Genomic DNA, 56,057 nt, shown 5'->3' with positions numbered 1-56,057 from the left:
GAGTACGCGGCGAGAATGCCGACGTGGACACAGGTTTCGCGTCGGGTCGTCGGTGCCCCGATGAGCAGACCGAAGGCGGCCGCGAGGAGGTAGCCGCCGACGACCCAGCCCACCGACAGGTAGAAGCCGGACAATCCACGGTTGTCATGCACGCCGACCGGGATCTCGTCACGCACCACGAATTGGCGTCCCTGAGCGGCATCGACCTCGGTGAAGATCGATTCGAGGGCGGTCGCCACCGAGCTGCCGGCAGCGCTCGCGGTGATCAGTGTGTCGGTGCCGCTCGAGCCGACGACGTAGGCACCGAGGATGTCCCGATCGCGGAGCAGAGTGCGAACCTCGGCGGTGTCCACTGCCGTACGCGCGTCGAGCGGCGCACCGTCGATGGCGTCGAGGCGGTCGGCGGTCTGCTGGTCCAGGCCGGCGGGAAGCCCGGCCTCGGTCACCACGGCGATCGGAATCGCGTGGGGAGTCGGCTGATGGAACGCCGACACGTAGCTGAGGATGAAGCCGAGTTGCAGCACCAGCACTGCGGCGGCGAGTAGTGACATCTTGCGCATGAAAAGTGCTCCTGAACATGTCGAGACTCGAAGACCTTGTCGATACCCGAGGTATTCAATACTCTAGGTATCGTGAATGCCGAGCAGCAAGAAGAGTGGCGATCGACACAGCCACAGCGCAGGCCGCAGCGCACCGATGTGCGAGAACGACTGCTCGCCGCAGCGGCCGACGAGTTCACCGAGCGCGGATACGCGGCGGCCAAGCTCACCGACATTGCCGATCGGGCCGGGTTCACGAAGGGGGCCGTGTATTCCAACTTCGATTCCAAGCAAGGGCTGTTCGCCGAACTGCTGGCACAGCGATCACTCGACCTCGCCGCCCGAGTACTCGCTCACGTGTCCGACCTGGACCCGCAGGCGGCTGCGGGAGCCGGCGGCGGCGAAATCGCGTCCTGGGTGGTCGCCGAGCCGCGGTGGCCACTACTGACCGTCGAATTCGGGATTCTCGCGGGCCGTGACCCGGTGATTGCCGAGCGCTACCGCACCGACCGTCGTGCCCTCCGCTCCGAGCTCGAACGACTCATCGCCGATCGAGCGGTGCAGTGGGGTGTGGGGGAGGCGTTCGATGCTCGACGCCTCGCGATGTCCTTGGCTGCGTTGATCTCCGGATTGGCCGTGGAACATTCGGTGGATCCGGAGGAGATCGACCGGTCCGTCATCGCCGATGCCGTGTCGGAACTGTTCGCCGGAGCGATAGCCAGAGCACAGCTCGATTGAGGGCTGCGCTACCGGGTACTCCGGGTTCATGACTGCTCAGAATCCAGAACCCGATGAGACTGCCGGCCTCGAAGCGGGCGGTAGCGTGACGCCGGGCGATACTCCTCCAGCCGAGACAGCAGTCGGTGGGCCCAACCACGAACCGCCGCAGCGCAGTCGCGTGATGCCGATCGTCGTCGTCGTTCTGGTGGCATTGTTGGCGATCGTGATCGCCGGTGGCCTGATCGGTCGAGTTGTCGGCCTGTTCGGCTGATTTCGCGGTGTCAGTACGGCGGCCAGCCGCCTTCGGGACCCAACAGTCGGCCGAGGCGACGGTGATCGATCTCGACCAACTCCCTGCGCATGACCAGCCGTTCGGTCGGTTCGTCGTTGTCGAGTCGATGGCCGAGCTCCATCAGCACGTCCCTGGGTTCGAAACCGTCGGGAGCCATCATCAGGTTCGAGACGTACCGCCAGCCGAATTTCGATTCGTACGCGCGCGCTGCGGTGCCCAGGGCGCTACGTGATTCTGCGTCCATGGTCGTGCACATCTTGTTCGGCTCGGGCAGCGTCGCGGCCAAGGCGTCGATGACGTTGTCGGACAACTCGTTCAGCTCGGCGGCCGCCGCGGTGAACAACTCGTCCCGCGACCGGTACGGGCGGCCGTCGGCGAGACGTGAGGCCCAGGCAACCGAGCAACAGCACTCGTAGAGCGCGTGGACCGCCTTGCGACGCGGCAGATCGTTGAATGTCTCGAGACCCAACCCCTGATGCATCAACATGCATGAATGATGGAAGACCGGAGTCGGTCATTGCCATAGCTGAGCAGGCTCTTAGCGCAGACGTTACTCGGCGTAACACGCCCTGTAGGTACTGCTGCATCTGCCGCTAGGCTTGCAGCATGACCGAACGGAACTGGACCGCATTCTCTGTGGAGATCGCAGACCACATCGCGCACGTGACACTTCTCGGGCCGAACAAGGGCAACGCCATGGGCCCTGATTTCTGGAGCGAATGCCCAGAACTGTTCGACCGACTCGATGCCGATCCAGAGGTACGGGCCGTGGTTCTCGCGGGCTCCGGAAGGAACTTCACCTACGGTCTCGACCTGCCGGCCATGGCCGGAACGTTCGGACCGCTGATGGCCGACCAAGCACTCGCCGGACCCAGGACCACGTTCCACGACACCATCAAGACGATGCAGAAGGCCGTCAACGCCGTGGCGGACTGCCGCAAGCCCGTCGTCGCCGCAGTGCAGGGCTGGTGCATCGGTGGCGGCGTCGACCTCATCACCGCCGCCGACGTGCGATATGCCAGCGCCGACGCGAAGTTCAGCGTCCGCGAGGTGCGTGTCGCGATCGTCGCCGACATGGGATCTCTCGCTCGACTCCCCGCGATCATCGGCGACGGCCACATGCGTGAGCTCGCGTTGACCGGCAAGGACATCGACGCGGCGCGCGCCGAGAAGATCGGCCTGGTCAACGACGTGTTCGAGGACCACGATGCCGTCCTCGCGGCCGCCCGCGAGTGCGCCGCGGCCATTGCTGCGAACCCGCCCCTGGTGGTGCAGGGCATCAAGACCGTCCTCGACCATTCCCGGTCGGCGAGCGTCGACGACTCGCTGAGATTCGTCGCGGCCTGGAACGCGGCTTTCCTCGCCTCGCACGATCTCACCGAGGCCATCACCTCGGTGTTCGAGAAGCGTCCGGCCCAATTCACCGGTAGCTGACGTGGTCGAATACGCCGAAGAGCTGGGTACACAGCTGGTTCGGCTGCAGCGGATTCGGGAGCGCAACATCGCGCAGATCTCGTCCTCGGGCGGCGTCGACGGTGCCGCCTACGTATGCCTGTTCCGCCTGCTGCGCGACGGACCGATGCGGTCCAGCGAGCTCGCCGCGATGGTCAACTCGGACCCGTCCACGGTCAGCAGGCAGGTAGGCCAGCTGGTCGAGCGAGGACACGTCGCTCGGGTACCCGACGAACGTGACGGGCGGGCATTCGTTCTGGCCGCCACCCCGTCCGGTGAGGAAGCTGCAGCCGCCATCCAGCAACGCCGCACCGAGAACCTCGGACGAGTCATCGAAGGATGGGCCGAGGAGGATCGGGCGACGCTGGTCGGACTGCTGGATCGATTCTTGACCGATTACGAGACCATCAGACCGGACCTGCCCACTCAACGCCCGGGTAACGTCTGAGCCTCGGACTCCGAGAACTCGGTGACGACGGTCGAGTCGTTTCGTACGCTCGAGCCCTGCCTCGACGGCCGGGGCGCGACGCCGTCGTACCCGGATGCTCGGACTGCTCGAAACGGACGGAGGGGACGCGATGCCAACCGATCACGACCTACCCTCCCCGTCGTCCGAGATCGGACCCCGATCGGGCTCGATCCGGCTCGAGCGTCGCGTGGCCAGGGGTATCGCAGTGCTCGTCCCGTCGTTCGGAGTGATCGGCGCGATCATCATGCTGTCGGACGACGGTCCGGTGGGCACGACGGCCGTGCTGATCTGCACGATCGTGCTGCTCTCCACCCTGCCGGTGGGAGCGTGGTGGTGGTTACGGTCGGTGGACGCCTCGCACATGCCCGGATGGTTCGTGATCTATGCGGACGTGGGGGTGTCGGGGCTACTGCTGACCTTTGCGGACCGGGACCTGGCTCTGTACGGGGCTGCCCTGTTCTCGGTGATCGGCACCTACATCGCGTACTTCTCCCGCCGCAACGTACTGAAATTTCACACGGCGTTCGTCAACGCAGTCATTCTGCTGCTCGCGGTTCTGGCCGTCCTCGAACGCCCGGACGACCCGGCCTCGATCATCGCGCGCGCTCTCGTCACGGTGCTCGTGGTCAACTCGGTGCTCGCCTTTCGCGCCGTCATCCAACGCCAGCTCGACCTCGCCAACACCGACTCTCTGACGGGCCTGCTCAATCGGCGCGGTCTGGAACTGCGGCTCGAGCGGATGCTGGGCAGATTGGCCGACACTGAATCCGTGGCGTTGATGGTGGTCGATCTGGACCAGTTCAAGCGGGTCAACGACACCTTCGGCCATGCGATGGGTGACCGGGTTCTTCGCCGGACAGCGCGACGGCTGAGCGCTGTCACCGGTAGACGTCCGTGCGTGGCGCGGACCGGAGGTGAAGAGTTCACGATTGCCGTTCCGGTCGACGCCGACTCCGCCAAACACCTGGCCGACGACATTCGCGAGGCGGTGCACGATCCAGGCGACGACGTGCCGGTGACGGTCAGCATCGGGGTCGCGATACTCGATGCCGGCCAGTGGCGGTCGGCCGATTCGTCCTACGAGTCGGCCGAGTTGATGCACAACGGACTGCTCGACGCCGACGCAGCGATGTACGAGTCGAAACACGCGGGTGGAAACAAAGCAACGGTGTACACCGGCACCTGACATGCCGATGTACACCGTTGGTCGTTCCCGGGAAACGTTCTGGGGAGAACGATTCGAACCGTCAGCGCAGAGCGCTCTTCGGGTCGTTCCACAGCTGGTCGGTGAAATCCTCCAACGCGACGAGCACGATAGTGTCCTCGGTGCGCCTGAGAATCGACTTGCTGGCCCGCACCTGAAAGATGTCGCCGGTCTTGTCGGTCATCCGCCACAGGGAGTCCGCACGGGTGGCGACGGTGGTCAGGAACATCTCCGCGACGTTCACGCCCTCCGGAGCTCGATCCGGGAAGATGTCGTGCAGGTGGAAGTCCTCTCGTTCTGTCCGGTCGAGTCCGAACAGATCGTCGAAGGCCTCGTTCGCGAACACGATGGCACCGGTGGGATCGACAGCCAGAATCGGTACCGGGATCCGGTCGAGAACGACGGTCACCGGCAGATCGGGGAACTGGGTCGGGTCCGATATCGGCCGCGACTCCAGATTGCGCCGATCACCGGCGGTGCCGTTGGAAGTGCTGTCGGTCATACGTCTCCCCAAACTGTGGTTCGTCGGCACACGGCCGAAACGAGGTGTTGTGATGCCGAAAGGATCAGTGACCCGGATTGTCCGTCAAACGCTTGAAGGACGCAGCGATTTCGGCCTCGGCTTCTGCGCGACCCACCCAGTCTGCACCGGTGACGTGCTTGTTGGGTTCGAGATCCTTGTAATGGACGAAGAAATGCTTGATCGCGTCGAGCTCGAAGGTCGAGACGTCGCTCAGATCCTGGATGTGATCCCAGCGGGTGTCGCCGGCCGGCACACACAGCACCTTGTCGTCGCCGCCTGCTTCGTCGACCATCTTGAACATGGCCACCGGGCGGGCCTCGACGATGACACCGGGGTACACCGACTCGGGCAGCAGCACCAGCGCGTCGAGCGGATCGCCGTCCTCGCCCAGGGTGTTCTCGATGAAGCCGTAGTCGGCCGGATACGCCATCGCGGTGTAGAGGTAGCGGTCGAGACGAACACGTCCGGTGACGTGGTCGACCTCGTACTTGTTGCGCTGCCCCTTGGGGATCTCGATGGTGACGTCGAACGACACGTGCAGTCCTCACTGTCTTGGTTCGAGCCCGAGCGGGCTCGAGTGGTTTGCGAATGTCTCTATGGTGGCGGCGCAAGGCTACCGGACCCGAGGATACTGTTGACTCGACGATCATGGGTACGACCACGGCAATGACGGAGGAACGGTGGCGGGGCTGACACGGCGATTCCTCGGTCCCATGGCGGGGCGCAGACGCAGGAAGAAGCGGTTGATCCTCACGCTGTGCGCGGTGTTCGTCGTGGTCCTTGCCGTCACGACCGCCGCTCTGGTGCTGCCCAGGGTCTCCGAAAGTGTCGACGCCGCGATCGCACCCCCGCCCGAGACTGTGCTGCCGAACCCGTCGATCACCGCGTTCCCCGACTCCGCCCCGGTGCCGAGCGCAGCCGGTCTCGCAGGCGCGCTCGCACCCGTCGTGGACGACGCCGCGCTCGGCACCTTCACCGGCACCGTGGCCGACGCGCAGACCGGCCAGATCCTGTGGTCGCAGAATCCCGACACGCCCATGACTCCCGCATCGACGACCAAGGTGCTCACGGCAGCGGCCGCGATGCTCGCGCTTCCGTCCGACCACCGCGTCGCGACCCGGGTGGTCCAGGGCAGCGGTGAGGGCAACATCGTGCTGATCGCCGGCGGCGACCCCACGCTCACCGCCCTGCCGGTGGGTACGACCGGGTTCTATCCGGGAGCGGCGCGTATCGACGACCTGGTGGAGCAGATCCGCCGCAGCGGAACCGCAGTGCGCAGCATCAGCGTCGACACGTCCATCTACTCCGGCGACACGATGGCCCAGGGCTGGTTCCCGGCCGACATCGCCGCCGGATCGATCACCCCGATCGAACCGATCATGCTCGACGGCGGCCGCTCGAACCCCCTCGTCGACGAATCGCCGCGCAGCACCACGCCTGCCCTCGATGCCGGCCGCGCCCTCGCCGCGGGACTCGGCGTCGACCCCGCTGCGGTGACGACGGGCAAGGCGGCGGAGGGTGCCGATCAGATCGCATCGGTGCAGTCGGCCCCGTTGCGGGATCGGCTGCAGCAGATGATCTATCGGTCCGACAACGTGCTGGCCGAAGCGGTGGGCCGAGAACTCTCGCTCGAGATGAATACGGCGGCAAGCTTTTCCGGGGCGGTGGCGTCCATCGGCCAGACCCTGTTCTCGGCCGGCTTCGACATGGCGGGTCTGGCGTTGCAGGACGCGAGCGGACTGTCGGTCGACGGCAGGATTCCCGCGCGCCTGCTCGATCAGGTGCTGACGTCGGCAGCCGGGAGCGGCCAACCGGCACTGCGGCCCATGCTCGACTACCTACCGGTCGCCGGTGCCACCGGAACGCTGTCCGATCGGTACGCCTCGGGTGATCGTACCGGTGCCGGCTGGGTTCGCGCGAAGACCGGAACCCTCTCCGCTGCAAGCGCTCTGGCGGGATACGTCGTCGACGTCGACGGTCGGATCCTGACGTTCGCCCTGATGTCCAACGACCGGCCACCCGATGTCAGTCGACCCGCCCTCGATGCCGTCGCATCGACCCTGAGAATGTGTGGTTGCCGATGAGCACCGAAACAGCAACCGCCGACGACAACGGCGCCACGTCCGGGTTCGCCGGCGCAGTCGACTGGGCGGTGGCCGCGAAGGCCGGAGCGAGATTGGCCCGCCCGGGACCGGCCACCTCGCGATACACCGCCGCCGCAGCCGTGGAAGAGCTTGCCGCAGCATCGATTCGGGCCGAGGGGCCGGTGCGGGAGACGACCGGTCTGGCCGACGGTCTGCCGGTGCCCGACGCCCAGGTGGTCGATCGAGCAGGATGGATCGCTGCAGCGGCTGCGTCGATGAAGCACCTCACCGGGGACGAGAACGAGGCACCCCCGACCGGTCTGCTCGGTGGCAAGCCCGCCGGGTTGCAGGCCGGTGCCATGCTCGCGTTCCTGTCCAGTGCCATTCTGGGACAGTACGATCCGTTCACCGGTGAGAGCGGCACCCTGCTGCTGGTCGCACCCAACGTGATCGCCGTCGAACGTGCACTTCGCGTCTCGCCCAGTGATTTTCGACTCTGGGTATGCCTGCACGAGGTGACCCACCGAGTGCAGTTCTCCTCCGCGCCGTGGCTCGGGCAGTACATGCGGGACAACGTCGGATTGCTCTCCGACGGCACCGACGAGCCGATGTCCGATGTCCTCACTCGGCTGAGCGGCGCTCTGAAGGCCAGGAAGAATCCCGGCGGATCCGCCGAGGACGCCGGCATCATCGGTCTGCTCCGCGCGACCCAGCCCGAGCCGCAGCGGCAGGCGATCGACCGGCTTCTCGTTCTCGGAACACTGCTCGAAGGTCACGCCGACCACGTCATGGACGCCGTCGGACCGGCCGTCGTGCCGTCGGTGGTGCAGATCCGCCGCGCATTCGATCGGCGACGCCAACGCAAGGTCAACCCCGTGCAACGCGTCGTCCGCACACTGCTCGGGATGGACGCAAAGATGGCGCAATACGTACGCGGCAAGGCATTCGTCGATCACGTCGTCGGCTCGGTGGGAATGGAACGCTTCAACACGGTGTGGACCGGACCGGACACCCTGCCGTTGCTGTCTGAGATCGAGGACCCGGATGCGTGGGTCGCGCGAGTCCTTGGCTGAGCCTGCGGAACGACCCAAGCTGCCCGAGTCTCCGGCGTTGCTGGAAGTTCGGCGTGCGGTGCGGGGTTGGTTGGCGGCGCATCCCGGCCCGGTAGCGGTGGCGTTGTCCGGTGGTGCGGATTCACTGGCGCTCACTGCGGCGACGGCAGCCGAGGCTTCGAACGTGGCGGCGCTGATCGTCGATCATGGACTTCAGGCGGGATCGGCCGAGGTGGCTGCCGTCGCCGCCGAGCGTGCCCGGTTGCTGGGCGTCGCCGATGCGCGGGTGCTGACGGTGACCGTGGCGGGTACGGGTGGGGTGGAAGCCGCCGCTCGCCGAGCCCGATACGACGCATTGGACGCCGCGCGCGGTGATGCCTCGGTGCTGGTGGCGCACACTCTCGACGATCAGGCCGAGACGGTGCTGTTAGGCCTCGGTCGGGGCTCGGGGCCTCGGTCTATCGCCGGAATGGCAGCGTTCGACGACCCGTGGGGTCGCCCGCTCCTCGGGGTGCGCCGCGCCGTGACGCGAGCCGCGTGCGCGGAGCTGGGACTCGAACCGTTCGAAGATCCGCACAATTCCGATCCCGACTTCACCCGGGTGCGACTACGCCACGAGGTGTTGCCGTTGCTCGAGGACGTGCTCGGTGGGGGCGTCGCTCCGGCTCTGGCCCGCACGGCCGAGCAGCTGCAGGACGACGGCCGGGCGCTCGACGCCATCGCCGCGGCCGTCGTCGATACGAACACGCGCGAGTTGGACGTCTCGGCGATCGAATCGTCCGACCCTGCGATCCGCCGCCGAGTGGTGCGTCGCTGGCTCCTCGGCCGGGGAGTGACGTCGTTGTCGGACCGTCAGATCCGCGCTGTCGATGCGCTCGTCGTGTGCTGGACCGGGCAGGGCGGAGTTGCGCTGCCTGGGGGAACGCCGGAGGCGAGGTTGGTGTGCTCGCGTCGGCATGGCAGGCTGAGCGTCGGCCTGGAGAACGAATGAAGGGAAACCCCGTGTACGAGGGCGACATCGAATCGGTTCTCATTTCCGAGGAACAGATCAAAACACGGACCGCGGAACTCGCAGAGGAAATTGCCAAGCGGTATCCCGAGGGTGCTCCCGAAGGCGACTTGCTGCTGGTCGGCGTTCTCAAGGGCGCGATCATGTTCATGACCGACTTCGCGCGGGCCCTGCCCATCCCGGCGCAGCTCGAGTTCATGGCGGTGAGCTCCTACGGCTCGTCGACGTCGTCCTCCGGCGTCGTCCGGATTCTCAAGGACCTCGACCGCGACATCACCGGACGCCACGTGCTGATCGTCGAAGACATCATCGACTCCGGTCTGACGCTGAGCTGGCTCAAGCGCAACCTGGCGACCCGGTCGCCCGCCTCGCTGTCGGTGGTGACGTTGCTGCGTAAGCCCGACGCGATCAAGGTCGACGTCGAGGTCGCGAACGTGGGCTTCGACATCCCCAACGAGTTCGTCGTCGGCTACGGCCTCGATTACAACGAGCGATACCGCGATCTGCCGTACATCGGTCTGCTGGACCCGAAGGTGTACAGCTGATCCGAGTTCTTTCGGTTCCGCCCGTGTCGCTGCGCTGGACCGTCCGTGAATGGACCATTGCCGCGCCGAGACGTATGCAATGGTCCATCGATCCGGATAGTGTGCGGCGATACACGGGGAACTGCCGGGGGAGTGCAGTCGTTGGAGGGGAAGAAGCGTCGACGCCGACAGGCGCGTGGACGCAGAGCGCCAGGTAAGAGCGAGTCCGATGTCCGAGTCTCGCGGTAGCCTGGAGTATCCGGCGGGCAGGGAGCAGCCAGCGCGCGGGAGCGGACTGAAAGGACACGGCCGAGTCGGCTGAAGCTGTATGAATCGGAAGACAGTAATACGAAATCTCGCCATCGTTTTCGGCATTCTGTTGGTGATCTATGCCTTCAGCTACTTCGGTAACGACACGCGGAACTGGACGTCGGTCGACACCTCGGTGGCGATCGCCCAGCTCGACGACCGCAATGTCGAGTCCGCGCAGATCGACGACCGTGAGCAGCAGATTCGGCTGACCCTCAAAGAGGCCTCCGACGCCACGGACAACGAGAAGCAGATCATCGCGAAGTATCCGGACTCGGCGTCCGAGCAGATTTTCGACAAGGTCGACTCGCAGGGCTTGAACAGCTACAACACCACCGTCACCCAGGAGAGCTGGTTCAGCTCGTTCCTGCTGCTCATCCTCCCGATGGTGTTGATCCTCGGCGTGATCATCTTCGTGATGAGCCGTATGCAGGGCGGCGGCCGCGGCGGTGTCATGGGCTTCGGCAAATCCAAGGCCAAGCAGCTGACGAAAGATATGCCGAAGACCACGTTCGCCGATGTCGCGGGCGCGGACGAGGCTGTCGAAGAGCTCTACGAAATCAAGGACTTCCTGCAGAACCCGGCGCGTTACCAGGCCCTCGGTGCCAAGATTCCGCGCGGCGTTCTGCTGTACGGCCCTCCCGGAACCGGCAAGACGCTGCTGGCGCGCGCCGTCGCAGGCGAGGCGGGCGTCCCGTTCTTCACCATCTCCGGCTCGGACTTCGTCGAGATGTTCGTCGGCGTCGGTGCATCCCGCGTGCGCGACCTGTTCGAACAGGCGAAGCAGAACAGCCCCTGCATCATTTTCGTCGACGAGATCGACGCCGTCGGCCGCCAGCGCGGCGCAGGCATGGGCGGCGGACACGACGAGCGCGAGCAGACGCTCAACCAGCTGCTCGTCGAAATGGACGGCTTCGGTGAGCGCACCGGCGTCATCCTCATCGCCGCCACCAACCGTCCCGACATCCTCGACCCGGCCCTGCTGCGTCCGGGCCGCTTCGACCGACAGATCCCGGTCGGTGCCCCCGACCTGGCCGGCCGTCGAGCGATCCTGAAGGTGCACTCGGCCGGCAAGCCCGTCGCGCAGGATGCCGACCTCGAAGGTCTGGCCAAGCGAACCGTCGGAATGTCGGGTGCAGACCTGGCCAACGTCATCAACGAAGCGGCACTGCTCACCGCTCGTGAGAACGGCACCGTCATCACCGAGGCGTCGCTCGAAGAATCCGTCGACCGCGTCGTCGGTGGTCCGCGCCGCAAGAGCCGCATCATCAGCGAGCACGAGCGCAAGATCACCGCGTACCACGAGGGTGGCCACACTCTCGCGGCATGGGCGATGCCCGACATCGAGCCCGTGTACAAGGTGACCATCCTCGCGCGCGGTCGCACCGGCGGCCACGCGATGACGGTCCCCGAGGACGACAAGGGCCTGATGACGCGGTCGGAGATGATCGCACGCCTGGTGATGGCCATGGGTGGACGCGCCGCGGAAGAGCTTGTGTTCCACGAGCCGACCACCGGAGCGTCCTCGGACATCGACCAGGCCACCAAGATCGCCCGCGCTATGGTCACCGAGTACGGCATGAGCAGCAAGCTCGGTGCCGTTCGCTACGGACAGGAACAGGGCGACCCGTTCCTCGGTCGTTCGATGGGACAGCAGTCCGACTTCTCGCACGAGGTCGCACGCGAAATCGACGAGGAGGTGCGCAAGCTCATCGAAGCCGCGCACACCGAGGCGTGGGCCATCCTCAACGAGTACCGCGACCTGCTCGACACCCTTGCCTCCGAGCTGCTCGAACGTGAGACGCTGACCCGCAAGGACCTCGAGAAGATCTTCCACAGCGTCACCAAGCGCCCGCGCATCACGCTGTTCAACGACTTCGGTGACCGTAAGCCGTCGGACAAGCCGCCGGTCAAGACTCCTCGCGAGCTCGCAGCCGAGCGCGGCGAGCCGTGGCCTCCGGTGCCACCGGCACCGAAACAGCTTCCACCGCAACAGTTTCCGCAGCCCAGCTACGCCGGGTCGCCGCAGCTGACCAAGGGTGGGCAGCAGAACGGCAGCAACGGTTACAACGGCGCACCCACCAACGGCGCCCCCAGCAACGGCGCACCGGGCACCGGCGAGCTCGGACCGAACACGGGTTCCGGTCGACGTAGCGCGCCAGCCCCCGGCGACTACAACGGCGGCGGTTACAACGGCGCCGCCAATGGCGGTCCTGCCAACGGAAGCTACGGGCCGAACACGGGCGGCGGATACTCCGAGGGCTATCGCCGGCCCGAGCCCCGATCGGGTCCCAATGGTTCGGGCCCCGATTACGGCGCTCCCGCCGGCTGGTCGGCACCCGGCTGGCCGCCGCGCGATCAGCCACAGGTGCCGCGCTACCAAGGCCCGTCCACGCCGCCGGCTCAGTACCAGCCTCCGCGTGAGCAGGACTCGGATCAGGGCTACCGTCAGCATCCGACGTATCAGCAGCCGCAGTCCTACCAGCCGCCCCAGCCGCAGCAGTCGTACGACCCGCAGCAGCCGCAGCAGTCGTATCAGCCGCCGCAGTACCAGCCGGATCCGTTCCGGCCGGACGCCGGGGAGCACGGTCGCACGTCCCGGCACGAGCCTCCCTACGGCGAGAATTCCGAGGGCGCGCCGGAGTCGACTCCCACGTGGGAGGTTCCGGAAAGCTCGCACAACTACCCGCTGCCCGGAGACGATCGACCCGCTCATGGTTCGTCGGAGGAGTCGCAACAGGGTGAGCACGGCGACGGTCACGGAAACGACGACGGCGACGCCGGCCCACGCACCCAACGGTGGGAAGGACCGGGCGGCTCACACCGCTAGTCCGATCATTAGGCTGACTGGGTCGACCGTGACGGTCGACCCAGTGCGTCGTTTCGAACCCGTGCTGTTGTTCGTCGGCGAGCCGTTCACACCGAGCAGCACGCCCGCCCAGCTGCCACATTCGCGGAGCCCAACCGGAGGTACGTTCTCGTGTCAGTCAACAGGACCGACGAGTCGACAGGCGACTCGGCAGAAGTCCCAGCAGCCGTGCAATCCGCCGCCCCGCAGCAGGGAATCGTGGAGACGGTGGCCTTTGCCACGGGCGCGGTGTTCGACCAGCCCCGCGCGGAGGCCGCGGTACGCGAGTTGCTCATTGCCGTCGGTGAGGATCCCGACCGCCAGGGCCTGCTCGATACCCCGGCTCGTGTCGCCCGGTCCTACCGAGAGATCTTCGCCGGCCTCTACACCGATCCGGACACCGCGCTGAACACGACCTTCGACGAAGGCCATCAAGAACTGGTTCTGGTTCGAGACATCCCCATGTACTCCACGTGCGAGCACCACCTGGTCTCGTTCCACGGCGTCGCCCACGTGGGATACATCCCCGGCAAGAGCGGCAAGGTGACCGGTCTGTCGAAGCTGGCCCGCGTGGTGGACATGTACGCCAAGCGTCCCCAGGTGCAGGAGCGGTTGACCAGCCAAATCGCCGACGCGTTGATGCGCAAGCTCGACCCACGCGGCGCAATCGTCGTGATCGAGGCCGAGCACTTGTGCATGGCGATGCGCGGTATCCGCAAGCCCGGTGCCAGCACCACCACCTCTGCGGTCCGGGGTCTGCTGCAGTCCAGCGCGGCATCGCGTTCGGAAGCCTTGGACCTGATCCTCCGGAAATGACGGTTCCGGTCCGATCACGATGATTCTCGCGCGCTCCGTTCCCGCTGCGCCCATCGTCATGGGCGTTCTCAACGTGACGGCCGATTCGTTCTCCGACGGCGGTCGCTACCTCGACGTCGACGCGGCCGTCGAACACGGTCTGGCAATGCATCGGCTGGGAGTCGACATCGTCGACGTCGGCGGGGAGTCCACGCGCCCCGGGGCGGACCGCGTCGACCCGTCGGTCGAGGCGCAGCGCGTCGTACCGGTCATCTCGGCGTTGGCCGCCGAAGGCGTGAGCACCAGCGTCGACACGATGCGCGCACACGTCGCCGCTGCGGCGATCGAGGCCGGGGTGTCGATCGTCAACGACGTCTCGGGCGGTCGAGCCGACCCCGCAATGGCCGGCGTGGTCGCGCGAGGCGGACTGCCGTGGATCCTGATGCACTGGCGGGCCGCCGACTCGACGTTCCGGCACACCGGTCCGGCCGATCACTACGACGACGTGGTCGCCGACGTCCGCCGCGAACTGCTCGAGCAGGTCGACCACGCAGTGAGCGCCGGGGTCGACGCGTCGCGGATCGTGCTGGACCCGGGCCTCGGATTCGCCAAGAACGCGGAGCACAACTGGCAGCTGCTGCGCGGACTGCCCATCCTGGTGGAATCCGGTTTCCCGGTTCTGGTGGGTGCGTCCCGCAAACGTTTTCTGGGCTCGCTTCTCGCCGAACCCGACGGTTCACCGCGTCCACCGGACGGCCGGGAGATCGCGACGGCCGTCGTCTCGGCCCTCGCCGTCGCCGGCGGCGCGTGGGGAGTGCGGGTGCACGACGTCCGGTCGTCACTCGACGCGGTGGCCGTCGTGCGGGCATGGCAGGGTGGTCGCGCATGAGCGAGATCAACAGTGCCGCTGCAGGGACTCGTCGCGGCGACCGCATCGAATTGCGCGGGCTGACCGTCCGCGGCAATCACGGTGTCTTCGACTTCGAGAAGCGAGACGGCCAGGACTTCGTCGTCGACATCACCGTCTGGATGGATCTCTCGCCCGCGGCCGAGACCGACGATCTGACTCGGACGTTGCACTACGGCGAGCTGGCCGAACATGCCGCGGCGGTCGTAGCGGGCCCGTCCCGGGATCTGATCGAGACGGTCTCCGCCGAGATCGCCGAGGTGGTGCTCGGTTACGACTCCCGAGTCGACGCGGTGGAGGTGGTGCTGCACAAGCCGTCGGCTCCCATTCCCCTGACGTTCGGCGACGTTGCCGTGGTGGCCTATCGGGAGCGAAAGTGAGCCGTGCAGTGCTGTCGATCGGCAGCAACATCGGCGACTCGATGAGCCACTTGCGTTCTGTCACAACGGAATTGGGTTCGCGCGTGGTGGCGTGCTCGGCCGTGCATCGATCTGCTCCGTGGGGTGGCGTCGAGCAACAGGACTTCCTCAACGCGATCGTGGTGGCCGAGGACGATGCCTACGGCCCGTGGGACTGGTTGCGTCTGGCGCAGCAACTCGAGGAGGCAGCGGACCGCGTTCGAGTGCAGCGTTGGGGACCCCGCAGCCTCGACGTCGACGTGATCGTGTGCGACGACGTCATCAGTGACGACCCGCGCCTGATTCTTCCCCATCCCCGTGCGCACGAGCGCGCGTTCGTGCTGATGCCGTGGCTGGACGTCGAGCCCGACGCCACGCTTCGGGTCGACGGGGCGGACGTGCCGATATCCGAGCTGCTCGAGCGTCTGAGTACGGACGAGCGAGCGGGAGTCGTCCGTCTCGACGGCGACGGTGATCGACTGTGGTGACCAATCCCACCAAGATCTGGGATGTCTTGGGTTTGTTTCTGATCGCCGCAGTGGGCACGTGGCTGCTGGTGCGGGTTTTCTACGGTTCGTTTCCGCCGATCCCGGTGTACGCCGGAGCGTCGCTGTATCTGGTCGCGGTGGTGGAAGTGGTGACCGCGGTGATCGTCCGCAATCGCATCGCCGAGCATCGAGTGGGTACCGGTCTGCACGACCTGCATCCGTTGACGGTCTTCCGGGCGCTGGTGTTGGCGAAGGCGTCGCTGCTGGTGGGAACCGCTCTGGTGGGGGTGTGCGTCGGCTTCCTGGTGTACGTATTGCCACGAGCGGCAACGGTGCGAGCGGCGTCCGCGGACCGAGCCGGAGCGATCGTGGCCCTCGTCGCGGGCCTGGCCGTCGTCGCCGCCGCGGTGTGGCTCGAGCAGTGCTGCCGCACCCCGGAAGATCGGGACGACGAGCGCTCCCGATAACGTATCCGTCCCTCGATCGTTACCTTCGTTGTGCACGTGATCGGTCGGGGATGACCGGATGCGACCGACAGGCCGGTTACCCTTGAGGACATGACAGATCAGACTCGCGCCAAGAAGGGACGCCGAAAGCGGCGTAGTGCGAGCCAGCTGTTCCTCGCGGCGCTCGTCGTGTTCGGCATCGTCGCCAGTGTGCTGTTGTTGTTCAGCGAAAGCGTTCAGTGGATGCGCGTCGGGGTGCTCTCGGCGCTGTGGGCCGCGGTGATCGGTGCGTTCGCGATGACGAAGTACCGCAGGGAAGCGGCTGCGGATCAGACCAAGGCCAAGGACTTACAGACCGTCTACGAACTGCAGCTCGCCCGCGAGATCTCGGCCCGACGCGAGTACGAGATGAGCGTCGAAGCCCGGGTGCGCAACGAGACGCGGTTGGAATCGGACGAGGTCGCTGCGCTGCGTAACGAACTGGCCGCGCTGCGCCAGAACCTACAGGTGCTGTTCGAGGGCAACCTGCCGACCGAACGGGTCGCACTGCGCGCCGAGGCGATGCGGATGCAGGAACTCGGTGGCCGTGGCTACGACAGCTATCAGCCCGCACCGTCCGGGTTGTACGTACGAGGTGGCGGCAACGGCAACGGACCCGCAGGCCCCGGCTTCAACGGCGTGGGCACGCCCTACGACGAGCCGGTCACCGCCGAGACGTCGGTGGTCTATCCCGAGGATCCGGACGAAATGCCCCGCGCGACGGCGGCACCGGACCCCGATTCCCGGTACGCACAGGACGCGTCTGCCGAGCAGGGTTCTGCACCGGAGGGTTCCGACGACGTCACCGACGCCGGGCAGAACGACCGCACCGAGCCGCCGGCCGCGCAGTCACGCCCCTACGGGGCACCGAGGCCGGCCGGGCGGGTGAGCCCGCCTACCTCGCCGTTCACCGCATACAACTTCGAGCAGACGCGTCGACCCGCGGCCGAATCCGAACCGGCCGAATCAGAACCTGTCGAGGACGCCGAACCTGTCGAGGAGGCCCAGCCCCAGCAGGCCCCCGAGCCCGAATCGGCCCAGGAAGAGGCCACGTACCCGGAGTCTCGCCGCTCGCTGCGCGATTCGGCCGATGCGTTCTTCGCAGCCGACCGCGTCGACGACACGCCTGCCGAGGAGACGGCGGATGCACCGCGACGCGGACGCAGGCGCGCCGAATCCCCCGAGGAGGCGTCCGGCGCGCACTCCAACGGCCGTTCCGTCGCCGAGATCATGGCCGGGCTGGCAGGCGGCGATTCGGCCGACACGACGACCACCGACGCAGGCACGCGTCGCCGTCGCCGTCGCGCAGACTGAGAACCAGATCACACCGGTTTCCCATGGCACGTTCGGTGCCGCTGTCGCTAGTGTTCCCTGCAGGACGTCTGGTACCCGCCGAGCGGGACTGGAACGAACGAGAGGAAAATTTCGGTGACCTCATCAGGGTTCACTGGTGGTCTGTCTCCGGCTCGCTTGACCGTGGGTGTCGTCTCCGCCGGTCGGGTCGGTACGGCATTCGGTGAGGCGCTCGAACGCGTCGGACACGTTGTCGTCGGTGCCGCCGCGGTATCGGACGCATCCATCGCGCGAGTACGTGATCGATTGCCCGAGTCGCAGATTCTGCCTGTCGACGAGGTTGCACGTCGCGCCGAACTGCTGATTCTGGCGGTACCGGACTACGAACTGGCCTCGATCGTCGCCGGTCTCGCCGCGACCGGGGCGGTCGCGCCGGGCAAGTTGGTGGCGCACACCTCCGGCGCGAACGGCGTCGCGGTACTGGAGCCGTTGGCTGCCCTTGGCGCGGTTCCGTTGGCAATACATCCGGCCATGACATTCAGCGGCGGACCCGAGGACACCGACCGGATGACGGCGGCGTGCTTCGGCATCACCGCGGGCGACGAGATCGGTTATGCGGTAGCCCAAGCCCTCGTCCTCGAGATCGGCGGCGAGCCGGTGCACGTGCCCGAGAGCAACCGGGCGCTCTACCACGCGGCGCTGGCTCACGGCAGCAATCACCTCGTGACGTTGGTCGTCGACGCGGTCGAGGCACTGCGAGTTGCGTTGGCCGGTCCGGGTTTTCCTGGATCCGATGCCGAACGTGGTGTGCCCGAGCGCGTTCTGGCTCCGCTGCTCGAAGCTGCACTGGACAATGCGCTGCGCAACGGACAATCCGCACTGACCGGCCCGGTGGCCCGAGGCGATACCGCGGCTGTCGGCAAACACCTCGAAGTGCTCGAGGCCGTCGATCCACGGATCGCCGCCGGTTACCGTGCGCTGTCGCTGCGGTCCGCCCAACGTATCGGTGCCGCAGCCGATCTGATCGAGATTCTGGAAGGGAAGCGATGACCCTCGCGGGCAGCTACACGAAGGGGCAGTTGACGGTTCACCACGATCCCGCGGTGATCACGTCGGTGTCCAAGGCCCTACGTGGCGTCGGCAAGCAGGTCGCTCTGGTGCCGACCATGGGCGCATTGCATGCCGGCCACCTGCAGTTGGTGCGCCAGGCGAAGCTCACCGGCGCGGTCGTGATCGTGTCGATTTTCGTCAATCCACTGCAGTTCGGCGTGGGGGAGGACCTCGACGCCTATCCGCGGACCCTCGACACCGATGTCGAACTGCTCCGCGGCGAGGGCGTGGAATTGGTATTCGCGCCGTCCGCGTCGGACATGTACCCGTCCGGGCCGCGCACCACGGTCCATCCCGGTCCGCTCGGTAGTGAACTCGAAGGTGCCAGCAGACCAACGCATTTCGCGGGAATGCTCACCGTCGTGGCCAAGCTGCTGCAGATAGCCGCTCCGCATCGGGCGTACTTCGGGGAGAAGGACTACCAGCAGCTGACGCTGATCCGGCAGATGGTGCGAGACCTGAACTTCGACGTCGCGGTCATCGGAGTCCCGACGGTTCGCGAGCAGGACGGTCTGGCGCTGTCCTCGCGCAACAGGTATCTCGATGCCGAACAGCGTGACGCTGCAATGGCGTTGTCCGCTGCACTCGTGGCCGGGGCGCACGCTGCGGCCGGCGGAGTCGAGGCCATCATCGCCACCGCGCGTGCCGTCCTCGACGAGGCACCACTGGTGCAGGTCGACTATCTGGAGGTGCGCGACCCGCATCTCGGCCCGGCTCCCGAACGTGGGGACGGAAGACTGCTCGTGGCGGCCAAGGTGGGCACCACGAGATTGATCGACAACGTCGGTGTCGCAGTCGGCACCGGTTTCTTGGAGTACCCGGACGATCCGAAAAGTGGAGAGTGACACGATGTTTCGTACCATGATGAAGTCCAAGATCCATCGCGCCACCGTCACGCACGCAGACCTGCACTACGTGGGCTCGGTGACCGTCGATCAGGAGCTGATGGAAGCAGCCGATCTGCTCGAAGGCGAGCAGGTCACCATCGTCGACATCGACAACGGTGCGCGGCTGGAGACCTACGTGATCACCGGTGAGCCGGGCAGTGGTGTGATCGGAATCAATGGGGCCGCAGCGCATCTGGTGAACCCGGGTGACCTGGTCATCCTGATCGCCTACGGGGTCATGAACGAGCAGGAGGTTGCCGACTACGCACCCCGGGTGGTGTTCGTCGACGACAAGAACCGGCCGGTCGAGCTCGGCAGCGACCCGGCTCATGCGCCCGCCGGTTCGGGTCTGATCACGCCGCGCGATCTGCGGGCCGACTCCGTGCTGGTCTGACTCGATGCTTCTCGCAATCGATGTACGCAACACCAGCACGGTGGTCGGGCTCTTCACCGGCACCGGGGATCACTCGAAACTGCTGCGCGATTGGCGTATTCGCACCGATCCCCATGTGACGGCCGACGAGCTGGCGTTCATGTTGCGGGGGTTGTTGGGCGAACAGGCCGAGCAGATCACCGGGGTGACGGCTCTGTCCACGGTGCCGTCCGTGCTGCGCGAGATGCGGACGATGCTCGTGCGCTACTGGGATCACGTGGTGCACGTGGTGGTCGAACCCGGTGTGCGGACCGGGGTTCCGCTGCTGGTCGACAATCCCAAAGAGGTCGGGGCCGATCGCATCGTCAATACCCTTGCCGCACATGATCTGTACGACTCGGCGTGCATCGTGGTGGATTTCGGCACCACCACGTGTGTCGACGTCGTCTCGGCCAAGGGCGAGTTCCTCGGCGGAGCGATCGCGCCCGGTCTCGAAATTTCGGCGTCGGCCATGTCGACTCGCACCGCGACGCTGCGTGAGGTCGAGATGGTGCGGCCGCGATCGGTGCTGGGCAAGAACACCGTCGAGTGCATCCAAGCGGGCACCATCTTCGGTTTCGCCGGCCTGGTGGACGGGCTCGTCGGACGCATCAGACGTGAGGTGCCGGAGGTCAAAGGTACCGGCGTCGCGGTCATCGGTACCGGAGACATCGCTGCGCTGATCCTGCCCGAGTCGACGACCATCGAGCATCATGAACCCGACCTGACGCTGGAGGGTCTGCGACTGGTCTACGAACGCAACATGGCAAAGCGGCGGCCACGCTGAGTGTTTCGGTGAAGCGGGGTAGCGCGTCGGGCGTTCGTGTGTCAGAATCGTCGGCGTGATGACGTGCATGGCCACCCAGGAGTGTTGTCGAGGCTGACCGCTGCCTCGTTCGTTACACACCCCTGGAGTAGAGCTTCATGCTTTCCACACCTGTATTTTCTGCACCCTCCCGACCCCGATCGACCTCGCGGTCGGTCTCGACATTGCCGACTCGGCTGCGTCCTCCCGACCTGCTTCGGATCACCGATCAAGGCGCGGCGGACGTCCTCGAAGGTCGCTTCGACCACCTGCTTCCCGGCGGTGGATTGTGGCCTACCGACGAGCGATGGGCCACTCGCCTGCACTCCGACGACGATCTCGACGTCTGGTTGATCAGCTGGGTTCCCGAGCGATCCACCGAACTGCACGATCACGCCGGATCGCTCGGTGCATTGACCGTCCTGAGTGGTTCTTTGCTCGAATACCGTTGGGCGGGAACCGAACTGAAGGAACGTCATCTCGACGCGGGAGATCAGGCAGCCTTTCCGCTGGGATGGGTGCACGACGTGATGCACGATCCGGCGTCGAACACGACCGGGCCCACCCTCAGCGTGCACGCCTACTCACCGCCGCTGACGGCGATGTCGTACTACGAAGTGACCGAGCGCGCCACGCTGCGCCGTACCCGCAGTGAGCTCACCGCCGAACCCGAGAAGGCCACGAGATGACCATCGTCGAAATGCTCGAATCCGCTCGCGAGACCATCGATCGCATGACCGTCTTCGAGCTCCGTGACGCTGTCGACCGCGGCGCGGTCGTCGTCGACATTCGCCCGCAGGCACAGCGCGCAGTCGAGGGCACCCTGCCCGGTGCGTTGGCCATCGAACGCAACGTCCTGGAATGGCGTCTCGATCCCACCAGTGACGCGCGGCTGGCGATCGCCACCGACCACGACGTCGAGTGGATCGTCATCTGCTCCGAGGGCTACACCTCCTCGCTCGCGGCCGCGTCGCTCAAGCTGCTGGGTCTGCACAAGGCCACCGATCTGGTCGGCGGCTATCAGGCACTGAAGTCGGCCGGGCTGCTAGGGGTGTTGACGCAGGCCAAGCACTGCGTTCGCGAGGCCGAGGCCGTCGCAGCGCACTGATCGTCCCGACAGTCTCGGACTGTAAAGTGTGTGCGCGTGAGTGATACAGCTTCTACCCAGCCGGCCGACGACACCCCGGAGCAGCTACGGATTCGTCGCGCCAAGCGCGCTGCGTTGCTCGAGCGCGGGGTCGAGGCGTATCCGGTGTCGGTTCCGCGGACCCATTCGCTGCTCGAGATCCGCACCCAGTTTCCCGAGCTCGACGCCGACACGACGACCGGCCTGATCGTCGGGGTCGTCGGCCGCGTGATCTTCGTCCGTAACACCGGCAAGCTGTGCTTCGCCACCCTGCAGGAGGGCGACGGCACCCAGCTCCAAGCCATGATCAGCCTGGCAGGTGTCGGCGAGGACGCCCTCGCAGCGTGGAAGGCCGACGTCGACCTGGGCGACTTCGTGTTCGTGCACGGCGAGGTCATCAGCTCCCGTCGCGGTGAGCTCTCGGTGATGGCCGACGCATGGCAGATCGCGTCGAAGTCGTTGCGGCCCTTGCCCGTCGCGCACAAGGAACTCAGCGAAGAGACGCGTATTCGGCAGCGCTACCTGGATCTGATCACGCGTCCGGAGGCCCGAGAGACTGCCCGCAAGCGCATCGCCGTCGTTCGTGAACTGCGTAACGCACTCGAGCGTCGCGGCTTCCTCGAGGTCGAGACCCCGATGCTGCAGACGCTGCACGGCGGTGCCGCGGCCCGGCCGTTCGTCACCCATTCCAATGCGATGGACACGGATCTGTACCTGCGCATCGCGCCGGAGCTGTTCCTCAAGCGCTGCGTCGTCGGCGGCATCGAGAAGGTCTTCGAGATCAACCGCAACTTCCGCAACGAAGGTGCCGACTCCTCCCACTCGCCGGAGTTCGCGATGCTCGAGACCTACGAGGCCTACGGCACGTACGACGACTCGGCGAAGATGACGCGGGAACTCGTCCAGGAAGTGGCGGTGGCCGCACTCGGATCCACCGTGGTCACCCTGCCCGACGGCACCTCCTACGATCTCGGCGGCGAATGGACGACGCTCGAGATGTACCCGTCGTTGTCGGAGTCGCTCGGATTCGACGTCACCCCCGACACCACCGTCGACGAACTGCTCGCGATCGCCGACAAGGTCGGGCTGGAAGTCCCCCGCAAGGACGGCGTCCCGATCTACGGCCACGGCAAGCTCGTCGAGGAACTCTGGGAACACCAGGTGGGCGACGCGTTGACCGAACCGACGTTCGTCCGTGATTTCCCCGTCGAGACGTCGCCGTTGACGCGTCAGCACCGCAGCAAGCCGGGCGTCACCGAGAAGTGGGATCTCTACGTTCGTGGATTCGAGCTGGCGACCGGCTACTCGGAGCTGATCGACCCGATCATCCAGCGCGAGCGCTTCGAGGACCAGGCGCGTCAGGCTGCCGCAGGCGACGACGAGGCGATGGTGCTCGACGAGGACTTCCTCGCGGCCATGGAACAGGGAATGCCGCCGACCACCGGAACCGGTATGGGAATCGACCGTCTGCTGATGGCACTGACCGGCCTCGGCATCCGCGAAACGATCCTGTTTCCGATCGTCAAGCCGTCGCAGGCCTGATCGGAGGCCAGAAAGCTGTTCGCCAGCAGCGGACAGCGATCGGGAAACGTTTTGCAAAGTGCCTGCGTTATGAACAGTAAGCACACGAGGCGGTCCGTCTCGTTGCCGGAGACGCAGTATTTCAGGGGTGGAGGGTCGGCGTTCGTCGCGTCGGCCAACTACAGTGAGACACAGTCTTACCTTCGAATGCACAAGCGACCGAGTGTTCAGGACACTGCGGCGCTGGAAGAACTGGTGGGCGAGCTACCACCCACCGAGAAGTGAGGGAGAGCGATGTTCGAGAGGTTCACCGATCGCGCGCGGCGTGTTGTCGTCCTGGCTCAAGAAGAAGCCCGGATGCTCAACCACAACTACATCGGCACGGAGCACATTCTGCTGGGCCTCATCCACGAGGGTGAAGGTGTTGCAGCAAAGTCTCTCGAGTCGCTGGGCATCTCCCTCGAAGGAGTCCGCAGCCAGGTAGAGGAAATCATCGGCCAGGGCCAGCAGGCTCCGTCCGGTCACATTCCGTTCACTCCGCGCGCCAAGAAAGTACTCGAGCTCAGCCTGCGTGAAGCACTGCAGCTCGGCCACAACTACATCGGCACCGAGCACATCCTGCTCGGCCTGATCCGCGAAGGCGAAGGCGTCGCAGCTCAGGTTCTGGTCAAGCTCGGAGCCGACCTCAACCGCGTGCGTCAGCAGGTCATTCAGCTGCTGTCGGGCTACCAGGGCAAGGAGCCGTCCGAGAGCGGCAGCGGCCGCGGCGAGGCGGGCACCCCGTCGACGTCACTGGTTCTCGACCAGTTCGGACGCAACCTCACCCAGGCCGCGCTCGAAGGCAAGCTCGACCCGGTCATCGGTCGCGCGAAGGAAATCGAGCGCGTCATGCAGGTGCTGTCGCGTCGTACCAAGAACAACCCTGTTCTCATCGGCGAGCCCGGTGTCGGTAAGACCGCAGTCGTCGAAGGCCTGGCTCAGGCCATCGTCAACGGCGAGGTTCCCGAGACGCTCAAGGACAAGCAGCTCTACACCCTCGACCTCGGCTCGCTCGTGGCCGGCAGCCGTTACCGCGGTGACTTCGAGGAGCGCCTGAAGAAGGTGCTCAAGGAGATCAACACCCGCGGCGACATCATCCTGTTCATCGACGAGCTGCACACGCTCGTCGGCGCAGGTGCCGCCGAAGGTGCCATCGACGCAGCGTCGATTCTCAAGCCGAAGCTGGCTCGTGGCGAACTGCAGACCATCGGTGCCACCACCCTCGACGAGTACCGCAAGTACATCGAGAAGGACGCCGCTCTCGAGCGTCGTTTCCAGCCCGTCCAGGTCGGCGAGCCGACCGTCGAGCACACCATCGAGATCCTCAAGGGTCTGCGCGATCGCTACGAGGCACACCACCGCGTCTCGATCACCGACGGTGCACTCGTTGCTGCCGCCACTCTGGCCGACCGGTACATCAACGATCGGTTCTTGCCCGACAAGGCAATCGACCTCATCGACGAGGCGGGCGCGCGGATGCGCATCCGCCGGATGACCGCGCCGCCAGACCTGCGTGAGTTCGACGACAAGATCGCCGACGCACGCCGGGAGAAGGAATCGGCCATCGACGCACAGGACTTCGAGAAGGCTGCGAACCTGCGCGACAAGGAGAAGACCCTCGTCGGTCAGCGTGCCGAGCGGGAGAAGCAGTGGCGTTCCGGTGACCTCGACGTCATCGCCGAGGTCGACGACGAGCAGATCGCCGAGGTCCTCGGAAACTGGACCGGCATCCCCGTCTTCAAGCTCACCGAGGAAGAGACCACGCGTCTGCTCCGCATGGAAGACGAGCTGCACAAGCGGATCATCGGCCAGGTCGAGGCAGTCAAGGCGGTCTCGAAGGCGATCCGTCGTACCCGTGCAGGTCTGAAGGACCCGAAGCGCCCGTCGGGCTCGTTCATCTTCGCCGGCCCGTCCGGTGTCGGTAAGACCGAGCTGTCGAAGGCACTGGCCAACTTCCTGTTCGGTGAGGACGACGCGCTCATCCAGATCGACATGGGCGAGTTCCACGACCGCTTCACCGCCTCGCGTCTGTTCGGTGCTCCTCCCGGATACGTCGGCTACGAAGAGGGTGGCCAGCTCACCGAGAAGGTCCGCCGCAAGCCGTTCTCCGTCGTGCTGTTCGACGAGATCGAGAAGGCCCACTCGGAGATCTACAACACGCTGCTTCAGGTCCTGGAAGACGGTCGCCTGACCGACGGACAGGGACGCACGGTCGACTTCAAGAACACCGTGCTGATCTTCACCTCGAACCTCGGTACCGCAGACATCTCGAAGGCTGTCGGTCTCGGCTTCTCCTCGGGTGAAGGCACCGGCTCGAACTACGAGCGCATGAAGCTCAAGGTCAACGACGAGCTGAAGAAGCATTTCCGCCCCGAGTTCCTGAACCGTATCGACGACATCGTCGTGTTCCACCAGCTCACCCGAGACGAGATCATCCAGATGGTCGATCTCATGCTCAACCGAGTCGAAGGTGCGCTCAAGAACAAGGACATGGCGATCGAGGTCACCGAGAAGGCCAAGTCGTTGCTGGCCAAGCGTGGATTCGACCCCGTACTGGGTGCACGGCCACTGCGTCGCACCATCCAGCGCGAGATCGAGGACGCGTTGTCGGAGAAGATCCTCTTCGGCGAGATCGAAGCCGGCCAGATCATCCTGGTCGACGTCGAGAACTGGGACGGCGAAGGAGCAGGCGAGGACGCGAAGTTCACGTTCCGCGGTGAGAAGAAAGCCATCATCGTCCCCGACGAGGTTCCGGTCGACCTGGCCAAGGCCGCCGGAGACAGCGACAGCGAGTAAGTTCCACCAGTTCCAACACAACGGGCGATCCTCTTCGGAGGGTCGCCCGTTGTCGTATGTCCACAAGCCAACCCCAATGTGGGTTCCAGTCGGTCAGACTGCAACAAAGGCGCATTGATCCAGGCCCGGGCCGCGCAGAAGCCTCGGCGAAGACCCTGATTTCGGTGCTGAGATCAGGCGTCGGATCTGTGAACGAGGTCGGCGATCCAGGGCAATATGTCGGCGTATGCGGCCAAGGCTCCGGGTGCATGGTTCGCGCCCGTGATCGGGACGACCGGAAAGTCGTATTCGCGGTAGGTGACATCGGCACCGAGCTCCTGCCACCGTTCGAGCAGAGCCCGGGATTGCTCGATCGGTACGACGTCGTCCGCGACGCCGTGCGACAGGTAGACCGGCATGCTCGGTGCAATTCGGCCGACGGTGTTCGCATCGATCACGTCGACGATTCCGGGGTCGTTCAGGTGCGCGGTGAGTGGGCGTCCGTCGCGGGTGAGTTCGCTGGTGTCGAAAGCGTCGTTCGCTGCGCGGTCGGTGCTGCACCAATTCTGCGCGGCGTCGAGCAGCGCGGTGCCGTCGGCGTCGAACACGCTTCGGATCTCGTCGGCACGTTGGGGGTAGGCGTTGATCATGCCGTCGACCGCGAACAGGATGGCGCTGCCGAGTGTGGTGCCGTCGAGGGGCTCGATGTTGAGCGTCGGATCTGCCGGTGGCGCACCGACATAGGCGCCGACGATGTTGAGCTCGGGGGCATACCCATTGGCGAGTTCGGCCGCCGAGGCCGAGGCGAACCCACCCTCCGAGTACCCGTACAGCACCACCGGGGCGTCATCGTCGGCGGTTCTGGCTACGTCGAGCAACGCGTGTCCCGAGGCCAGACGGTTCAGATACGTGTGCCCGCCAGGAGTGCCGAGTCCCTGGTAGTCGGTCGCTACGACGCGATAGCCGGCCAGCAGTAGCGGCAGGATGGCGGGGGACGAGCCGACTGTGCCGAGAACCGCCGATCCAGCGCAGCGATCTGCCATCCCGGATGTGCCGGGCGCGTAGGCGATCACCGGTCGCGGTCCGGGACCGGGCCACGGCGCGGTGGGGGTCATCGTGTACCCGGAGACGGTCATGGGTTCGCCGTGCGTATCGGTGGAGGTGTACAGGATTCGTTCGATGTCGAAGCCGAGTCCGAAACCTTTGGGCGAGTTCATCGGTCGTACTCGCACCACATCGCCGGGCGAATGTCCCGTCGATTCCACCGGCAGGTCGTAGAAGTCCGACAGGGGATCGGCGACGACGGGTGCCGACAGCGTGACACCCCAGACGAGCGCCGCCGCCACGATCATCGCTGTTCGCCGCAGGCAACTGGTGGCTCGCTCGTTCGTCATCTCGAGATCTCCGCACTCGATGGCCCGGTCACCCCGCCGACGTTAGCCTGAGTATCGGCCCTATGAAGGGTCGACGACGAAAGGACTCGGTTCGATGCCAACACGTACCTCACGCACCGCATGGAATGGAACTCTCGAACAAGGTTCCGGCCAGGTGGAGCTGTCCAGTTCGGGTGCAGCGACGTTCGACGTGTCGTTTCCCAAGCGTGCCGCCGAGAACGCCGACGGCACCACCAGCCCGGAGGAACTGATCGCAGCGGCTCATTCGAGCTGTTACGCGATGCAATTGTCGGCGCTGATCGCCGAAGCAGGCGGTACTCCGCAGAGTCTCGAAGTCACCGCTGATGTCTCGCTCGGTCCGGATCAGCCCGGTTTCAAGCTCACCGGTATCAAATTGACCGTCCGCGGCGAGGTGGACGGTCTCGACGCCGACGGGTTTGCGAAGGCGGCGCAGGCAGCGAAAGAGACCTGCCCGGTCAGCAAGGCTCTCACCGGTGTCGAGATCACGCTGGACGCCGCGCTCGAAGGCTGATCGAACGGATCACCCGATGTGAGACTGGCGAACAGTCGTCAGGTTTGAAATAGTTCGTGAATCGACCCATCCACGGATGGTTCGGTGCCGAATCGAGGTCAAGCATCGGGTTAGATCGGCTGTTGCATACCTTCGGGGAATGTAACGACCAGCCTAGGAAGGATGTGCCCACCATGTTGTGGACGCGCTTCCTAGGCCTGGGTGCCCTCGCAGTCGCAGCGCACGCGGCAGCCCCGCACGGATTACCCCGCGACATCGTCTATGCAATCGTGGTCCTGGCCACAATGGCGGCATTCGTCTATCGGTACCTGCGCGAGAACGGTCCGGATCGGCGCACATGGAAGTACATGGCCCTCGGTGTCGGCTGTTGGGGCGTGGGCGACGGCTTGGTCGCCCTGATGCAGTACGGGGGCGGTCGGGTCTCGACTTTCTCGGCCGCGGACGTGCTGTTTCTGGCCGGGTACGTGATCATCGCTGTGGGGTTCGCGCGTGCGGCCGACGAGAACGGGCTCGTTTTCGGTCTGGAAGAGCTGCTCGAATGTCTGGTGGTCGCAGTGGGCGTCGGTCTGGCCGCGTGGATGTTCGTCGTTCCCGGCGACTGGACGGGGCCGCTGGCCTCGATGCTCTCGTTCCTGCCTGCGACCGTCTACCTGACCATCGACGCGTTCTTACTCACTCTCATCGGCAGTCTCTATCTGTTGACGCGTTCGACCGGAATCCCGGTCGTGGCTGCCACCATCGGCACAGTGCTTCTCACCGTGTCCGACTTCGCCACCTACTCTCGGCTCGACGATGTCGAGCTCTACCGCTCGCTGATCCCGAACACGCTGTGGCTGGCGGCCTACGTGTGCTTCGGAGTCGTTGCGCTGTTCGTGCCGGAGCGGGCGGTCGCACGGATCGAGCGGCCCAGTCCGTTCAGGTTCGGGCGAGCACGATTCGTCGGTCTGGGTCTCGCGGTTGCCGTCACCCCGGCGGCCATGGCCGTGCAACTGGCTCGCGGAGTGCCCGTCGCGCAGTGGGGTTGGGTGATCGTGCTGTCCTCTGCGTTGGTCATATCCCTGGTCGGCGGCAGGATGGCCTGCTTCCTCGGAACGCTGCGCAGGCAGGCTTCGGTGCTCGAGAACGTGGCACGAACGGATGCCGTTACCGGACTGGGCAACCGCAGGCTGCTTCGGGAGCGGCTCGACACGATGCTCGCCACGCGCGGCGAATCGGACGTCTTCACGCTCGTGGTCGACATCGACCGTTTCGCTCAGATCAACGAGACCTTCGGTTACAGCGTGGGCGACAGCGTGCTCCGCGAGATCGGCCATCGCCTCGTCGCCTCGGTGCGGTCCGACGATCTGGTGGGACGGTTGGGAGGCGATCAGTTCGTCGTGGCGATGCGTCGGCTGCCGGGCAGGACCGATATTTTCGACATGGCTCATCGGCTCCAATTCGCGGTCAGCAGAACGATGTTCGTGCACGACATCAACGTCGCCCTCGACGCGGCGGTAGGGATAGCGGCGTTCGAGGAGTGTTCGGGGGCGTCCGAGACGAACGGCGTCGACGGCGAGGCGATGTTGCAGCGAGCTCATGTGGCGTTGACGTCCGCGAAGGCAGGCCATGCTCGCATCGGTCTGTACGAGCCCGACATGGACCGAAACCGACACGACCAGATGCGACTGTTGGGCGAGCTCGACACGGCGATCCGTGACCATCAGCTCCGGGTGTTCTTCCAGCCGTGTCTCGATCTCGAGTCGGGCAGTGTCGACCGGGTCGAGGCTCTGCTGCGGTGGCTGCACCCTCGCGAGGGACTGATCGGGCCGTCGACGTTTCTCCCCGATGCCGAGCGCACCGGCATGTTGCCCGCCATCACCGCACTGGTACTGGACGAGGCACTCGCGCAGTGCAGCGCACTACGGCGGCGAGGCATCACTCTGTCTGTCTCGGTGAACCTTTCGGTTCGGAATCTTCTCGACGAGACACTCACCGAACAGGTCGCCGCGGCACTGGCGAAACACTCGGTACCGGCGCACGCCCTGGAGTTCGAGGTCACCGAAACGACAGCCATGACCGACCCGGTGCGATCGGTGGCTGCGTTGACCTCGTTGCGCAGCCTGGGGGTGACTCTGGCCATCGACGATTACGGGACCGGCTACAGCTCGCTGGCGTACCTGCAGACCCTGCCGGTGCAGACCCTCAAGATCGACCGCTCGTTCGTCTCGAAGATGAACTCCGACGACACCGACGCGTCCATCGTTCGCTCGACCATCGACCTGGCCCGCAGTCTGGGTGTGCGAATCATGGCCGAGGGCGTCGAGGATGCAGGCACCCTCGACGCCCTTCGTCGGCTGGGTTGCGATGCGGCACAAGGCTTTTACCTCGGTCGCCCGATGCCTGCCGAGCTGTTGTTCGACGCCGTGCACAAACTCGATTCCGATACGCCCACCAGACTGGAGTGGGAGCTCGCCCGTCAGCCCATCTGACGGGCGAACTGCGTCGTCACGAGGTGGCGGGCACGTCCAGCACGACCTCGAACTCCAGCAGCGACGCGCCCGACGCGACCGGCTTGCTCTCGCCGGAACCAGCGTGCGCCTGCCGTGACGGGCCACCGGACCAGGCCTGGAACGACTCCTCGTCCTCCCACTGGGTGACGACGAAATAGCGTGTCTCGCCCTTGACCGGACGGAGCAACTGGAACCCGAGGAAACCGGGCGAACCGTCGACCGTTCCGGCACGCGCGGCGAAGCGCTTCTCGAGCTCGGGGCCTGCGCCCTCGGGTACGTCGATCGCGTTGATCTTCACAATGGCCATTCTCGGGAGACTACCCCGCCGATATGCTCGGCGGTGATGCTCTACGACGAGGGTGGATCCGGCCGTTCGATACTGCTGCTGCACGGGCTGATGGGCAGTGCGGCGACGTGGCGACGCCAGATTCCGTGGCTCCGAGAATTCGGGCGGGTGCACACCTACGACGCCCCGGGTCACCGTCGGCCTCCGCCGCCCGAGCTGACGACCGAGGCGTTCGTGGACGACCTGATCGAGCACCTCGAAACGGTGGGTCCCAGTGTGCTGGTCGGTCATTCGATGGGAGCGCTGCACGGCTGGTGTGCGGCTGCGCGGCGACCGGATCTGGTCACCGCGCTCGTCGTCGAAGACATCGCGCCGGACTTTCGCGGTCGAACGGCGGACGGCTGGGCGGCGATGATCCGGGCGTGGCCGCAACCGTTCCCGGACGCCGACGCGGTACGCGCCTTCTTCGGAGATGTTGCCGGACAGTACTTTCTGGATTCGTTCGAGCTCAGCGACGACGGCTGGCGACTGCACGGTGACGTCGATACGTTCGAGGCCATTTCGCAGGAGTGGGGGACGCGGCACTTCTGGAACGAATGGGATGCCGTCCGTGCTCCGGTTTTGTTGATCGAAGGTGAGCACACCATCACGCCGGCCGGCCAGATGAGCCGAATGCACTCGGCCAAGCCCGGATCGGTATACGTCCGAGTCGAGGGTGCGGCGCATCTCGTTCACGACGAAGCCCCGGAGCGGTATCGCGACGCCGTCGAGGGGTTCCTGCGCACACTAGGATCATCCGAATGCCGCTCGCACAGCTCAACGGAATCGACCTGAACTACGACGTCACCGGTGACGGACCGCTCGTGGTTCTGGTGATGGGAACGGGAAGCCCGGGCCGCGTCTGGCGAACCCATCAGGTTCCCGCGCTGGTGAAGAGCGGATATCGCGTGGTCACATTCGACAATCGCGGTATCGCACCGTCGTCCGAGTGTGCGCGCGGGATGACGCTCGACGACCTGGTCGCAGACACCGCCGCCTTGATCGAACATCTCGGCGGCGGAAAGGTGCGCGTCGTCGGCACGTCGATGGGCGCACGCGTCACCCAGGAATTGGCGTTGGCGCGGCCGGATCTGGTGTCGCACGCAGTGATGATGGCCACCTACGGCAGGAACACGACGATGCGTCAGCAGCTGACGAAGGGCGAGAAAGATCTGTTCGACGCCGGAGTCGAACTTCCGGCCTCGTACCGGGCGGCGATGACTGCGATGCAGAACTTCTCGCCCAAGACTTTGGCCGACGAGGCAGCGATCGGCGACTGGCTGGCGGTGCTCGAATACTCCGGCGGCAAGAAGACGGCCGGTATGCGGGCACAGATCGGACTCGAAATGCGTGCCGGCACAGACAGATTGACAGCGTATCGCCGAATTTCGGCCAAGTCGCTCGTCGTCGGATTCGCCGACGACCGGCTCATCCCGGTGCAGCAGTGTCTTGAAGTAGCGGCGGCGATACCCGGTGCGCGCTACGTCGAAATCGCCGATACGGGCCACTTCGGCTACCTCGAACGACCCGATGCGGTCAATGCGACTCTGGTGGAGTTTCTGGCGTCCTAGCTGTCCGAACCCTCACCGGCCAGCGCGAACAAGCCCGATTCGGTCTGCTCGATCAAGCCGTCGGTCAACAGTGAGTCCAACGCGCGGTCACGCTGGGTTGGGTCGGTGGGCCAGACGATGTCGAGCTGAGCCCGCTCCACCGGCCCGGTGCTCTCCCGCAGGACCGACATCAGTTTGCCGCGTACCTGTCGATCGGTTCCGGCGAATTTCTGCACCTTCTTCGCCGGGCCGGTGTGCGCAGGCCGCCCGGCCTCGATCCAGGCGCACTCGGGAAGTGGGCACAGCAGGCACGCCGGATTCTTGGCGGTGCAGATGAGCGCACCGAGCTCCATCAACGCCGCCGAGTATCGGGCGGCGCGGGGCACGCTGACCGGAAGCAGTTGTTCGACGTCGGCCAAATCCCTTGTCGTCGAGGGATTTCCAGGCTCGGCGTTGCCGTGCAACGCACGCGCGACGACGCGTCGAACATTGGTGTCCACCACCGGAACTCGCTGGCCGTACGCGAAAGTCGCCACCGCCCTGGCCGTATAGGCCCCGATGCCGGGCAGGCCGAGCAGGGTATCGACGTCCCGCGGAACCTCGTCGCCGTAGTCCTCGGCGAGCACCCGAGAACACTCGTGCAGACGCAATGCGCGACGCGGGTACCCCAGCTTCCCCCACGCCCGCAGCACCTCGGCCTGCGACGACGCGGCCATCGCCGAGGGGACCGGCCATCGCTGCACCCACTGCTCCCAGATGGGAGCCACCCGCACGACGGGCGTCTGCTGCAGCATGATCTCGCTCATCAGGATCTGCCATGCGGTCACTCCCGGACGACGCCACGGCAGGTCGCGTCCGTCGGTATCGAACCATCCGAGCAGGGCCTCGGGATCGATCGGCAACTGTGCGCCCTTCTTCTCGTGTCTGTGACGGGTACCAACAGTAGTGAACCCGACTCGCCGGTAACCCGCTGCGCGTGCACCCGACTCGCCGGTAACCCGCTGCGCGTGCACAATGAGAGCTATGCCTGCTTCGAATCCGATCGCTGCCTGGAAGTCACTCAAGGAAGGCAACCAACGGTTCGTCTCCGGAGAGGTCCTGCATCCGTCGCAGGGTATCGAGGACCGCGCCCGGCTCGAGAGCGCTCAGCACCCCGGGGCCATCCTGTTCGGCTGCGCCGACTCACGCGTCGCCGCCGAGATCATCTTCGATCAGGGCCTCGGCGACATGTTCGTCGTTCGTACCGCCGGCCACGTCGTCGATTCCGCCGTTCTCGGCTCCATCGAGTACGGCGTCGCGGTGCTCAATGCTCCGCTGATCGTCGTGCTCGGACACGACCACTGCGGTGCCGTCCAGGCGACCGTCGACGCACTCGAGAGCGGTGACGTGCCCGGCGGCTACATCCGCGACGTCGTCGAGCGCGTCACCCCGTCGGTGCTCTCGGCCCGACGCGACGGCCACGAAGCCGTCGACGAGTTCGAGGCGCGCCACGTCCAGGAAACCGGCAACCTGCTGATGCAGCGTTCGCGCATCGTCGCCGAGAAGGTCGAAGCCGGCGAGCTGGCGATCGTCGGGCTCACGTACCAGCTGTCCAAGGGGCGTGCGCAGCTTCGCGAGGTCATCGGCGACATCGGCGAGCAGCCGGCCTGAACGGTCGAACAGCCCGCCTGACGGTCCGGCAGCCCCCGAAAGCCCGTTCGCCGGTGCGACACGCCGCGTGGGCTCAGGGATAGCGTGGCTTCGGCCGCATACGGTTGATTCGTGTTGGAACCGACCGGGCCATTGCCTCCCGAAATCTATTGGCGACGCCGCGCACTCGCCATCGGTGCGGCCGTTGTCGTCCTCGGCTTGATCGTGTGGTTCATCGCCTCGCTCAGCGGTCGTTCCGACGACCCCGAGGCCGCTCCGGCCGGGGTCGCAGCTCCGGCGACCACGTCCGCGCTGCCGTCGCCCAGCTCGTCTGCCACGCCCGGTGGTTCGGGTGGCTCCGGTGGTTCGGGTGAGGGATCGGGCGGTTCCGGTGGGTCCGGTGGTTCGGGCGGCGGTACCGACTCCGCGGCCGGCGGTGGCACGACAGCAGCAACGACCAGTGGTGCGCCCGCTCCGGCGATCGCCAACCAGTGCCCGGATCAGTCCCTCGCGATCAAGGTGACGCCCGAGAAGGCCACCTATCGCCTCGGCGAAGAGCCCGTGTTCACCGTCGTGATCACCAACATCGGGTCAGCGGAGTGCCAGCGCGACGTCGGTGCCGGGCTGCAGCAGGCGCTCGTCTACACACTCGACAATCAGCGCATCTGGTCCAACATCGACTGCTTCCCGAACGCTGCGTCGGATCTGCGAACCTTCAAGCCCGGTGAGCAGGCCGGCTTCACGGTGAAGTGGTCGGGCACCAACTCGGTTCCCGGCTGCGGTGAAGAGCGCGTCCCGGTCGGCGTCGGTGCATACCAGGCCATCGCGCAGCTCGGCGAGCTCAAGAGCGTGCCGGAACCGTTCAACATCACCGGCTGAGTACGGTCGAACCTCATGACCACCCCGACAGCGCTTGCCCGAGCGGCCTACACGACGCTCGAACCCTTCCATGTGACCGCGTACTTCAATCCTGAACTCGGATCTGCGTACGAGGACACCGGACTCGACGGTCATGCCTGGTACGTGGGCGCACGGGCCGCGCCGATGGGTCCGTGCGCGCCCAGCGTCGTCGCGGCTGCGTTCTACAACTTCAACCCGGTGTTGATCGAGCAGGCGTGGCCGGCCGCTGTGGCCGTCGGTCTGGATGCAGTGTCCGATCGCCGGTGGGCACTGCTCGACTCCGTCCTCGGCGCAGCATTGGGTTCCTTGGCCTCCGAGCCCGATCTCGCGACCATCGCGGAGCGACTGCGCAGCATCGGCGACGCGGCGTCCTTCGCCGGCCGTCCTCTCGCAGCAGCATGGCATTCCACCGAACGACCCGACGTGCCTCATCTCGCCCTGTGGCATTCGATCACCGTGCTGCGTGAATGGCGGGGCGACGGCCACCTCGCCGCCTTGATCGACGCGGAACTCGACCCCGCGGAAGCAGCGGTGTTCCACGAAGCTGTCCGTCCGACACCGCAGCCCGGGCGCCGAGCACTCGGCAAGCGCATCACACAGCTGACGCGACAGTGGTCCGAGACCGAATGGGATTCGGCTGCAGAACGACTCGCCGTCCGGGGACTGCTCACCACTTCTGCCGAGGGGGAGACGTTGACCGAGGCCGGCACCGCTCTCGATCGGCACATCGAGGATCGCACCGACGCCATGGCTTCGGCAGTGTGGAAGACCGTTCCGGATGCGGAGCAGCTGATCACGAGCGCACGGCCCTACGTGAAAGCCGTGATCGACGCTGGTTTCCTCCCGGGGACCAAGAAGCGGTAGGGGTTACCGGTTCTCCCAGTGGTCCCGGGTCACGGTCGTAGCGCTTCCTAGTCGTAGGGCCCGGAGATCGAGGCCTCTGCCAAGCGCGACAGCCCCTCTCGAATGTGCCTGGCCCACAGGCCGCCGATGCCGTCGACCGACTGCAGATCGGCTGCGGTGGCGGCAAGCAGGCCCTGCAAAGTGCCGAATGCGCCCACGAGTCGGTGAATCTGGCTGAACTGCAACCGCGGCACTCGCGTCAGTACGCGATAACCGCGCGGACTCATCGGGGTGTCCAACGCTTCGATGGTCGCGGGATAACCGAATGCCCGGGACAGAGTCGTCAGGTCCAACAGGTCGACATCGGTCAGCTTGTCCAGCGCCGCGAGCGCTTTCTCCACACCGGTGGTGCTCGACGGTTCGTTGCCGGCGAGATAGTCGCGCACGATCAGTTGACGGTCGATGTCGTTGTCGCCCAACAACTCTTCGAGCTGAAGAGCGAGCTGACGGCCGTCGGTACCGAGCTCGAGGACGTTCTGCTCGATTTCCACCGACACCCGTCGCACCATCTCGAGGCGCTGCGCGACGGTCAACGCGTCGCGCAGGGTCACGAAATCTTCGATCTCCACGACCGAGAGCTGACGCGTGTTCTCGTCGAGCCGGGCCTTGTATCGCTCGAGCGTGGCGACGGCCTGATTGGCGCGCGAAAGAATGGTGGCGGAGCCCTCGACGACGTGCCTGATGCCGCTGATGTAGACACTGACGATGCTCATCGACTGGCTCACGGAGACAACGGGATACCCGGTCTGCATCGCGGTTCGCTCGGCCGCGCGGTGTCGGGTGCCGGATTCGACGGTAGGAATCTTGTGGTCCGGGACGAGCTGAACATTGGCCCGAACGATGCGCTGCCCGTCGGTCGAAAGCACTACTGCGCCATCCATTTTCGACAGCTCGCGCAGTCGTGTCGGCGCGAACTCGACATCGAGCTCGAACCCGCCGTCGCAGATGGCCTCGACCTCTTCGTCGTAGCCCAGGACGATCAATCCGCCGGTGCGGCCGCGCAGGATTCGTTCGAGACCGTCCCGCAGGGCGGTGCCCGGTGCCAGTCGAGCGATGGTCTCGCGTAACGCCGGGGACTGCGCGGCGCCTTCCATGGCCAACCCCCTCGTGTCGTAACGGCATGCGGCAGATCTGGAGCTCGTGCCCAACAAAGACTAACGCGCCGCCGAATGCGGGCCACGCCGTTGCACACGGGCAGCGCCGTAAAGGGTACCGCCCGGTGTCATACCGGCCGCATACGCGTGTAGGTCAGGGCCTCACCGACGTTGGTGACGGTTTTGACCTTGATGCCGGGCGGGATGGGGCCCGCGTCCTCGGGGACGATGGCGTAGTTGAACCCCAGTCTGGCTGCCTCGGCGAGGCGGCGCCCGAGCCCGGCGACGCGTCGTACCTCGCCGGCGAGCCCTACTTCCCCCAGAATCACCATTCCTGCGGGCAACGGTTGATCACGCACCGCCGACGCCACCGCAGCCGCCAGAGCCAAATCTGCGGACGGCTCACTCGTGCGCATCCCGCCGACCGTCGCGGCGTAGACCTCGGCCTTGGACACCTTCACCCCGCACCGGCGTTCCAGTACGGCCAGAATCATCGCGACACGGGCGTGATCGAGTCCGCTGACCGCACGTCGCGGTGACGGCATGGCGGTGTCGACGATCAGTGCCTGCAGCTCGGCCAGCAGCGGTCGCTTGCCGTCCATCGTGACGGTGACGGCGGTCCCGGGGACGGCGTCGTTGCGGTGATGCAGGAACAGCCCGGACGGGTCACTGATGCCGACGATTCCGGTCTCCCGCAACTCGAAGCAGCCCACCTCGTCCGAGGCACCGAACCGGTTCTTGACGCCGCGAATCATGCGCAGCGTGGAGTGCTTGTCGCCCTCGAAGTTGAGGACCACGTCGACGAGGTGTTCGAGCGAGCGTGGGCCTGCCACCGCGCCTTCCTTCGTCACGTGCCCCACGAGCAGAACGGCGACTCCGGTGGTCTTGGCCAGAGTGGTCAACGCACTGGTGATGGCGCGGACCTGAGTGACACCGCCGATGACGCCGTCGACGTCGGCGGCGAGCATCGTCTGCACCGAATCGACGATCAGCAGGCTGGGCTTGACCTGTTCGACGTGTCCGAACACGGTTGCCAGATCGGACTCGGCGGCGAGAAAGACGCGCTCGTGCACCGCGCCGGTACGGTCGGCTCGCAGCCGAACCTGCCCTGCGGATTCCTCGCCGGTGACATAGAGCGCGCGGCGATCGGGAGCCGAACGAGCCCACCGATGCACCACCTCGAGCAGCAGCGTCGACTTGCCGACGCCCGGCTCGCCGGCCAGCAGAACGACCGAACCGGGGACCAGACCGCCGCCGAGGACACGATCGAACTCGTCGATGCCGGTGGTGTTCGCCTGCGAGGTTGCGCTGCTGATGGTCGTCAGTGCAGCTGCGGGCGTCGTCGGGATCATGGCGCCGCCGCCCGAGCGGAGCGCCGATGCACCTGCGCGCGACGTGAGTGGTGCCGCGGTGGCCTGGACCTCGTCCATCGAGCCCCAGTCGCCGCATTCGGGACACCGACCGACCCACTTGGAGACCGAATGATGACACGCGGAGCAGCGGTAGCTCGACTTCAGTTTGACCACGTCGGAAGCCTAACGATCGGCACCGACAGGTCCGGTGACCTCGTACGGAGGGGTCAGTGCCCGCCGCTGTGCTCGGAGACTGCCTCTTCGGAGCGCTCGAGTTCGTGACCGGCGTCGACGGGGACGTTGACGACAACATCGCCCGCATTCGCGAACTCGAAGGTGACCGGCAGCGTCAGGCCCGGGCGCACGTTCTCGCTGATGTCGGCCATTTCGACCTTGATGAGCTGGATCGGAAGCAGAGGATCGTCCAGCTGCGTGTCGGCGGGTGATCCGGCACCGAGCGCGGTCAGCGGAGCGATCTCGGTGCTGCCCGGTTCTGCCTCGTCGACGATGGTGACCTGAGCCTCGGGAGAGGAGATCCCGGTCAGCTCGTCCGCCACGGCGGGGTTGGCGTTGATGGCCGTGAAGCCGAGCTCGACGGTGCCGCCGGGCTCGATGCTGTACTCCTCGGAGGAGGGGTACACGACGTGCACGTTGCGAAGCTGAATGTCTCCGACGTCGACGGAATTGCCGTTGACCGCCGCGACCTGAGTGGCCGTCTGCGAGATCTGACCTGCGCCGCAGGCGGTGAGTACGAGGGTGCCACCAGCGAGAAGCGCGAGGGCGGCGGCCGTTCTGCGATGGCGGCCAAGCGGTGTCGCAGCGTCGATTGCAGTCACTTCGGTCGTCCTCCATGTGGTGCCGGGCCGGCTCGGTCCATCTCGTCCACTAGGCAGAGTAGTAGTTCTCGTCCACCGACCGCTCGTGGGGTCCGCCACTGCTCACGATGCGCCAGGTAGGGCAGCCTTCCGCACGGAACGGGGGTGTTACGACCGCGGCCGAAATGTGGCATCGGATACACGTCGAACGGTCTGTGTCAACCCCTGATTCGGCAGCACTGTGCCCCTGACCTGCGCCGTTGATATTGGGCGTGGTATTCTGGATAAATCGAAAGGGGCACTTGTCACATGATTTTCAAGGTCGGAGACACCGTCGTTTACCCCCATCACGGAGCGGCGCTGATCGAAGCGATAGAGACACGCACCATCAAGGGTGAACCGAGAGAGTACTTGGTTCTCAAGGTCGCGCAAGGCGACCTCACCGTTCGAGTCCCCGCGGACAATGCCGAGTACGTCGGCGTTCGCGATGTCGTCGGGCAAGAAGGCCTCGACAAAGTCTTTCAGGTGCTGCGCGCACCGCACACCGAAGAGCCCACCAACTGGTCGCGTCGCTACAAGGCCAACTTGGAGAAGCTGGCTTCCGGTGACGTGAACAAGGTGGCAGAGGTCGTTCGTGATCTCTGGCGTCGCGAACAGGATCGTGGATTGTCGGCAGGCGAGAAGCGGATGCTCGCCAAGGCGCGTCAGATCCTCGTCGGCGAGTTGGCATTGGCCGAGGGAACCGACCAGGCCAAGGCCGACACCATGCTCGACGAAGTTCTCGCCACCGCTTCGTAGAGTGTGCAGCTTCGCAGAATGAGCAGCTTCGTAGCGTGAACGGTACCGCCGGCGACGTTGTCGCCCTGGTACCCGCAGCAGGTAAAGGCCTTCGGCTCGGACACGACGAGCCGAAGGCTTTCGTCTGTCTGGGTACCGACTCTCTTCTCACGCGGTCCGTGGACGGACTGCGTGCCTCGGGTGCCGTCGACCGCATCGTCGTCATCGTGCCCGTCGACTTGCTCGACGCGGCCCGCGGGCTCGTCGGCGACGACGTCATCGTCGTGGCAGGCGGCCGCGAACGCACCGATTCGGTGCGCGCCGGTCTCGCCGTCGTCGGAGACGCTTCGGTCGTGCTCGTCCACGACGCCGCTCGCGCTCTCACCCCGCCCGCGTTGATCGCCCGCGTCGTCGCCGAGGTCCGAGCCGGACGCCCAGCGGTCATCCCGGTGCTGCCCGTCGTCGACACCGTCAAGGAAGTCGACCTCATGGGCGCTGTGGTCGGCACGCCCGATCGCGCGAGTCTGCGTGCGGTCCAGACTCCGCAGGGCTTCGACGCCGACGTCCTGCGTCGCGCCTATGCCGCCGCTACCGACATCTCCACCGACGATGCGGGACTGGTCGAGCGCATCGGCGAGACGGTGCACACCATCGTCGGCGACGCGCTCGCATTCAAGATCACCACTCCGCACGACCTACTACTGGCAGAGGCGCTCCTATGAGAGTCGGCATCGGCACCGACGTCCACCCCATCGCGCCCGGCCGACCCTGCTGGCTGGCCGGACTGCTCTTCGAGGACGCGGACGGTCTCGAGGGCCACTCCGACGGCGACGTCGCCGCGCACGCGCTGTGTGACGCCCTGCTGTCCGCTGCGGGCCTGGGCGATTTGGGGTCGGTCTTCGGCACCGGGCGTCCGGAGTGGGACGGGGTCAGTGGAGCCGCGATGCTGACCGAGGTACGACGGTTGCTCGACGCCGACGGGTTTGCGATAGGCAACGCTGCGGTGCAGATCATCGGTAATAGGCCCAAGATCGGACCGCGTCGCGTCGAGGCGCAGGACGTTCTCTCGGGTGTGCTCGGTGCCCCGGTGTCGGTGTCCGCGACCACCACCGATGGGCTCGGGCTGACCGGTCGCGGCGAAGGAATCGCGGCCGTCGCGACCGCACTTGTCATGACGAGGTAAAACCACCGGTAGCATTGCTGGTCGTGACCCTTCACCTACACGACACCGAGACGAGGGCCCTGCGGGAATTCACCCCCTTGGTCCCTGGCCATGTATCGGTGTACCTGTGTGGGGCAACGGTGCAGGGTGAGCCTCACATCGGCCACGTACGCAGCGGAGTGGCGTTCGACGTCCTGCGCCGCTGGCTGTTGGCACACGACTACGACGTCGCTTTCGTTCGCAACGTGACGGACATCGACGACAAGATCCTGAACAAGGCGCGCGACGCCCGTCGTCCGTGGTGGGAGTGGGCGGCAACGTACGAGCGTTCGTTCACCTGGGCCTACGACCGACTCGGTGTGCTGCCGCCGTCCGCCGAACCGCGTGCGACGGGCCACATCACTCAGATGGTCCAGATGATCGAGCGGCTGATCGAGCGTGGGCACGCGTATGCCGATTCGTGCGGAGACGTGTACTTCGACGTGCAGAGTTTCCCGAGTTACGGCGCGTTGTCCGGTCACAAGCTCGACGACGTACACCAGGGCGAGAGCGTTGCCGAGGGCAAGCGCGATCCTCGCGACTTCACACTGTGGAAGGGTGCCAAGCCCGGCGAGCCCTCGTGGCCGACGCCGTGGGGCCCAGGCCGTCCCGGCTGGCATCTCGAGTGCTCGGCGATGGCGGAGACGTACCTCGGCGCGGACTTCGACATCCATTGCGGTGGTCTCGATCTCGTGTTCCCGCATCACGAGAACGAGCGAGCCCAATCGATGGCGGCCGGCGACGGCTTCTCGCGCTACTGGCTGCACAACGGTTGGGTGACGATGGGCGGAGAGAAGATGTCCAAGTCTCTCGGCAACGTCCTCTCGGTGCCCAACGTGCTCAAAAAGGTTCGGCCGCAAGAACTTCGGTTCTATCTCGGTGGCGCGCACTATCGCTCGATGCTGGAATACTCCGACACTGCGCTCGAGACCGCGGCGGTGACGTACCGGGGCATCGAAGGGTTCGTCCGGCGAGCCGTCGAACGTGCCGGTGACGTACCGATGGGCAAGTGGACCGCCGGGTTTGCCGCGGCTCTGGACGACGATCTCGGTGTGCCCAAAGCGTTGGCCGAGATTCACGCCACCGTCACCCTCGGCAACACCGCCCTCGAGTCCGGTGATCTACCGGCAGCCGTGGAGCATGCGGGCAGCGTGCGGGCGATGCTCGACATCCTCGGTGTCGACCCCCTCGATCCGCACTGGTCGAGCGACAGTGGTTCGGACGCAGCAGCTCTCGGTGCACTCGGCGTTCTCGTCGAGGCCGAGCTGGAGCGTCGAGCAACGGCGAAGGCGACCAAGGACTGGGCCGTCGCCGACGAGATACGCGATCGACTGGCGCAGGCCGGAGTCGATGTGACAGATACACCCAACGGGCCCGAATGGTCGCTGGGTACGAGCAAGACCGACGAAGCAGGTTTGTGATGGCAGGCAATTCGAGTAGGCGCGGCGCAATCCGCAAGGACGGCACCAAGAAGGGTCAGGTCGCCGGATCCGGAGGCAAGCGTCGTAAGGGCCTCGAGGGCCGCGGCGCAACGCCCCCCGCCTCCGAGCGCACCAAGCATCCGGCAGCGCGTCGGGCCAAGCTCGCCGAGAAGTCCGCGCAGAACCGCGGCGGTACAACCGGAGGACGCGCGGGTGGACGTCCGGCCGGACGCAAGGCCGAAGACGGTCCCGAGGTGGTACTCGGGCGCAACCCGGTCGTCGAGTGCCTGCGTGCAGGCGTGCCCGCCACCGCCCTGTGGGTTGCCGTCGGCACCGACAGCGACGATCGACTCAAGGAAGCCGTGCAGCGCGCAGGCGACGCACGGATCTCCATCCTCGAAGTTCCCCGCTCCGATCTGGACAAGCTCAGCGCCAACGGACTGCACCAGGGCCTGGCCCTGCAGGTGCCGCCGTACCGCTACGCGCACCCCGACGATCTGATCTCGAACGCGCGCACGCACCAGGAACCCGCACTGCTCGTGGCGCTCGACAACATCACCGACCCGCGCAACCTCGGTGCCGTCGTGCGTTCGGTGGCCGCGTTCGGTGGTCACGGCGTCGTGATTCCGCAGCGTCGCAGCGCCAGCGTGTCCGCGGTGGCATGGCGCACCAGCGCCGGTGCCGCAGCCCGACTGCCCATCGCGCGGGCGGTCAATCTGACTCGCACACTGAAGGATTGGCAGTCCAAGGGCGTCACCGTCGTCGGCCTCGACGCAGGCGGCGACACCGACCTCGACACCTTCGATGGTAAGGGACCGGTCGTTATCGTCGTCGGATCCGAGGGCAAGGGCCTCTCGCGTCTGGTCAGCGAGACCTGCGACCACATCCTGTCGATCCCGATGGCCGGGCCGGTGGAATCGCTCAACGCCTCCGTCGCTGCCGGCGTCGTGCTGGCCGACATCGCGCGTCAGCGTCGAGGCTGAGGTTGCGCGGGGCCTGGATCAACCGGCAGCGCGGAACTGGATCCGCGTTCCGGGGGTCAGTTGCGCGGCGGCGGACACATCGTCCAGGGTGACGAGGGCGATCACCGGATAGCCGCCCGTGACGGGATGGTCGGCGAGAAACAACACCGGCTGTCCCGAGGGCGGCACCTGAAGTGCCCCGAGAACCATTCCCTCGCTGGGCAATTCGTCGTCGACCGCGCGGGTCAAGGGCTCCACGCCGTCGAGCCTGATGCCGACGCGATCCGAATCCTGCGTGACCGTCCATGGCTGCTGCACCAGAACCGATCGGGCGTGCTCGGTGAACCAGTCCTCGCGCGGGCCGAACGTGATGTGCAGTGTCTGCTCGAGCGGGTTCGGTACTACGAAATCCGTTGCAGGCCACTGGTCTGTGGCGTCGCCGACCGGGAGCGCCGTCCCGGGGGAGAGTCGATCGGGCCCGAGGCCCGACATCGTGTCCGTCGATCTGCTGTCGAGAACCGGAGGGACGTCGATGCCTCCCCGGACGGCGAGGTAGCTGCGCAGACCCGATGTGGGCGGCGACAGAGTCAACTCCTGCCCGGCTCGGACCACGAGCGTCGAATGCAGTCCCTGCACGGTGCCGTCCACGCGGCAGATCACGTGCGCTCCGGTGACGGCCATGACGGCGTCGAACTGGGCACGGACCTGCAGGCCACCGAACGTCACTTCCAGGGTGGCGGCTCCGAAGTCGTTGCCCACCAGACGGTTTGCCGCATCGTGTGAACGCAGATCCGCTGCACCGGACCGTCCGACGCCCACCGCCGCGTGGCCACGTCGTCCACGATCCTGGACGGTGCACAGCGGGCCCGTCTGCAGGACGGTCAGGGTCTTCATGTCGACTCGAATCGGACGGTGGTGCCGGGTGTGAGCAGTGCCGGTGGAGTGCGCTCACTGTCCCACAGCGTCACGTCGCTGCGGCCGATCAACTGCCATCCCCCGGGTGAGGATCGCGGGTAGATGCCGGAGAACTCGCCGGCCAGGCCCACTGCGCCTGCCGGGACGCTGGTGCGCGGTGAATCACGTCGCGGCACGCGCAGTCGGGTGTCGGTGCCGACGAGGTAGCCGAAGCCGGGCGCGAAGCCTCCGAACGCGACCGTCCAGGTCTGTTTCGTATGCGCTGCAACCACTTCGGCGACGGACAGGCCCGTCAGGCGGGCGACGTCGTCGAGATCAGCGCCGTCGTAGGTGACGGGAATCGTGACCGCCTCGGATGCGGCAGTGGGGTCGTCGACAGCGGGTTCCAGCGCCGCGACCCACTCGAGTATCGGTGCCGGTGCCCCGTCGAAGATCACCAGCACGGTGCGGGCGGCAGGAACCAGATCGACGACCGCGTCCGGCCGGTCGCGGACCATGGACCGATGGTACGACATGGTCTCGGGCAGGTCGGCGAACTCGATCAGCAGCGCGTTCTCGCCTGCGGGGAGGAGGCGCATCAGACGAAGGGTGTGATGTCGACAGCGTTGACGCGCAACAGGTCCCGCACAGCATTCGCCATCGCCACCGCGCCGGGGGAGTCGCCGTGCAAGCAGATCGATTCGGCGCGGACTTCGACCGTCCTGCCGTCCACTGCTTCGACCGTACCGTCGGTGATCATCGTCAGTACCCGGTTGGCGACTGCCTCCGGGTCGCTGAGCACGGCTCCCGGTTCCGAGCGCGAGACCAGAGTTCCCTGTGGGGTGTAGGCGCGATCGGCGAAAGCCTCCGCGACCGTGCGTAACCCGACGCGTTCGGCTTCGTCGAGGAATGCCGAACCGGGCAATCCGAGAACGGGCAGCGTCGGGTCGTAGGCGAGAACGGCGTCGGCGACGGCCTTGGCCTGGCCGCGGTGATGCACGACCGCGTTGTACAGCGCACCGTGCGGTTTGACGTACGTGACGGCCGAACCGGCCACTCGGGCAAGGCCATCGAGGGCACCGATCTGGTAGATCACGTCGGCGGTGAGGTCTGCGGGGGCGACGTCGAGAAAGCGTCGACCGAATCCGGCGAGGTCCTGATAGCCGACCTGAGCCCCGATCCGCACGCCTGCGTTCGCAGCCGAGCGGCACGTGCGCAACAGAGTGGTCGGATCACCGGCGTGGAAGCCGCACGCGACGTTGGCACTGGACACCACTGCGAGCATCGCGTCGTCGTCGCCCAGCGTCCACGCACCGTAGCTTTCGCCGAGATCGGCGTTGAGATCGATGGCCGTCACCTTGGACAGTCTAGGCGGCGACGAGCCGTCCGGAATTGGCCTTGCGGGTTGCCCCGATGCCGCGGCAGAGGAGGTAGATGACGAACGAGATGGTCGTGACGAAGGTCGAGACCGGGAGCCCCGGAGCGAGCGAGAGCAAGATGCCACCGACAGCGGCGATCTCGGCGAACAGGATGGACAGCAGCGTCGCCTTCAGCGGGCTGGCCGTGACCCGCGCGGCGGCCGCGGCCGGGGTGATGAGCAGCGAGAGCACCAGCAGCGCGCCGACGATCTGCACGCCGAGTGCACAGGCAACACCGACGAGTACGGCGAACACGACCGAGAGTGCGCGGACGGGGACGCCGCGCGCCAGGGCCACCTCGGGGTCGGTGCTGGCGAACAGCAGCGGGCGATAGACCACGGTGAGCACGATCAGCACGAGAACGGCGCACACCAGCAGCAGCTGGATTCCGCTCTGCCCGACGCCGACGATCTGGCCGATGAGCAACGAGAAGCTGGTGCCGGTCCGGCCCGGGTACAGCCAGATGAACAGCACCGACAGGCCGAGACCGAACGACATGATGACGCCGATGACCGAGTCGCGGTCGCGGGCCTTGTTACCGAGCAAAGCGAACATCACCGCGGCGACGACGGATCCGACGATGGCACCGAGTCCGACGGTGATACCGACGAGCAGTGCAGCGGACGCACCGGTGAGGGAGAGTTCACTCGATCCGTGCACCGCGAAGGCCCACTGCCTACTGACGATGAGCGGTCCGAGCGCGCCGGCGAGCAATCCGAGAATGGCAGCGGCGATCAACGCCTGCTGAACGAAGTCGTAGCTCAGCAGATTCGCCGTGGTGTCGAAGTCGAGCATTTTCGAGAATGCGTCGAGAACCTTCTCGTTCATGCCTTGTCTTCTCCGTCGTGCGGTACGGGTGGGTGGTGGGCACCGGCCGAGCCGAGCGCATCGATCGAGTCGCCGGTTCCGACGACGACGAGCCGACCGCGAACCTTCAACACCTCGACCTCGGTGCCGTACAGCTCGGACAACACTTCGGTGGTCATGACGTCCTCGGGAGTCCCGATCCGGAACCGGCCGTCGACGATGTAGACGACGCGGTCGACGAGCGGAAGGATCGGGTTGATCTCGTGCGTCACGAACAGCACGGCTGTGTCGTGCTCCCGCCGTCGGCGATCGATGAGGCCGGAGACCAACGATTGGTTGGCGAGGTCGAGGCTGAGCAGGGGCTCGTCGCACAGCAGTACCGACGGATCGCCGACGAGTGCCTGGGCGATCCGCAGTCGCTGCTGTTCACCACCGGACATCGAGCCGACCGGTGCGCCGGCGAAGGAATTGGCGTCGACCTGATCGATGGCGCGCTGCACCGTCTCCTTGCGCTGCCGCATGCCGCGCAGTCCCATGCCCCATTTGTGGCCGTCCCAGCCCAGACCGACGAGATCGCGTCCGCGTAGCGGCAGATCGTCGTCGATGTTGCGTTGCTGGGGGACGTACCCCACGCCCGACTGGCCGCGGCGAACGGGACTGCCGCCGATCGACGCGGTGCCGGACGTGAGGTGGTTCTGACCGAGCAGCACCTTGAGCAACGACGTCTTGCCCGACCCGTTGGGGCCGAGGACGGCGACGAACTCGCCCGCCGCGACGGACAGATCCAGGTTCTGCCAGAGGGTGCGGTCGCCGAAGGCCAGTCCGGCATCGCGCAGTTCTACAGCAGGCATGCGTTACAGCTTTCCATCAGCTGCCCACCGATCGGGAGGCGGATCGGCTCACGGGTTGGTGCTGAGCGCGGCCTGCAGGTCCGTCGCGGCCTTGGTCTGCCACTCGATGAACGTCATCCCGGCGGGCAGAGTTTCGGTGACCTCGACGACGGGGATGCCCGCAGCCTCGCTGGTGGTGCGAATGTCCTGTGTGACAGCGTCTTCGGTCTGAGTGTTGTAGACCAGCGCGCGGACGGACTTGGACGTGAACAGATCCCGCGTCGCGGCGATCGATGCGGGCGACGGGTCGTTGCCCTCCTCGATGGCGTCCTTGAAGTCCTCGGGGGTGCGGTCGTCGAGATCGGACTCCTCGAGGAGGTAGTGCGCGATCGGTTCGGTCTGTGCCACCGGTGCGTTCGGGAACTCGGCGGCGATCCGGTCCGTCACGTCGGTGATGGCGTGGATCTGCTCATGGAACGTTTCGGCGTTGGCGGTGTACTGCGCGGCGTTGTCCGGGTCGAGTTGACCGAGCTTGTCGGCGATCTCCTCGGCGGTGTGCGCTGCGACCTCGGCGTTGTACCAGACGTGTTCGTTGACCTCACCGTGCGAGTGGCCGTCTTCGGTCGCGGGCTCGGTTGCGGACTCGGTTGCTGCCTCGGACGTCGTCTCGGAGTCGTGATCGTGGTCCGCGTCGAGCAACGTGAAGGCATCGACGGACGGCACGTCCTTGCCCTCGGAGCCGAGGATGTCCTCGATGAACTGGTCGTAGCCGCCGCCGTTGTAGACCACCAAGGACGCCTCGGCAACCGCGGCAGCGTCACCGGGGCTCGCCTCGTACGAGTGCGGATCTGCCGACGGGTCGGCGATGATCGACTTCACGGTGGCCAGGTCGCCCGCAACGGCCTCGGCAACGCTGCCCCACACGTTCGTGGACGCGACGATCGTGATCGGACCGTCGACGGGGTTGGCCGGAGCGGACTCGGTGCTCGTCGGCTCGTTCGAGCTGCACGCGGTCAGTGCCAGCGCGGCAGCGCAGGTCAGGCCGATGAGGGCCGAGCTCTTGACCCGAGACGGGCGGTGGAAGGACGACATCGATGTACTCCTGAAGGCAGGGCTTGACGCTAATGGAAACCGTTACCGTTGTACTCTAGCTCTCGGGCGGGCTCGGTATCGAATCGGACGAGCCCAACCTCGATTTTCACTGCAGCGTGGTGTGGGACTAACGTCCCGGTTATGGCCAGGTCAAGCGAACCCCGACGTCAAGCGACGTTGGCGTCGATCGCAGCCGAGCTGAAGGTATCGCGAACCACCGTCTCGAATGCCTACAACCGACCTGATCAACTTTCGCCCGAACTGCGCGAACGCGTTCTCCAGGCAGCCAAACGACGCGGTTACGCAGGCCCGGACCCGGTCGCGCGATCGCTGCGCACCCGCAAAGCCGGAGCCATCGGACTCCTGCTCACAGAAGCCCTCAGCTACTCCTTCCGCGACCCCGCCGCCATGAGCTTCCTCGCCGGTCTCGCCGAATCCTGCGAGGCCGCAGGACAAGGACTGCTGCTCATTCCCGCCGGTGCCGAACGCGACGACGTGCAAGCTGCCGCTGTGGTCCAACAAGCGGGAGTCGACGGATTCGTCGTCTACTCCGTCGCCGACGACGACCCCTACCTGGCCGCAGTGCGCGAACGACACCTACCGATCGTCGTGTGCGACCAACCCCGCAACATCCCCGAGGCCGCCCTCGTCGCAATCGACGACCGCGTCGCCATGAAAATGCTTGCCGCACATCTGATCTCGCTGGGACACGAACATCTTGCAGTGCTGTGCATGCGGCTCGGACGCGACCGCCGCGACGGCGTCGTACCCCCGGGACGGCTGGCCGACAGTCACTTCCACGTCCAACGTGAACGCATCGCCGGCGTCCAGGCCGCCATGATCGACGCCGGACTCGACCCCGACACCCTCACCGTCGTCGAACGATTCGACCACACCGTGCGCTCCGGCCACTCCGCCGCAGCCCAGGCACTACAGGCCAACCGCGAGACCACCGCACTGCTCTGCACCACCGACGTCATCGCCCTCGGTGCACTCAACTTCGCCAGAGTCTCGGGAATCGATGTGCCGAGCCAACTCTCGGTCACCGGATTCGACGGCATCTCCGACGCCATTCGCGAGAACCTGACCACCGTGCGCCAGGACGCCGAGGAAAAAGGCCGCCGCGCAGGCAAACTGGTGCTCTCGTCCTCGCACTCGGGCGTCGTCGCCGCCGAAACACTCCCGACCGAACTCTTCCGCGGCCGCACCGCAGCACCGCCGCCGGCTCAACCGCCCGCAATCGCCTGACCTTTACCGTCGCCCGTTTGGCCGCTCACCCCAGATTTGCGCCCCATTTGGGATCAATGTGGGTTTCAGTCACTCAGAGTGCAACAAAGCCACATTCATTCAGTGTCGGTTGGAACCCCGTTCGGGATGAATGTGGATTTCAGTCAGTCTGACTGCAACAAAGGCGCATTGATCCCAACTGGGGAGGAGTGAACCGGGGGTGGGGGTCAGACGGGCTGAGCGCTGAGCAATCTCGCGCAACGCAGCAGACCCAGGTGACTGTAGGCCTGGGGGTGGTTGCCGAGCGACCGTTCGGCGATCGGGTCGTATTCCTCACTGAGCAGTCCGGTCGGTCCGGCGGCGCTGACGAGTTGAGCGAACAGAGCCTCGGCCTCGGCGCGTTGGCCCACCAACAGGTATGCCTCGACGAGCCACGCTGCGCACAGGTGGAATCCGCCTTCGCCGCCGGGCAGACCGTCGTCGTGGCGGTAGCGGTAGACCGTCGATCCGCTGCGCAGTTCGGCTTCGGTTGCAGTGACGGTGGCTGCGAAACGCGGGTCCGACGGCTCGATCAGTCCGGACAGGCCGATGTACAGCGTCGCGGCGTCGAGGTCGGTGCCGTCGTATGCGGCGGTGAAGGACTGTACTTCGTCGTTCCAGCCGTTGGCGAGCACTTCTTCTCGGATGGTGTCACGAAGCTCGGTCCAGCTCGATTCTGCTGTGCGACCGAAGGTTTCGGCCAGACCGATGGCGCGGTCCACCGTCGTCCAGCCCATCACCTTCGAGTAGACGTGGTGGCGGGGATTGTCTCGGATTTCCCAGATGCCGTGATCGGGTTCGAACCAGCGTCGCTCGACGGCTTCGACCATCGCGCGGACGAGGTCCCAGTCGTCGTCGGACAGGCCGTTCTCCGACCCCGCGGCTTTGCGGGCGTGTGCGAGGGCGGACACCAATTCGACGATGGGGCCGAAGACGTCGAGCTGAACCTGTTGGTTGGCAGCGTTTCCCACGCGGACCGGACGTGAACCCGCGTAGCCGGGCAGCTCGTCGATGACGGCCTCGGGCGGCAGGCCCAGGCCCCAGATGGTGTAGAGCGGGTGCAGGCGTTCGGGCCCCGACACCGATTCGAGTACCCCGTGGATCCACGACAGGTAGTTCTCGGCCTCGGCTGTCGATCCGACGTCGACCAGTGCGGTCGCGGTCAATGCTGCGTCGCGCAGCCAGCAGTATCGGTAGTCCCAGTTACGCACTCCACCAATGTCTTCGGGCAGCGAGGTGGTGGCGGCCGCCATGATCGAGCCGGACTCGGAGTGCACGAGGCCACGCAAGGTCAGGGCCGATCGCTTCATCAGATCGCGCTTGAGCGGCGGCAGATTCAGGCCGTCGGCCCAGTCCTTCCAGTACGACTCCGATGCTCGACGCCGTTCGACCTCGGGCCACGGGTGCTCGCTCAGATCGTCTGTGCCGAGCCGCAATTCGAGAACTATCGGCCCGTTCGACGGATCGACCTCGGCATGGGCGGACTGCTGGGATCCGTCCGAGACGATGTTCCAGGTGACACCGGGGCTGCGCAGGACCATCGGGTCCGCGGTGCCGAGGATGCGCAGTCCATCGACGTCGGGTTCCAGTGACGCCCACGCCTTTCCGAACTCCGGACGCGGAGCGAACGTGACGATGGCCGGTGCCTTGCCGGTGATGACGCGGGTCAGCGCGGTCTGGCCCTGGCCGATGTCGTGCGGGAGGTAGTCGGTGACCTGCAGGCTGGCCCACTTGGTCTGCACGGTCATCGTGCCGTCCACGTACTGCTGGCTCAACGGAAGCGATGCGCGGACGGGTCCGATGCTGAAGTGTCCGGCCTGATCGCCGCCGAGCAGGTGTGCGAACACCGCTGCCGAATCGGGCTCGGGGTGACAGAGCCAGGTGACGTCGGCATCGGGAGTGAGCAGCGCGACGGCGTTGGGGCTGGCCAACATCGTCAGTCGTTCGATGCGCGGGGCGTCCGCTCCGGAGAGCCACTGCCGACGCTCCTCGAGCAGGAACGCCAAGGCCAGTGCCACGTGCTCGGTGCTGCCGATGCGGAACTCGGCGAGAGTATCGCCCGGTCCGATCTTGACCCCGATGTCGGGTCCGTGCAGGTGGCCGAATGCCTTCTCGTCGGTGACGTCGTCGCCGAAAAAGACTGCAGCAGTGGAGGCTTCCTGATGTCTGAGGATATCGAGGGCGACGCCCTTGTCGGTGATGATGACGGCCAGCTCGATGACGGACTTGCCCTCGGTCACCTGGACGCCGTCGCGTGCGGCAGCACCGGAACGCACGGCGGCCAGGGCTTCCTCGCCCGCAGCAGTCTCGGCGTTGCGCACGTGCAGTGCGACGCTGGCCGGCTTGGTTTCGATACTCACGCCCGGATGGGCGTCGGCGATGGCTTGGAGCTCGCCGGTGATGACGGTGAGGAGCTTCTTGGCGTCGTCGTCGATGGCGTTGACGAACCCGGCGTCGAACTCGCTGCCGTGGCTGCCCACGAGCTGCACCTCGGACGGCAATCGCGAGAGGATCGCGAGATCGCGAAGAGCGCGGCCGGAGATGACCGCAGCGTTGGTGCCGGCGAGGGAGGCGAGCCCGCGCATGGCGCTGACGGACTCGGGGTGCGGAAAGGCCTTCTGCGGGTCGGAGACGATCGGAGCCATGGTTCCGTCGTAATCGGACGCGACGAGCAAACGCGGAGTCCGAGCGACTCCGACGAGTGCGCGGCGAAGTTCGAGCGGCAATTCGAGAGCAGTCACGCGTCGAATCTAGGCGATGAACCTCGTCTCGGCGTACCTGGCTTCGTGCGCCCGGTGTATCACTGCTGGTCGGGAACCAGACCGGGCGATGGCGTCACACCGGAAGCAGCCGACATCGACCTCGCGGACTTGGTGACGATGGCCAACATCGCTCGCTGGGCGGCGTCGGCGTCACCGGACTGGATGGAGGACGCGACCACTCCGTGCAACCGGATGGCCTCGGGGTCTGCTTGCCGCGACATCAAGGCATGGCGGGTGCGTCCGGCGAGTACCTCGACGACGATGTCCGACATCGACCGCAACATGGGATTGCCCGACGCCTCCAACAGCGTGCGGTGAAAGTTGCAGTCGTGTTCGAGGTAGGCCTCCGAGTCCGCGGAACGCGACGTCGACGACATACCGATAACCGCCGCGGTCAGCGCCCCGCAGTGCTCGGGGGTGGCTCGGTGGGCAGCGAGTTTGGCCGCCAGAGGCTCGATACCCGAGCGCAGTTCGCTGAGCAGCAGAAGCTGCTCGGCGCGGGCAGGACCGGCCAGTTGCCAGCGGATGACCACCGGGTCGAGGGAGTTCCAGTTCTGCGAACCCAGGACCGTGATGCCGACGCGTCGCCGAACGGTGAGCAGGCCCAGTGACTCGAGAACACGAACGACTTCTCGCACCACGGTTCGCGATACGGCGAACCGCACGGCGACGTCGTCGGCCGAGATTCGGGTGCCACTCGGGATCGCGCCACTCACGATGTCGCGCCCGAGCTCGTCGAGCACCGAATCGTGGAGTTGGCGAAAATCATTGGTCTCGGTCATGTCCGATCGATCGTCCCACGGGTTGCCCGGTTTCTCGCGTCTGTCCGATCCCGATGCACCGGATGGAGCAGTATCGAGGCATGGCAGCAGAGAAGACAGGCAGAGCGCACCATCCGGTTCTCGTGGTGATGGGGGTATCCGGATCGGGCAAATCAACCGTGGCAGGCATCCTCGCCGGAGCCTTGAAATGGGACCTCCAAGAGGGCGACGACCTGCACCCGGACGCCAACGTCGCGAAGATGGCGTCGGGTCAGCCCCTGACCGACGAGGACCGATGGCCGTGGCTCGACATCATCGCCGAGTGGATCACCGACCACACCAGCACGGGACGATCGGGAATCGTGACGTGCTCGGCACTCAAACGGTCGTATCGGGACGTACTGAGCGCAGGAGCCAGGGACGGGGCGCCGGTGATCTTCGTGCACCTGGCCGGAACCAAGGACCGAATCAGCGGGCGTCTGAATGCACGGATGGACCACTTCATGCCGTCCTCGCTGCTGGACACCCAGATCTCGACACTGGAACCCCTCGGCGACGACGAGAACGCCATCGTCGTCGACATCGGCCCGCCGCCCACCAAAATCGCCGAACACGTCCTCGTCGAACTCGAAAAACGCGCAGGAATGTCCGAAAGCCACTGAGTGCTGCCTGCCTCTGCCCTCTTGCTCCCCACCCGGGTTCGGATCAATGCGGGATTCAGTCGCTCAGAGTGCGGCAATGGGACATTGATCCACACCCGGGGGCCGAAACAGGGCAGAGGTCCGGGGCGGAGTGTCCGGTAAGTGCATATTCCAAGCAAGCGCGCTTGATTTTAAGTACTACGAATGACCGAAAGGACTTGTAAAAGTACGACGAATGAGAGAAGGTGAGCTTGTTCACTTTTCAGTGAGGAGACAGCTCATGGTGCGAGGCGCACCCGCCAGGCCGGTCCAACTTCCCGTTCCCAATGCAGATGTCTGGGACTGGCAACTCGACGGTCTGTGTCGTGGTCTCGACTCGTCCGTGTTCTTCCATCCCGAGGGGGAGCGAGGCCGTGCCCGCGCCACGCGAGAAAAGACCGCCAAGCAGGTCTGCGGCCGATGCCCGGTGCTCGAGCAATGCCGTCAGCACGCACTCGAAGCGAACGAGCCGTACGGCGTGTGGGGCGGAATGTCTGCACACGATCGCGCAGACTTCTACCGCGGAGCCGTTCGTACCGCTTGATCTTGCTGTACCGGTGCTGCGGAGACTTCGTAGACGATCTCGAGGCCGTCCTCGTCATCCCATTGCTCACCCACTTCGATGAACGCGAAGCTCTCGATGAGGGCCAGCGAGGGCGTGTTGCCCGGGCTGACTGTGGCGCGAACACTACGCACTTCCTTGTGTTGCCGTGCAACGGCGAGAAGGGTTTCTACCGAACGTCTGGCATGGCCTCGTCGACGAAACTCAGGATCGACTCGGTACCCGATCTCCACCATCCCCGTCTCGTCGGGAGCTCCGTGGAAGCCGGCCACGCCGACTGGCATGGCGACGTTTGGGTCGACCATCAGCCGCGTGATCCACGCTGCATCACCGGGGATGTCGATGATCTGCTTGCTTCTCCTCCGCCACAGGCTGCGGCATTCGACCCCGGCGAGATAGGGCGAAACGCGGTGGTGTGATGCGGGAATCGACTGTCCCGTTGCCAAGGCGTGCAGCATCTCCGCGGGAATTGCGTCCAGGCGAAGTCGTGACAGCTGGGGCTGGGGATGACGCCACGGGGCATTGGTCATAGTCATTGACGAGACCTTTCCACTCTTTCCCGCCGATCAGCCTTCTATTCTCGGGTCCACGATGAGGTCGAGCACAACGCCGCTCGAGTCGAAGCCGAAACGGGAGTTGAGCGGCAAGCGATGTGCTTCAGGTTTCAAACTTTCGATACCTTGGCGAACTATTTTGGCTCAGACCCTTGTCTCGGACGTCTGTGCCGTTTTATGTTCGAAGCGTCCAGAAGCACGAAACAACTCATGCTTTTCGAGGAGTAGACATGCAGGTCAGACGAGCTATCGGGGGAGTATTCATCGGGGTTGCCGTTCCCGCGCTGGCCATGGCGGCAGTGCAAATGAGCCTGGGCTGAACCTAGACAGCCGCAACCACAAACGCCCGCTTCCGTCGCCAGGAGCATTCGCCTTCCATTCCACGAAACCGGTTGTGTGGTGGGCAATGACAACGGCGGATGTGTTGGCGGCGGGGTATACAAGCGAGAGGATGCGAGATGGCAGCACCACTGATCAATTCTTCGCAAATTCCTGCCCCGATCAAGGTCGGGTCGCGGATACCCCGGGGCACCTCGATCGATCGCATCATTGCTGCTTTGGAGCCGCTAGGGGGCAAAGTGACGCGTGTGAGCGAGACGTCAGCCCGGATTGACGCCGGCAACATAGCCATTTACCGAATGTTGGGAACATCGCTAGCGCGCGGGCGGCGAAACTTGCCAATTGCCGTCTCGATCGATGTCAGGGACCAAAAGCCCTCAGTTTCAGTGACATTGAGAGACACGATTGCCGTGGTACTCCGTGTGCGGAGTGAGGGTGATGCGCTGAATGAACGCGTCGCGGAGATCAACGAGCTTCTCAAAGTTGTATGACTTCCGATTCCGCGGTACTGCGAGCTACTGATCTCACAATATCGGCGGCGAATCGCGCACTAGGTGTTCTTCTCGGGGACGTTGTGGACGGTCAGTCGCTCGATGGGTGACTTGCCGCCGATGCCTGTGTGGGGTCGGTGGTGATTGTAGTGATGGATCCAGTCTTGGTAGGTCGCCGCTCTGGCTTCGTC

Annotated in this window: 60 protein-coding genes (1 of these 60 running past the window's edge); 40 read left to right on the top strand and 20 right to left on the bottom strand. The window is 65.8% G+C overall.

Annotated elements, in window-relative coordinates:
- Positions 1-560, bottom strand: partial view of a hypothetical protein gene (locus J1M81_RS11825; RefSeq protein WP_032373856.1) — the 5' portion only. Its footprint begins 436 nt before the window's first position; the window shows 560 of its 996 coding nt (coding positions 1-560); it begins with the start codon at positions 558-560; the stop codon falls past the left edge of the window.
- A gap of 138 nt (positions 561-698) precedes the next feature.
- On the opposite strand from J1M81_RS11825, the gene J1M81_RS11820 reads away from it, so the two are divergent.
- Positions 699-1,277, top strand: coding sequence for a TetR/AcrR family transcriptional regulator (locus tag J1M81_RS11820; protein WP_032373887.1), 579 nt, complete (start codon positions 699-701; stop codon positions 1,275-1,277).
- A gap of 28 nt (positions 1,278-1,305) precedes the next feature.
- Entirely contained in the window at positions 1,306-1,530 is a 225-nt protein-coding gene (locus J1M81_RS11815) for a DUF6480 family protein (protein ID WP_032399605.1), read from the top strand.
- A 10-nt stretch (positions 1,531-1,540) separates the two neighbouring features.
- Here J1M81_RS11815 and J1M81_RS11810 read toward each other — a convergent pair whose 3' ends face one another.
- On the bottom strand, positions 1,541-2,038 hold the full coding sequence (locus J1M81_RS11810) for a 2-oxo-4-hydroxy-4-carboxy-5-ureidoimidazoline decarboxylase (protein ID WP_032369380.1): 498 nt from the start codon (positions 2,036-2,038) through the stop codon (positions 1,541-1,543).
- 119 nt (positions 2,039-2,157) lie between these two features.
- On the opposite strand from J1M81_RS11810, the gene J1M81_RS11805 reads away from it, so the two are divergent.
- From J1M81_RS11805 to J1M81_RS11795, 3 genes are all read left to right on the top strand, one after another.
- Complete coding sequence (locus J1M81_RS11805) at positions 2,158-2,985, top strand: crotonase/enoyl-CoA hydratase family protein (protein ID WP_032373857.1); 828 nt, start codon at positions 2,158-2,160, stop codon at positions 2,983-2,985.
- 1 nt (position 2,986) lies between these two features.
- Positions 2,987-3,451, top strand: coding sequence for a MarR family winged helix-turn-helix transcriptional regulator (locus tag J1M81_RS11800; RefSeq protein ID WP_032399604.1), 465 nt, complete (start codon positions 2,987-2,989; stop codon positions 3,449-3,451).
- A gap of 130 nt (positions 3,452-3,581) precedes the next feature.
- A complete protein-coding gene (locus tag J1M81_RS11795) occupies positions 3,582-4,658 on the top strand; it encodes a GGDEF domain-containing protein (RefSeq protein WP_032373888.1) in 1,077 nt (358 codons plus the stop codon).
- 61 nt (positions 4,659-4,719) lie between these two features.
- On the opposite strand, the gene J1M81_RS11790 is transcribed toward J1M81_RS11795, so the two are convergent.
- A complete protein-coding gene (locus tag J1M81_RS11790; RefSeq protein ID WP_032399603.1) occupies positions 4,720-5,178 on the bottom strand; it encodes a PAS domain S-box protein in 459 nt (152 codons plus the stop codon).
- A gap of 64 nt (positions 5,179-5,242) precedes the next feature.
- Complete coding sequence (locus J1M81_RS11785) at positions 5,243-5,734, bottom strand: inorganic diphosphatase (RefSeq protein WP_027494378.1); 492 nt, start codon at positions 5,732-5,734, stop codon at positions 5,243-5,245.
- A gap of 178 nt (positions 5,735-5,912) precedes the next feature.
- On the opposite strand from J1M81_RS11785, the gene dacB reads away from it, so the two are divergent.
- The 19 genes from dacB (at position 5,913) to J1M81_RS11690 (ending at position 26,087) form a co-directional block, all read left to right on the top strand.
- Positions 5,913-7,283, top strand: coding sequence for a D-alanyl-D-alanine carboxypeptidase/D-alanyl-D-alanine-endopeptidase (gene dacB, locus J1M81_RS11780; protein ID WP_045841637.1), 1,371 nt, complete (start codon positions 5,913-5,915; stop codon positions 7,281-7,283).
- Positions 7,280-8,356, top strand: coding sequence for a zinc-dependent metalloprotease (locus J1M81_RS11775; protein WP_052061339.1), 1,077 nt, complete (start codon positions 7,280-7,282; stop codon positions 8,354-8,356). Before dacB ends, J1M81_RS11775 begins: the two co-directional genes overlap by 4 nt.
- Positions 8,328-9,326, top strand: a complete 999-nt coding sequence (tilS, locus tag J1M81_RS11770) for a tRNA lysidine(34) synthetase TilS (RefSeq protein ID WP_206498076.1) — start codon at positions 8,328-8,330, stop codon at positions 9,324-9,326. Before J1M81_RS11775 ends, tilS begins: the two co-directional genes overlap by 29 nt.
- 11 nt (positions 9,327-9,337) lie before the next feature.
- Positions 9,338-9,889 (top strand): hypoxanthine phosphoribosyltransferase, encoded by a 552-nt coding sequence (hpt, locus tag J1M81_RS11765; protein ID WP_027494374.1) that lies wholly within the window; start codon positions 9,338-9,340, stop codon positions 9,887-9,889.
- Between the two features lie 307 nt (positions 9,890-10,196).
- A complete protein-coding gene (ftsH, locus tag J1M81_RS11760) occupies positions 10,197-13,007 on the top strand; it encodes an ATP-dependent zinc metalloprotease FtsH (protein ID WP_032399601.1) in 2,811 nt (936 codons plus the stop codon).
- A gap of 207 nt (positions 13,008-13,214) precedes the next feature.
- The gene (gene folE, locus J1M81_RS11755) at positions 13,215-13,841 is read left to right on the top strand and encodes a GTP cyclohydrolase I FolE (protein ID WP_063216838.1); all 627 of its coding nucleotides are present in this window, start codon (positions 13,215-13,217) and stop codon (positions 13,839-13,841) included.
- Positions 13,842-13,860: 19 nt separating this feature from the next.
- On the top strand, positions 13,861-14,709 hold the full coding sequence (folP, locus tag J1M81_RS11750; RefSeq protein ID WP_230593387.1) for a dihydropteroate synthase: 849 nt from the start codon (positions 13,861-13,863) through the stop codon (positions 14,707-14,709).
- Positions 14,706-15,107, top strand: coding sequence for a dihydroneopterin aldolase (gene folB, locus J1M81_RS11745; RefSeq protein WP_045841635.1), 402 nt, complete (start codon positions 14,706-14,708; stop codon positions 15,105-15,107). Before folP ends, folB begins: the two co-directional genes overlap by 4 nt.
- Positions 15,104-15,613, top strand: coding sequence for a 2-amino-4-hydroxy-6-hydroxymethyldihydropteridine diphosphokinase (gene folK, locus J1M81_RS11740; RefSeq protein ID WP_032399600.1), 510 nt, complete (start codon positions 15,104-15,106; stop codon positions 15,611-15,613). Before folB ends, folK begins: the two co-directional genes overlap by 4 nt.
- Positions 15,610-16,080 (top strand): DUF3180 domain-containing protein, encoded by a 471-nt coding sequence (locus J1M81_RS11735; protein WP_032369421.1) that lies wholly within the window; start codon positions 15,610-15,612, stop codon positions 16,078-16,080. The genes folK and J1M81_RS11735 overlap by 4 nt, the downstream gene beginning before the upstream one ends.
- 90 nt (positions 16,081-16,170) lie before the next feature.
- On the top strand, positions 16,171-17,412 hold the full coding sequence (locus tag J1M81_RS11730) for a DUF6779 domain-containing protein (protein ID WP_196250972.1): 1,242 nt from the start codon (positions 16,171-16,173) through the stop codon (positions 17,410-17,412).
- A gap of 114 nt (positions 17,413-17,526) precedes the next feature.
- Complete coding sequence (locus tag J1M81_RS11725; RefSeq protein WP_032364477.1) at positions 17,527-18,441, top strand: Rossmann-like and DUF2520 domain-containing protein; 915 nt, start codon at positions 17,527-17,529, stop codon at positions 18,439-18,441.
- On the top strand, positions 18,438-19,346 hold the full coding sequence (panC, locus tag J1M81_RS11720; RefSeq protein WP_032399599.1) for a pantoate--beta-alanine ligase: 909 nt from the start codon (positions 18,438-18,440) through the stop codon (positions 19,344-19,346). The genes J1M81_RS11725 and panC overlap by 4 nt, the downstream gene beginning before the upstream one ends.
- A 4-nt stretch (positions 19,347-19,350) precedes the next feature.
- Entirely contained in the window at positions 19,351-19,782 is a 432-nt protein-coding gene (panD, locus tag J1M81_RS11715; protein WP_032399642.1) for an aspartate 1-decarboxylase, read from the top strand.
- Positions 19,783-19,786: 4 nt separating this feature from the next.
- Positions 19,787-20,587, top strand: a complete 801-nt coding sequence (locus tag J1M81_RS11710; RefSeq protein ID WP_032382184.1) for a type III pantothenate kinase — start codon at positions 19,787-19,789, stop codon at positions 20,585-20,587.
- Between the two features lie 137 nt (positions 20,588-20,724).
- Entirely contained in the window at positions 20,725-21,294 is a 570-nt protein-coding gene (locus J1M81_RS11705) for a cysteine dioxygenase family protein (protein WP_080729990.1), read from the top strand.
- A complete protein-coding gene (locus J1M81_RS11700) occupies positions 21,291-21,713 on the top strand; it encodes a rhodanese-like domain-containing protein (RefSeq protein WP_032364474.1) in 423 nt (140 codons plus the stop codon). The genes J1M81_RS11705 and J1M81_RS11700 overlap by 4 nt, the downstream gene beginning before the upstream one ends.
- Before the next feature lie 36 nt (positions 21,714-21,749).
- Positions 21,750-23,273 carry a lysine--tRNA ligase gene (gene lysS / locus J1M81_RS11695; RefSeq protein WP_032373866.1) on the top strand — a complete coding sequence of 508 codons (1,524 nt, stop codon included), beginning with the start codon at positions 21,750-21,752 and terminating at the stop codon, positions 23,271-23,273.
- Between the two features lie 273 nt (positions 23,274-23,546).
- Positions 23,547-26,087 carry an ATP-dependent Clp protease ATP-binding subunit gene (locus J1M81_RS11690; protein ID WP_032364473.1) on the top strand — a complete coding sequence of 847 codons (2,541 nt, stop codon included), beginning with the start codon at positions 23,547-23,549 and terminating at the stop codon, positions 26,085-26,087.
- A 173-nt stretch (positions 26,088-26,260) separates the two neighbouring features.
- Here the strand turns inward: J1M81_RS11690 and J1M81_RS11685 are convergent, their stop codons facing one another.
- Positions 26,261-27,460 (bottom strand): lipase family protein, encoded by a 1,200-nt coding sequence (locus tag J1M81_RS11685; protein WP_206498075.1) that lies wholly within the window; start codon positions 27,458-27,460, stop codon positions 26,261-26,263.
- Between the two features lie 94 nt (positions 27,461-27,554).
- On the opposite strand from J1M81_RS11685, the gene J1M81_RS11680 reads away from it, so the two are divergent.
- Positions 27,555-27,992: an OsmC family protein gene (locus J1M81_RS11680; protein WP_027494355.1), complete on the top strand. Its 438-nt coding sequence runs from the start codon at positions 27,555-27,557 to the stop codon at positions 27,990-27,992.
- A 173-nt stretch (positions 27,993-28,165) separates the two neighbouring features.
- A complete protein-coding gene (locus J1M81_RS11675) occupies positions 28,166-30,460 on the top strand; it encodes a bifunctional diguanylate cyclase/phosphodiesterase (RefSeq protein WP_094622827.1) in 2,295 nt (764 codons plus the stop codon).
- A gap of 16 nt (positions 30,461-30,476) precedes the next feature.
- On the opposite strand, the gene J1M81_RS11670 is transcribed toward J1M81_RS11675, so the two are convergent.
- Entirely contained in the window at positions 30,477-30,788 is a 312-nt protein-coding gene (locus J1M81_RS11670) for an antibiotic biosynthesis monooxygenase (RefSeq protein ID WP_027494354.1), read from the bottom strand.
- 36 nt (positions 30,789-30,824) lie between these two features.
- Here J1M81_RS11670 and J1M81_RS11665 point away from each other — a divergent pair, with 36 nt between their 5' ends.
- Together J1M81_RS11665 and J1M81_RS11660 are read left to right on the top strand one after the other, a co-directional pair.
- Positions 30,825-31,601 (top strand): alpha/beta fold hydrolase, encoded by a 777-nt coding sequence (locus J1M81_RS11665; protein ID WP_052053258.1) that lies wholly within the window; start codon positions 30,825-30,827, stop codon positions 31,599-31,601.
- A complete protein-coding gene (locus tag J1M81_RS11660) occupies positions 31,568-32,377 on the top strand; it encodes an alpha/beta fold hydrolase (protein WP_206498074.1) in 810 nt (269 codons plus the stop codon). The genes J1M81_RS11665 and J1M81_RS11660 overlap by 34 nt, the downstream gene beginning before the upstream one ends.
- Here the strand turns inward: J1M81_RS11660 and J1M81_RS11655 are convergent.
- Positions 32,374-33,258 (bottom strand): A/G-specific adenine glycosylase, encoded by an 885-nt coding sequence (locus J1M81_RS11655; protein ID WP_032386079.1) that lies wholly within the window; start codon positions 33,256-33,258, stop codon positions 32,374-32,376. The genes J1M81_RS11660 and J1M81_RS11655 overlap by 4 nt on opposite strands.
- A 121-nt stretch (positions 33,259-33,379) precedes the next feature.
- On the opposite strand from J1M81_RS11655, the gene J1M81_RS11650 reads away from it, so the two are divergent.
- From J1M81_RS11650 to J1M81_RS11640, 3 genes are all read left to right on the top strand, one after another.
- Positions 33,380-34,006, top strand: coding sequence for a carbonic anhydrase (locus J1M81_RS11650; RefSeq protein ID WP_027494350.1), 627 nt, complete (start codon positions 33,380-33,382; stop codon positions 34,004-34,006).
- A 111-nt stretch (positions 34,007-34,117) separates the two neighbouring features.
- Positions 34,118-34,864, top strand: coding sequence for a hypothetical protein (locus tag J1M81_RS11645; protein WP_027494349.1), 747 nt, complete (start codon positions 34,118-34,120; stop codon positions 34,862-34,864).
- 15 nt (positions 34,865-34,879) lie between these two features.
- Positions 34,880-35,749 carry a hypothetical protein gene (locus tag J1M81_RS11640; RefSeq protein ID WP_032371515.1) on the top strand — a complete coding sequence of 290 codons (870 nt, stop codon included), beginning with the start codon at positions 34,880-34,882 and terminating at the stop codon, positions 35,747-35,749.
- A 47-nt stretch (positions 35,750-35,796) separates the two neighbouring features.
- Here the strand turns inward: J1M81_RS11640 and disA are convergent, their stop codons facing one another.
- The 3 genes from disA to J1M81_RS11625 all read right to left on the bottom strand — a co-directional run bounded on the left by disA (position 35,797) and on the right by J1M81_RS11625 (position 39,070).
- Positions 35,797-36,882: a DNA integrity scanning diadenylate cyclase DisA gene (gene disA, locus J1M81_RS11635; RefSeq protein WP_027494347.1), complete on the bottom strand. Its 1,086-nt coding sequence runs from the start codon at positions 36,880-36,882 to the stop codon at positions 35,797-35,799.
- Between the two features lie 128 nt (positions 36,883-37,010).
- On the bottom strand, positions 37,011-38,408 hold the full coding sequence (radA, locus tag J1M81_RS11630) for a DNA repair protein RadA (RefSeq protein WP_027494346.1): 1,398 nt from the start codon (positions 38,406-38,408) through the stop codon (positions 37,011-37,013).
- 53 nt (positions 38,409-38,461) lie between these two features.
- Positions 38,462-39,070: a hypothetical protein gene (locus J1M81_RS11625; RefSeq protein WP_027494345.1), complete on the bottom strand. Its 609-nt coding sequence runs from the start codon at positions 39,068-39,070 to the stop codon at positions 38,462-38,464.
- Positions 39,071-39,358: 288 nt separating this feature from the next.
- Here J1M81_RS11625 and J1M81_RS11620 point away from each other — a divergent pair, with 288 nt between their 5' ends.
- The 5 genes from J1M81_RS11620 to rlmB are packed head-to-tail and all read left to right on the top strand — an operon-like array spanning position 39,359 to position 43,431.
- On the top strand, positions 39,359-39,847 hold the full coding sequence (locus J1M81_RS11620; RefSeq protein WP_027494344.1) for a CarD family transcriptional regulator: 489 nt from the start codon (positions 39,359-39,361) through the stop codon (positions 39,845-39,847).
- A gap of 35 nt (positions 39,848-39,882) precedes the next feature.
- On the top strand, positions 39,883-40,548 hold the full coding sequence (ispD, locus tag J1M81_RS11615) for a 2-C-methyl-D-erythritol 4-phosphate cytidylyltransferase (protein WP_032388290.1): 666 nt from the start codon (positions 39,883-39,885) through the stop codon (positions 40,546-40,548).
- On the top strand, positions 40,545-41,009 hold the full coding sequence (gene ispF / locus J1M81_RS11610; protein ID WP_032400278.1) for a 2-C-methyl-D-erythritol 2,4-cyclodiphosphate synthase: 465 nt from the start codon (positions 40,545-40,547) through the stop codon (positions 41,007-41,009). Before ispD ends, ispF begins: the two co-directional genes overlap by 4 nt.
- A 23-nt stretch (positions 41,010-41,032) precedes the next feature.
- Entirely contained in the window at positions 41,033-42,448 is a 1,416-nt protein-coding gene (gene cysS, locus J1M81_RS11605; RefSeq protein WP_206498073.1) for a cysteine--tRNA ligase, read from the top strand.
- Positions 42,448-43,431: a 23S rRNA (guanosine(2251)-2'-O)-methyltransferase RlmB gene (rlmB, locus tag J1M81_RS11600; RefSeq protein WP_032373657.1), complete on the top strand. Its 984-nt coding sequence runs from the start codon at positions 42,448-42,450 to the stop codon at positions 43,429-43,431. The genes cysS and rlmB overlap by 1 nt, the downstream gene beginning before the upstream one ends.
- 18 nt (positions 43,432-43,449) lie before the next feature.
- Here the strand turns inward: rlmB and J1M81_RS11595 are convergent, their stop codons facing one another.
- The 6 genes from J1M81_RS11595 to J1M81_RS11570 are packed head-to-tail and all read right to left on the bottom strand — an operon-like array spanning position 43,450 to position 48,451.
- On the bottom strand, positions 43,450-44,304 hold the full coding sequence (locus tag J1M81_RS11595; protein ID WP_206498072.1) for a biotin-dependent carboxyltransferase family protein: 855 nt from the start codon (positions 44,302-44,304) through the stop codon (positions 43,450-43,452).
- A complete protein-coding gene (locus J1M81_RS11590; RefSeq protein WP_206498071.1) occupies positions 44,301-44,903 on the bottom strand; it encodes an allophanate hydrolase subunit 1 in 603 nt (200 codons plus the stop codon). Before J1M81_RS11590 ends, J1M81_RS11595 begins: the two co-directional genes overlap by 4 nt.
- Complete coding sequence (locus tag J1M81_RS11585; RefSeq protein ID WP_206498070.1) at positions 44,903-45,661, bottom strand: LamB/YcsF family protein; 759 nt, start codon at positions 45,659-45,661, stop codon at positions 44,903-44,905. The genes J1M81_RS11590 and J1M81_RS11585 overlap by 1 nt, the downstream gene beginning before the upstream one ends.
- Positions 45,662-45,671: 10 nt before the next feature.
- Positions 45,672-46,550 carry a metal ABC transporter permease gene (locus J1M81_RS11580; protein WP_027494336.1) on the bottom strand — a complete coding sequence of 293 codons (879 nt, stop codon included), beginning with the start codon at positions 46,548-46,550 and terminating at the stop codon, positions 45,672-45,674.
- Positions 46,547-47,380 carry a metal ABC transporter ATP-binding protein gene (locus J1M81_RS11575; protein ID WP_027494335.1) on the bottom strand — a complete coding sequence of 278 codons (834 nt, stop codon included), beginning with the start codon at positions 47,378-47,380 and terminating at the stop codon, positions 46,547-46,549. The genes J1M81_RS11580 and J1M81_RS11575 overlap by 4 nt, the downstream gene beginning before the upstream one ends.
- 48 nt (positions 47,381-47,428) lie before the next feature.
- Positions 47,429-48,451: a metal ABC transporter solute-binding protein, Zn/Mn family gene (locus J1M81_RS11570; protein WP_032400281.1), complete on the bottom strand. Its 1,023-nt coding sequence runs from the start codon at positions 48,449-48,451 to the stop codon at positions 47,429-47,431.
- Between the two features lie 141 nt (positions 48,452-48,592).
- Here J1M81_RS11570 and J1M81_RS11565 point away from each other — a divergent pair, with 141 nt between their 5' ends.
- A complete protein-coding gene (locus tag J1M81_RS11565) occupies positions 48,593-49,699 on the top strand; it encodes a LacI family DNA-binding transcriptional regulator (RefSeq protein ID WP_206498069.1) in 1,107 nt (368 codons plus the stop codon).
- 206 nt (positions 49,700-49,905) lie between these two features.
- Here J1M81_RS11565 and otsB read toward each other — a convergent pair whose 3' ends face one another.
- A complete protein-coding gene (gene otsB, locus J1M81_RS11560; protein WP_206498068.1) occupies positions 49,906-52,458 on the bottom strand; it encodes a trehalose-phosphatase in 2,553 nt (850 codons plus the stop codon).
- Between the two features lie 59 nt (positions 52,459-52,517).
- Complete coding sequence (locus tag J1M81_RS11555; protein ID WP_027494331.1) at positions 52,518-53,261, bottom strand: FadR/GntR family transcriptional regulator; 744 nt, start codon at positions 53,259-53,261, stop codon at positions 52,518-52,520.
- Between the two features lie 80 nt (positions 53,262-53,341).
- Here J1M81_RS11555 and J1M81_RS11550 point away from each other — a divergent pair, with 80 nt between their 5' ends.
- Positions 53,342-53,902 carry a gluconokinase gene (locus tag J1M81_RS11550; RefSeq protein ID WP_032364969.1) on the top strand — a complete coding sequence of 187 codons (561 nt, stop codon included), beginning with the start codon at positions 53,342-53,344 and terminating at the stop codon, positions 53,900-53,902.
- Between the two features lie 259 nt (positions 53,903-54,161).
- Positions 54,162-54,464, top strand: coding sequence for a WhiB family transcriptional regulator (locus J1M81_RS11545; protein ID WP_032364923.1), 303 nt, complete (start codon positions 54,162-54,164; stop codon positions 54,462-54,464).
- Here the strand turns inward: J1M81_RS11545 and J1M81_RS11540 are convergent.
- On the bottom strand, positions 54,437-55,018 hold the full coding sequence (locus J1M81_RS11540) for a GNAT family N-acetyltransferase (RefSeq protein WP_052061477.1): 582 nt from the start codon (positions 55,016-55,018) through the stop codon (positions 54,437-54,439). The genes J1M81_RS11545 and J1M81_RS11540 overlap by 28 nt on opposite strands.
- Positions 55,019-55,494: 476 nt before the next feature.
- Between J1M81_RS11540 and J1M81_RS11535 the strand changes: the two genes are divergently transcribed.
- Positions 55,495-55,866 carry a hypothetical protein gene (locus tag J1M81_RS11535; RefSeq protein ID WP_206498067.1) on the top strand — a complete coding sequence of 124 codons (372 nt, stop codon included), beginning with the start codon at positions 55,495-55,497 and terminating at the stop codon, positions 55,864-55,866.
- Positions 55,867-55,925: 59 nt separating this feature from the next.
- On the opposite strand, the gene J1M81_RS11530 is transcribed toward J1M81_RS11535, so the two are convergent.
- A partial coding sequence (locus J1M81_RS11530; protein ID WP_206498109.1) for an integrase core domain-containing protein occupies positions 55,926-56,057 on the bottom strand: 132 nt, incomplete at its 5' end.

The sequence above is a fragment of the Rhodococcus sp. KRD175 genome, from assembly GCF_017168275.1.
Taxonomy (GTDB): domain Bacteria; phylum Actinomycetota; class Actinomycetes; order Mycobacteriales; family Mycobacteriaceae; genus Rhodococcoides; species Rhodococcoides fascians.
The sequence above is the reverse complement of the archived record's forward strand: the minus strand, read 5'-3'. Positions and strand labels throughout refer to the sequence as shown.

Coding starts and splice junctions, on each gene's coding strand:
- J1M81_RS11815 (WP_032399605.1), top strand. CDS start 1,306: ATGACTGCTCAGAATCCAGAACCCGATGAGACTGCCGGCCTCGAAGCG.
- J1M81_RS11810 (WP_032369380.1), bottom strand. CDS start 2,038: ATGTTGATGCATCAGGGGTTGGGTCTCGAGACATTCAACGATCTGCCG.
- J1M81_RS11805 (WP_032373857.1), top strand. CDS start 2,158: ATGACCGAACGGAACTGGACCGCATTCTCTGTGGAGATCGCAGACCAC.
- J1M81_RS11795 (WP_032373888.1), top strand. CDS start 3,582: ATGCCAACCGATCACGACCTACCCTCCCCGTCGTCCGAGATCGGACCC.
- J1M81_RS11790 (WP_032399603.1), bottom strand. CDS start 5,178: ATGACCGACAGCACTTCCAACGGCACCGCCGGTGATCGGCGCAATCTG.
- dacB (WP_045841637.1), top strand. CDS start 5,913: ATGGCGGGGCGCAGACGCAGGAAGAAGCGGTTGATCCTCACGCTGTGC.
- J1M81_RS11775 (WP_052061339.1), top strand. CDS start 7,280: ATGAGCACCGAAACAGCAACCGCCGACGACAACGGCGCCACGTCCGGG.
- tilS (WP_206498076.1), top strand. CDS start 8,328: ATGCGTGGGTCGCGCGAGTCCTTGGCTGAGCCTGCGGAACGACCCAAG.
- ftsH (WP_032399601.1), top strand. CDS start 10,197: ATGAATCGGAAGACAGTAATACGAAATCTCGCCATCGTTTTCGGCATT.
- folP (WP_230593387.1), top strand. CDS start 13,861: ATGATTCTCGCGCGCTCCGTTCCCGCTGCGCCCATCGTCATGGGCGTT.
- folB (WP_045841635.1), top strand. CDS start 14,706: ATGAGCGAGATCAACAGTGCCGCTGCAGGGACTCGTCGCGGCGACCGC.
- J1M81_RS11730 (WP_196250972.1), top strand. CDS start 16,171: ATGACAGATCAGACTCGCGCCAAGAAGGGACGCCGAAAGCGGCGTAGT.
- panC (WP_032399599.1), top strand. CDS start 18,438: ATGACCCTCGCGGGCAGCTACACGAAGGGGCAGTTGACGGTTCACCAC.
- panD (WP_032399642.1), top strand. CDS start 19,351: ATGTTTCGTACCATGATGAAGTCCAAGATCCATCGCGCCACCGTCACG.
- J1M81_RS11710 (WP_032382184.1), top strand. CDS start 19,787: ATGCTTCTCGCAATCGATGTACGCAACACCAGCACGGTGGTCGGGCTC.
- J1M81_RS11705 (WP_080729990.1), top strand. CDS start 20,725: ATGCTTTCCACACCTGTATTTTCTGCACCCTCCCGACCCCGATCGACC.
- J1M81_RS11700 (WP_032364474.1), top strand. CDS start 21,291: ATGACCATCGTCGAAATGCTCGAATCCGCTCGCGAGACCATCGATCGC.
- J1M81_RS11690 (WP_032364473.1), top strand. CDS start 23,547: ATGTTCGAGAGGTTCACCGATCGCGCGCGGCGTGTTGTCGTCCTGGCT.
- J1M81_RS11685 (WP_206498075.1), bottom strand. CDS start 27,460: ATGACGAACGAGCGAGCCACCAGTTGCCTGCGGCGAACAGCGATGATC.
- J1M81_RS11680 (WP_027494355.1), top strand. CDS start 27,555: ATGCCAACACGTACCTCACGCACCGCATGGAATGGAACTCTCGAACAA.
- J1M81_RS11675 (WP_094622827.1), top strand. CDS start 28,166: ATGTTGTGGACGCGCTTCCTAGGCCTGGGTGCCCTCGCAGTCGCAGCG.
- J1M81_RS11670 (WP_027494354.1), bottom strand. CDS start 30,788: ATGGCCATTGTGAAGATCAACGCGATCGACGTACCCGAGGGCGCAGGC.
- J1M81_RS11665 (WP_052053258.1), top strand. CDS start 30,825: ATGCTCTACGACGAGGGTGGATCCGGCCGTTCGATACTGCTGCTGCAC.
- J1M81_RS11660 (WP_206498074.1), top strand. CDS start 31,568: ATGCCGCTCGCACAGCTCAACGGAATCGACCTGAACTACGACGTCACC.
- J1M81_RS11650 (WP_027494350.1), top strand. CDS start 33,380: ATGCCTGCTTCGAATCCGATCGCTGCCTGGAAGTCACTCAAGGAAGGC.
- J1M81_RS11640 (WP_032371515.1), top strand. CDS start 34,880: ATGACCACCCCGACAGCGCTTGCCCGAGCGGCCTACACGACGCTCGAA.
- disA (WP_027494347.1), bottom strand. CDS start 36,882: ATGGAAGGCGCCGCGCAGTCCCCGGCGTTACGCGAGACCATCGCTCGA.
- J1M81_RS11620 (WP_027494344.1), top strand. CDS start 39,359: ATGATTTTCAAGGTCGGAGACACCGTCGTTTACCCCCATCACGGAGCG.
- ispF (WP_032400278.1), top strand. CDS start 40,545: ATGAGAGTCGGCATCGGCACCGACGTCCACCCCATCGCGCCCGGCCGA.
- rlmB (WP_032373657.1), top strand. CDS start 42,448: ATGGCAGGCAATTCGAGTAGGCGCGGCGCAATCCGCAAGGACGGCACC.
- J1M81_RS11595 (WP_206498072.1), bottom strand. CDS start 44,304: ATGAAGACCCTGACCGTCCTGCAGACGGGCCCGCTGTGCACCGTCCAG.
- J1M81_RS11590 (WP_206498071.1), bottom strand. CDS start 44,903: ATGCGCCTCCTCCCCGCAGGCGAGAACGCGCTGCTGATCGAGTTCGCC.
- J1M81_RS11580 (WP_027494336.1), bottom strand. CDS start 46,550: ATGAACGAGAAGGTTCTCGACGCATTCTCGAAAATGCTCGACTTCGAC.
- J1M81_RS11575 (WP_027494335.1), bottom strand. CDS start 47,380: ATGCCTGCTGTAGAACTGCGCGATGCCGGACTGGCCTTCGGCGACCGC.
- J1M81_RS11570 (WP_032400281.1), bottom strand. CDS start 48,451: ATGTCGTCCTTCCACCGCCCGTCTCGGGTCAAGAGCTCGGCCCTCATC.
- J1M81_RS11565 (WP_206498069.1), top strand. CDS start 48,593: ATGGCCAGGTCAAGCGAACCCCGACGTCAAGCGACGTTGGCGTCGATC.
- J1M81_RS11555 (WP_027494331.1), bottom strand. CDS start 53,261: ATGACCGAGACCAATGATTTTCGCCAACTCCACGATTCGGTGCTCGAC.
- J1M81_RS11550 (WP_032364969.1), top strand. CDS start 53,342: ATGGCAGCAGAGAAGACAGGCAGAGCGCACCATCCGGTTCTCGTGGTG.
- J1M81_RS11545 (WP_032364923.1), top strand. CDS start 54,162: ATGGTGCGAGGCGCACCCGCCAGGCCGGTCCAACTTCCCGTTCCCAAT.
- J1M81_RS11540 (WP_052061477.1), bottom strand. CDS start 55,018: ATGACTATGACCAATGCCCCGTGGCGTCATCCCCAGCCCCAGCTGTCA.
- J1M81_RS11535 (WP_206498067.1), top strand. CDS start 55,495: ATGGCAGCACCACTGATCAATTCTTCGCAAATTCCTGCCCCGATCAAG.